Origin of the sequence: Blautia sp. DFI.3.45 (assembly GCF_020593505.1) — a bacterium.
Lineage (GTDB): Bacteria > Bacillota > Clostridia > Lachnospirales > Lachnospiraceae > Blautia_A > Blautia_A wexlerae.
Genome location: NZ_JAJDMI010000024.1, coordinates 1 through 57,592, shown reverse-complemented (window position 1 = coordinate 57,592; position 57,592 = coordinate 1). Strand labels below are relative to the sequence as shown.

The following is a 57,592-nucleotide window of genomic DNA, read 5'->3' as shown; positions in this document are numbered from 1 at the left end:
CTGCTGAAAAGTAGTCGGATATTTTTCTGGTAATACCTGAAAATTAAGCGCTTACACCACAGGCAGCTTTACAGTGCCATGAGCGTATTCGGAAATGTGGGATTTATGGGTATTCCCATAGTAACCAGTATTTATCCGGAAAACGGTATGCTCTACATCTGTGTATTTACCATTATTGATCAGCTCATGCTGTGGACAGCAGGTGTACGCCTTACTTCAGGTACAGACAGTCAAAAAAACCGTTTTGATTTCCGGAAGCTGATCAATCCTGTTACTGTTTCCATCTTTCTTGCTGTGATCTGTGTGCTGACAGGAATCCGGCTTCCTGAAGTTCTGAACAATTCCCTTCAGAAAATCGGCCAGACCGCCACACCTCTCGCACTGATCTATCTTGGCGGTGTTTTCGCCTGTATCGATGTACTGAAAAATATCCGGAGACTGGATTATTATGGAATTGTCATCCTAAAAATGCTTTTGTTTCCGCTTTTCTTCTATGTATTACTTGGATATCTTCCGGTTTCTTCAGAAATCCGCACTACCATGGCTCTGACTTCTGCAATGCCAGTTATGTCCTCTGTGGTAATGATGGCAAATGCCTACGGATCAGATGGCGATTATGCAATGGGTGGAATTCTTGTTACAACTATCTGTTCTGTTTTTACACTTCCATTTATTTACTGGATTTTTCATTTTATCGGATGATTTAAATATAATACTTTTTTATAAATATTTATAAATTTCATTTATAAAAAAGTGTGGTATACCAACTCTACGACAGCGCTTTCCGCATTCTGGATATCCGCAACAATCTTCTGGAGAATTTCACCGGTTCCAGAAAGCAGATCATTGATCTGGCAGCCTCCACCATTCCTTCTTCTTATCTCCTTCCTGAACTTCTCGCAGGTTTTGGCAGAATGTATCCTGATGTATATTTCCATTCCTGGCAGACAGACAGTTCCGGCGCTATTAACCGTGTACTGGATGGGACCGTAGACCTGGCTTTGACAGGACAGAATACAGGAGACGACAGCTGTGTATTTATTCCCTTCTGTCAGGATAATATGGTGATTGCTACCCCTGTGAATGATCATTATTTAAACTTAAAACAAAAAGAACAACCTGTTGTTTTTCAGGACTTTATCAAGGATCCTGTTATCATCAGGGAAAAAGGCTCCGGAACCAAAAAGGAAATGGATATTTTTCTGGAAAATGCCGGTATTGAACCTTCCAGTCTGAATGTAGTAGCCCGCATGAATGACCTGGAATCAATCAAAAAATCTATTGTAAACGGGCTTGGATTTTCCATTCTTTCTGCCAGATCTGTCGTTGACCTGCAAAAAACAAAGCAGATTCTTCTGTTTCCATTAGAAGAATCTGCTCACAAACGCAGTTTTTATATTGTTTACAGTAAAAACAGAATTCTGAAATCCCATGTACGCCAGTTCATTCACTATGTAAAAGAATACTATCAGACAGTCTGATTAATATTCTGATATTTTTTTGGCATCCAATTTCCCTTCCATGCATAGATAAGCATGAGTACCATTCCTACAGCCCATGAAACAGGATACAGTACATATATAATATCAATGCTGGTGAAATGTGGAACCACAAACTGAATCCACAGAATACGGAACAGGCATAATGCAAGCAGCATCACTACCATGGGAGGTACCGTCTTTCCTGTTCCGCGAATGGTTCCTGCCAGGGAATGCATAATTCCCAGAAGGAAATAGAACGGGCAGAAATATTTCATTGCCTGTGCCCCATAATAGATTACTTCTTTATCACTGCTGAAAATCCCTATGATCGGTCTGGAAAAGGTCAGCAGGAGAATTCCTGTCACGATCGTATAAAGCACGCTCATTCCAAGAGTTACTCTCAATCCTTTCCTGATTCTGTCTGTTTTTCCCGCACCATAGTTCTGACCGGTAAAAGTCGTTGCTGCCATACTAAAACTCATTACCGGCAGAATGTTAAACCCATCTACTTTCAGGTATGCACCAAAACCCGCCATTGCACTGGCTCCGAATCCATTGACACCAGATTGTACCAGTACATTTGAAAAGGAGATTACCGTGTTTTGAATTGCAGTCGGCAGACCTACCTGGATAATCCGTCCTGCCATTGTTCTATCAATGGAAAGTTTCTTCGGATTTATGCGGTAAATATCCGGAACTCTCATCAAAAACCATAATGCAAAAATGCAGGAAAGTACCTGGCTGATATCTGTTGCAATTGCAGCACCCTCGACTCCCATGTGCATTCCGCCGATAAGCCATAAATCCAGAAAAATATTGGAAAACGAAGCTACTGCCAGATACATCAGCGAACGTCTGGAGTTACCTACTGCATTCAGGATCCCCGCTGCCATATTATAGATGACATTAAAAACCAGTCCATAAGAATAAATTCTCAAATACAGAACTGACTGATTCATTACTTCTTCCGGAGTTCTCATCCACCTGAGAATTGCAGGTGAAAATACAATTCCAGCGATAGTAAGAACAATTCCCAGAATAAGCGCAAGCATCAAGGCTGTATGTGCAGAACGCTGAACGCCATTCTCATCTCCTGCTCCATAAAACTGGGATACAATAACTCCCGCACCTGCAGATGCCCCCATACTGAATGCAATCAGCAGACAAATCAGCGACGTACTGGAACCAACTGCAGCCAGTGCATTGCTGCCCACAAAATTTCCTACAATAATTGAGTCCACTGTATTGTACATCTGTTGGAGCAGATTTCCCAGTATCAATGGAATAGAAAACAGAAGGATCTGTCTCCAGATGGTCCCTTCTGTCATGGTACTGATCGATTTTAACTTCACACTCTTACTCTTTTCATATGCTGCCACTCTCATTCCCCCATTCATATATTATTGCTGTTCACAACGCGTCCGGCAGCACCCTTCGGCATTCCTATTATAAAATATTTTATATAAAAATCAAGCCGCCACTATTTATAGCATTGCATTTCCTGTCAGTTTACTGTACAATACTTTTATATTGTAAAGTACGAAACAGGAGGTAATTTATTATGGCTTTTGATATCACACCTTATGTAGATATGTCCCCAAAGAAAGTTCGTGAACTGATCCGCAAGGGAGTTATTGATTTCCCCACTGCAGGAATGTGCCGTGGCTATGCGCAGGCAAATCTGGTAATTCTGCCACCGGAATATGCTGCAGATTTTGAAGAATTTGCACACAAGAATCCATTTCCGTGTCCAATTCTCGAGATTATCAAAGGAACTCCTGAAACTCATGACATGGGTGAGGGCGGAAATATCTGCACGGATATCCCGAAATACCGGATTTATGAAAACGGTGTATTTACAAAAGAAATTACTGACGCTTCCGAGTATTGGAAAGAGGGATATGTTGGATTTCTTATCGGCTGTTCTTTCTCATTTGAAGAAGCACTGATTAGAGAAGGGATTGAAATCCGTCATATCGCCCAGGGACGAAATGTACCGATGTTCAAAACTAACATTCAGACAGTTCCTGTTGGTCCATTTTCCGGTCCTATGGTCTGCTCCATGCGCCCGATGACACCGGAAAACGCAAAAAAAGCTTATGACATTACTTTCAAAATGCCGAATGTTCATGGTGCCCCTGTACATATGGGAGATCCGAAAGAGGTCGGTATTGATGACGTTATGAAACCTGATTACGGTGAAGCAGTGGATATTTACGAAGGGGAAATTCCTGTGTTCTGGCCATGCGGCGTAACTCCGCAGGCAGCAATTGAGAATGCCAAACCGCCAATCGTTATCACTCATGCTCCCGGACATATGTTCATTACAGATATTCCGAATGCAGAGTTAAACGACTATCTGGAAGCAAAAAAGAAATAATCAGAAAGCAGCAGAAACCATGGAATTTACATTTCCCAACTATTATAAAGAATTTTCTTGCATTGCCGGGTCCTGTCCGGATACCTGCTGTGCAGGATGGCAGATTGTTATTGACAATAAAACCCTGAAGAAATATCAGCATTTCAAAGGTCCTTTTCACAATCGACTGCACAACGATATCGACTGGAAGGAACATATCTTCCGCCAGTACAACCGACGGTGTGCATTTCTGAACGAAGAAAATCTGTGTGATATTTACACAGAAGCAGGTCCGAAAATGCTTTGCGACACCTGCAGAAATTATCCACGACACATTGAAGAATTTGAGGGTCTGCGTGAAATTTCTTTGTCCCTTTCCTGCCCAGAAGCAGCAAGAATTCTGCTGTCTCAGAAAGAAAAAGTTCATTTTGTTACCATCGAAAAGGAAGCCGCTGAAGAAACCTATGATGATTTTGATTACTTTTTATTTACTGCACTGATGGATACCAGAGATCTTCTGATAAAAATCATCCAGAACAGAAATGTCCCCATACGGAAACGCCTGTGGAAAGTACTTGCCATCACACATGATTTTCAGCTGTGTTTAAATAAAAACGAACTTTTTAAATGGGAAGAGATTCGGAAACGTCATGAAGATTCCGGATTCGGAAAAACATTTTGTGATAAAGTTCATTCCAGAATGAATACTTCTGACACATCAAAGGATCTATTTAAAAAAATGTGGAAAACTATTGTTCCGGAAATGGAAGTTCTTCGTCCCGGATGGAAAGAATTTCTGAAGGAACGTCTTGATTCCTTATATATTTCTTCAGGAGAAAACGATTATATATATCAGAAAAGCGAATTTGATTTCTACTGTCCGGACTGGCAGATTCAGGAAGAACAGCTTCTGGTTTACTGGATTTATACTTATTTCTGTGGTGCAGTCTATGACGATGAAATCTTTACCAAGGTTAAAATGGCTGTCGTCTGTACTTTGTTTATCCATGAGCTTGATGTCGGAACATATCTGAAAAACGAACATCATTTTAACCTGAATGATCAGATTCAGATCTGTTATCAGTTCTCCAGAGAGCTTGAGCATTCGGATCTTAATCTGGATAAATTTCAAGAACTGATGTCTGAAAATAATATTTTCTCCTTTGAAAATCTGTTAAAGATATGCTGAATGACAAAAAACTTGCTGCTCATTTCTTATTCTTTTTACAATTGCATTATTTGATATAAAAAACTTGTATTCTTTCGGATTTGGTAATCATCGCCTTCTATAAATTGCATTCACCCCAAATTGCGTATATTCTCCTGCTCGATATCCCCATCTGCATATACCCAGTTCCAGTCCATGTTCTGACTGTCCAATGACCGGTGCGACATCGGTCGGACGGATATCTCCTTGTGTCAGCCGGATCCTCCCATCTATGTTCTGTACCACTCTGGAAATCTCCTCCATCATATTGGGATCTATATAATATCTGCTGCACATATTCTCTCCTATTTTAGAATCTTTCTTATCTGCGTATCCGCGGCTTCTGGATAAAGCTGCTTCATATGATCAACAATTTTTCCCCAGGATGTCCGCGGATCTTCCTTATAACAGGAAGTAACATGGTCATATCCATAAATGTGTTCCGGAGAAGAATACACAGCCACATCCCAGCCGTACTCCACGCCTTTTTGATTGATCCTTTTCCGAAAGTCGCAGTTACACAGATATGTCTGCATCATAAGGCTGGTAATGGCTCCGTCAAATCCCTTTTCGCCATCTTTTCCAAATCCAGCCAATTTTTTCAATTCGTAGGAGTAGATTTCTGCATCATTTTCCATAAAATGATCCATAATATTCTTATGTTTGATCGGTGCTTTTTCATCCTCAAACAGAGCATCAAAATCATAGCCGTCCCTGCGGTAGTTGGCAAATACCGGCAGCCATTTTTTGGAAATAAACCCGGCTTTTTTGGCAAAGAATTTTCCGTAAAGAACATCATGTCTTTTGGCAATGGCAATCCTCCATCTCCACGGATCCCTCACCGGATCATCAGACCACCAATATTCTGCCACTGTCCGTTCCTCCAGAGAAAACCCCGGAATTTCGTTCTTAAAAAGAGGAAGAAAACCAACCCGGTTGATATATTCGACTGCTTCATCCACATCGTGGATGCATTTCGGATCATCCCATGTTACTCCATGAATGATCCATTCCCCTGCTTCGTTTCCCATGACTTTCTCCTTTCTGTATTTTGCTGTTTTAAGTATACCACATATTGACAAGGCAAGACAAAGATATATATTTTTATCGAAAAAATTGATGACATTTTTGTTACTGTTCATACACAATGTCATTAACTTAAGCAATTTGCCAATACTGCATTGATGAAAATATCAGCAGAAGGATTTAATTATGATAAAAAAGGGAATATTGAGGGATTAAGATGCAATGTCTTGCTGAAATTCGGGTATAACAAAAAGACAAAATCAATATTTAATATTGAAATTTGTCTAAAGATGAAATATAGTAATATACCACCTTCTGCAATAACTGGTTTATCCACCATTTTTGTGTTAATATAAAAGTAATAAAATACATTTAAGGACAAGAAGGGTGTAAATATTATGGATATTTCAGATTTTGTTAAGAAAGCAAAAGAATATAATGTTCTTGGAATCAAAATTTCAAAAGATAATGAACTTGCAGCAGAGTGGTACAGCGAACCGGAATGCAGAAGGAATATTTATTCTGCAACAAAGAGCTTCACATCCTGTGCAGTTGGCTTTGCTGTTCAGGAAGGGCTGATCGATCTTAATGAAAAACTAACAGAAGCATTTTCAGGTGACTTGCCGGAGTGTATAGATGAGAACCTGAAAGAAGCAACTGTTCGTGATCTTCTTACCATGTGCCTTGGACAGGAGAAGGGCAATCTGATGGGAGAACAACGACCTTTATATGAAGAAGATAACTGGGTAAAAATGTCTCTGGCTATTCCCTTTAAGTATAAGCCGGGTACACATTTTGTGTATAATAACGTTGGCCCCTATCTGGCAGGCATTCTTGTACAAAGACGCTCCGGCTGCGATCTGGTTTCTTACCTTACACCCAGACTTTTTTCCAAACTTGGAATAAAACGTCCTACATGGGAGACTGATCCACTTGGAAACAGTTTTGGAGCCGGCGGATTATTTCTGACCCTTTCTGAACTTCACAAATTTGGACTGTTTTATCTTAACAAAGGCAAGTGGAATGGAAAACAGATACTGTCTGAGAAATGGATAGAAGAAAGTACAAAGGCAGCTGATGTTGGATACTATGGTTATCTTTTCTGGCGTGGTGAATATAATTCTTTCCGGGCAGATGGAAAATACTCCCAGATTTCTATGATCCTTCCGAAAAAAAACGCAGTCGTTTCGTTTGTTTCAGAATGCCGCAGGGGAGACGAACTTCTGAAGACAGTTTATGAGCTTGTCTGCGCAAAATTATAATATCTTTTCTCCGCGGAAAAACAATCTTCTCTTTCTATAATGCTGAGTTAGTGGATATGGGAGTTTCCGCGGAGAGAATCCAATTTCCTGTTTTAAGGCAATCGCCGATTATTTGAGAAAATAATACTACAATCAGAACCCGATTCTGATTTGGCTGCTACCCTGCTTATGGTTTCCACGCAGCAGAAAAGCGACGGGTTTCCCCGCCGCAATATCTCTTATACTTGATCAACCACCATTGGTTCTGTCTCTCTGTAGAACCGCCGCTGCTCTACCCTGAAAAGCTGCTCCAGTCGTGCCGGGCTGTCTAGTCGCCCTTCGTACTCCTCTTTATTCTCCGCATGTATAATAAACGGAGCAATATCTGCCTGCAGGCATTGCACAAATGCAATGATGCGGGCTACCTTTGCGTCACCGCCGATTTTAATCTGTTCTATATGGAACGCTGCGATGTCTCTAAGCGTTTTGGGTTGTTCCTCTACATCGCCCGGTATGTTCTGCCCCATTCCAAGCCGCCTCTGTATCTCCTGTATATCTCCGCCAGACAGACTATGTATACACTCTGTAATCGCATACTGCAGTGCCACAAAGTGCCTGTCTGTATTTATGATATCCTCAGCGCGAAACATCATCTCGCCTTCGTTTGCACATATAAGCCCGCTCTCAAACATACTGATTATGTTACGTTTTGACAGCTCGCCGCCGTCTAACCTGCCCTCATTATAAGCAAATTCGCACTGTACATACTCGTAAACACCGCCACCCCGGCCGCATCTGCTCGTAACGCAAGAGCCTTCAAATAAGAGCTGCCGCTTCAATTTTCTCATATATTCATTCACGCTTTACACCTCCCTCTAGTAGATATGGGGATTACTCCCCATACCCCTACACAAAACCGTACGTGCGCTATTAACGCATACGGCTTTTCACTTCATATTTCATACTCTATATGTAAAACAAACTTACCTTAATATTCGGCTCAGTCAATGAAAATGTTTGAAGCAATCCATCAAAGAAAGTGTCTATTGTGTAGCTTCTCTTTTGGCTTCTCCGATTCAAACATTTATACAATAACCATTTTGTCTGTACTTAGAAATTCTTCACGTCCCTTGTATTGTCGGTTACTCCATAATACTGGTAATGTCCCCGCAGTTTCGCATTTACTATTTTAAATATCATTTCCAATGGCATTGTTCTATCCCTGTGTGCCTTTATCCATTCTTTCATCGCTTTGATTTTACTTCGGAATCTCTTTCTGCTGGTCTTTACCCTGCAACGGAAAAATTCTTTCTTTCCGTCCATTCCGCAATAAAATGTGAAACCAAGAAAGTTAAAATGGACCTCTTGTCAAGGACATTTTTATTCATTTGTTTTAGGGAATACTTGTTCGTTCTCCTTATAACTTATAATCCCATTTAACGGATACATTCCGGTAGTAATATACGTATAATTAATACTCATCTGGCGATAATTTAGCTAATTGCCATTGATATCGTTCAGTATTATAATAATTCAGCCAGTCGCCTAATATTGCTTTAACCTCTCCAACCTTCGTACACCCGCTAACATCGATTTCATCTTTCATATAACCCAAAAAGCTTTCCTGTGGAGCATTGCCCAAATGGAATGTAAAAATAAATTATAAAACCCATATATTATTCTTCTTCTCCTTTTTTGACAATTTCCATCACCATCATTGCAACTAAGATTTCTTTTTCCAATATATTTTATATTTTCCATCTTTTATTATTAACCGGATATTTTGTGAATTAATCTTTTTTACTTTTATCGATTTCTGTTCAACTGCATTGTCTTCGTACTTTATTATTCTATATTTTATATAATTATTTTTAATGCTAAATTTTCCAGCGCCACCATTTCCTGCGCCTACCCCATAACTGAATTCACCATTTCGTTTAAACTCCATTATACTTCCATATTGAGAAAAGGCAGACCCGTATATCCATCTCATGCTTGTCTTATTTATCTTCATCGTCATATCAGTATCTATTTCCCAATATCCTTCTAACTGTTTTATAGTAGCGATTTTAACATTTACTGTGCATTTCTTTACTTCATTTCGACATTTAACAGTAATAACTGCATTTCCAGCTTTTTTCGCCTTTAATTTTCCAGTTGTTGAAACAGTTACTATATCCGTGTTATTTGATTTCCATATAATCTTACTTCCTGAAGCTTTTACGGTTGCTTTTAATTGATATAAACTTCCCACAGCCATTTCAATATTACTTCTATTGATCTTCAAACCAGATAAAGATTTTGCGCTGACTGTGTCTGCTCCTAAGAAAAAAAACAATGACATAACTAATATAGTTATCCATATCTTAACTTTGCCTTTCAATCTTGTTTCCTCCCATTTTTGTGTTACCATACACGTTTAAATTCAATTTGTTTTGCTATACTTAATCCATATTTATCAATAGCTTTCTGATAAATACTTTCTGAAACTTTTTTATTATTTACTTTATAAAGATATTGAGGTGGATAGCCTTTTTTCATATTCTGCCGATATGTTTGCTGTAAAATTTTCAACTTTCCTTTTACAACCGAAAGATATATCTGAGATGAAAAATCACTTCCACTATTTGCCAAAATTAATGTCTTTTTATTAATTAATTGACGCCCACGAGCCCCCGCTCCCTCAAAGCAAATTAAAGGTAGTACTTTTCCATTATAATAGGTCAATAGTAAAACCCTATTGTCCCATAAGACACTACGATCTGTCGCAAGCAATAATTCTTTTACGCCATCATTATTTAAGTCAATTAACTTATAATATGTAAAATCACTACGCTTTACTTTCTTTTTATCCATTTTAGTTCCTTGATAACCATCATAGTATTTGACATAATACGTTCCGGATTTTGAATTAAGTACCTTTTTATACCAGTCTTTTTGTGGATCACATACCTTTACAGCTAAATTCACATAATACGTCTTTTTATTCTGTACAACCTTAGCTGTAATCGTTGCGGTCCCACTTTTAACGCCTTTTATAACACCTTTTGAATTCACATAAGCTACTTTATTGTTTGAAGAACTATAAACAACTTTTGCCCCTGAAAGAACATTATCAATTACAAACTGTTTTGTTTTCCCTTTATCAACAGTAATACTATTTCGTCTGGCTGTCGGAATTATTTCTTCATCAGCTATTTTATATTTTGCAAAATAAATATCTGCATATTTCAATTGATTATTTATAAGAGACTGCCTGTACTTGTTTTGCCTTTTACATATATTAATTAATTCCGTAGCAGTAGATACATTTTCTTTATGATAAATCCAATTAATTATATCTGAAGCGGCCCCACCATTAAGATAATTATTAAGCCATGTTGTTGCATAATTATTAGCATACATTTGAAATCTAATATATGCATTAAAACAATATGTAAATTTTTTTCCGTTTTCTGAATTTGGATCACGTCTAAAACTGTCCGCAGCCGCAAACATTCCCTGCTGCATATAACAGTCCGTAGTGTACAACAATGCCAGCTTCAAATTGTTAGATGCACGGTCTTGAGAATTAAAACAAACATCTAACCCATTCATTCCCCAATTAAGAGCACCTAAAACCGGATTACTGTCTTCCAAAGCAGACCATCCCGCATCAAGGATTTTATTCCAAAGATATTCTCCGTATTTTTTTGATTCATAATCAATGGGAGTACCATCTATTGTATTAAGAACCTCTGAGATTGCTTTCTTAAAATCCCCATCTACCGAAACCTGTTCCTGCATAACTTTTAATAACGAAACACAATCATCTTTCACTTTCAAAACAGCAAGATACTCCGACATGCAGTCAATCAGTTCCTTTGTTGTTTTTATTCCTTCATTAACACCTTTTAATACTTCTCCCAGACCATAAATCGTTTCAATCCGCCTACATATTTCCTTACTTTCTTTTACCGGAAGATTGTTAATATAACTTTCTTTCTTATCATTAAGTTCCTCCCCAATTGCATCATAAATTTTTAATGCGAAATCTGTTTTACTATTAGTCAGTTCCTTGTTTTTGTCTTCTCCAAAGGCATCATACTTTAGATAATCCATAAGTAACATTTCATATACATATTTCTGCATATTTGTAAGCTGATTTCTGTATTCACTGTTAAAATATATACTCCATGCTGTTGATATACTTACTAAAGGTTTATCATCCAGTAAATATTCCCCTAATTGTCGATATACCGGTTCTGAAAAACTTCGAAATGTTGAGTACAAGGAATTTCCATTATTATCTATACCATTCATGATGGTTTGTGCCATCCAATAATCATAATCTGGAATTTCTGTATTTTGAGTAACACCAGAATATATCTGTGCTATATCATTTGCCAATACGCTGCTACACTGTTGCGAACCAATCAAAGTAATCGCCAATACCATCGCATATACCTTCTTCAACATTTGTTTTTTCACAAAACATCCCCCCCTTTTTAATAGCCTGGCATTATTTTTTCTTTCAATTTTCTTTCAATTTTTTTCACTGTTTTTACTTCTTTTCACATAATAATCATAACATTTCCACCTCGCTACAATGGGCACTTCCTGTGGACAGTATTATTACACATTTTTGTCTGCACTTTTTTCCATAATCCTGCTGGAAATCCTCATATGTTTTCCATGAGTCTTAATACAATGGCACTTGCTGTTGCTTCATCAGCTGTATCATGAAAAAGACTGCTTTTACTCTTTTTTCGGCAGAAAGCAGAGAACTGTCATAATCAGTTCTTTCCGGAGACTCTGCAGATTCCTGTTCCGAATTAATTTCTCTGAAAGGGAAACCTCCAGCTACGCTGTTCCATCGATCAGCATGCCAGCTGTATTATACATCTATGTTCATCCTCTGGAATTAACTGTATCAATTTTCTTTCCTTCAACAATAACTCCTGCAGGTATTTATTCTCCCCATCTGTTTTATCAGCCTTGTTTTCCAGCAGCTCTATTTCCTGTTCGTATTCATCCAGTAGCTTTTCATCAGGGATCATATCTGATATGTCAAAATCCCAGGTTCTACACTTTTTCAATAGTCCTACCAGTGCAGAAGCAGCAAAAGAACACATTAATTCAAATGTCCCATAGTCAGTATTTTTTTAAATTCTCCACAGTTAAGTATGATCTTCCATGCATCTTTTACCTGTTTCTTATCCAATCCGGCAAAGATATCCAGAAAATTATTGCCTTGATCCAGTTTTACCGCTTCAATTGCAAGATTGGCTGTATCAGTATTAACTTTCACCTCATCGAGCAGCATTGTGTAATCATCAAGAAACGCCCGGTACTTTGTATCATTCTCTGATTCTTTGAGTACTGCTGCCAGCTTTTCTCTTATTTTTTTAACATCCATTATTTCGCCTCTTTTCTGCCGCCTGCCTTTTATCAATTGGTAATACCAACAACCTCTGATGCATTGCTTTTCACCGTAAATTCTTTAGCAGACGACACGTTTTAGTCTAAATCCATTATACATTCTCTAACATTGGACTTCAAGTTTTTCATCCCACCTTAATGTGCAACTTTACAATACAAGTTACTGTTCAGGGATTAGCTGGACTTGAGAAAACCGATGTGTAGACTGATAACTTGATGAGCTTGAATCCCGCATTGGCCCATAAAGCAAAAGAATTCCGCCTTAAGTTCTACGAAACAGCTACTAAGTTGGAAGAAGAACAGTGAAAGAACCTGAAACTTCATGCACAGATCAAACGTGATTATGAAAATTCATCTAGTCCTTTTTCAAAAGCATCCGACAGAAAAAGATTGCAAACAGCAGGGAAAAACAGGATGGAAACCCGGTGGACGGCCAAGACATAAAGGGCATGGCCGAAAAAAGCAGGATCCAGGCATTTTGGTTAATGCATGAGCATGCTTGTTTTGATGCGACTGGAAGAACCAGCAAATATATTTGACAGAGTGTCCAGAATATTTGGATAAGAAAACCGATGGCATTGACTATTATTAGTCTACACCATCGGTTTTCTCATGTCCAGCTAACCTCTGAGCAGTGACTTTTAGAAAGATTTGTACATCTTATATAATGACAATATATTGACATTATACGAATATTTGAGTATACTATCTTTGAATGGAGGTGTTCTGTATGGCAACAACTAACTTAAATATTCGTATAGACAAGGCAATCAAAGATCAAGCGGAGGAAATCTTCAATGAGCTTGGTCTTAATATGACAACTGCTGTAAATATGTTCCTGAGAACCGCTATCCGTGAGCGTGGTATTCCTTTTGAATTAAAACTGGAAGTGCCAAATGATACTACAGCCGCTGCCATTGAGGAAGGCAGAAAAATGATGAATGATCCTTCTGCTCCACGCTATTCCAGTATGGATGCGCTTAAGGCAGCTCTCGATATATGAAATACGATATTCAGTTTACCAATCAATTTAAAAAGGATTTAAAGCTTGCCAAAAAGCAAAACAAAAATCTTGATAAGCTGTTTGAGGTAATCGATATTCTGGCGAATGGCGGTACGCTGGAAGCAAAATACAGAGACCACGATCTTACAGGTAACTATAAAGGCACGCGTGAGTGTCATATTGAACCAGACTGGTTACTCATTTATGAGATTCAAAACAATGTTTTAATACTCATGCTTTATAGACTTGGTACGCACTCAGAACTATTCAAAAAATAGGTTTTGAAAACAGAATAGCAATTCAGAAAGCATCTATCAGAAATGATAAGTGCTTTTCTTATGCCCAAATTCAGGAAAAGAGGAGCTTATGGCAGGAAGTAGAATCAAGGGGATCAAGGTCGAAATTGGTGGCAATACCACAAACCAATTCCCTCAGCCGATTTGCCAGAAACACGCTGGACTGCCTGAAATACATCCGCCAGCTAAAGGATAAGAATATACCGGCCTTCTTCGAAAAGGAAGCGAAAATCATTAAACAAGGAGACTCATACCAAAGGTATGAATCTCCTTGTTTAACACAGATATTCATTCCGGCAATAAATACGTATCAATCCTCCGGGTATATCTATATTTTATTTTTGATTAATCTCTGCGAATCCAGCAGCATCAATTTTTAATTCTATTTTTTCGCCTTTTTTAAGTTCTTTCCATTGAGAAAAATCCATTTCATATCTTCCTGTTTCGGTCTTGCCCTTCTTTTTCTCATATGTAGCGGTCACAAAATAATGCTCTTCTTCTGCTCCTGTTCTCTGTCCGTCTTTAAGTTTCGGTTCCGGCCAGGAAGGGTTCTGATCATTGCCGGAACTTTTTGCAGTATCGACAACCGTCCATTTGTCTATTTCATAGTAATATTTTGTAGCATACACAGGCTCCTTCCGGTAGACTGGTTTTTCTACATCTTCGGTGTAGGTTTCCTCAGTATATACCGGAACGCTTTCCGTTTGCTCCTCAAAATAGCCATTTCCAAGATCAACATAAGAACTCTTCTCTTCGTAGTGGTCTATGACACTGCGTGTTTTGGTTTCTGTAACTGTCTCGTAATGGTCGAGAACGTCTTTGTAGGATTGAATTTCACTTTTTGTATATTGCAGCCTCGCATCATCGGGCAGCGACCAGTCACTTTCATTGTGAGTTACAACCTCTTCAATGTCAATGGTTCTTTCCCAATCCAAGTCATCAATCGTTACGTTTTTGATCTTCGGTGCCAGGCATGACATCATGCCAAAAATAATTGCTGCGAAGATTCCCAGAATGAGCAGCACCCGCCTCAGCAGTGGCTTTTTCTTTGGTGTATTTTGGGGGATATTTTTCTGGCAGGATTCTTTTTTCTCTTCTTTCTTTCGTTTCTTTTCCTCTTCCTGCTGCCTCATCTCGAAGTAGTTTCTCTCCGAATCTTCTTTTGTGGCACCACAGTTTTTGCAGACATTCAGATCGTCGCTGTTAAGACTGCCACAAAAGCTGCACTGCCAGTCCGGATTACGGCTGATCTTTTCTGCTTCCTCCTCAGAAACATATTTAATTTCATCCGGCATATAGAATTTTGTATTTTCGTCCTGCGGATGCCCACAATCGGGACAGGTTTTTTGACCGGCTCTAATCCTTTTATTCCCACAAAACGGGCAATCCCAGAGACCTTCGATTATCTTTCCCATACAGACTCTCCTCTTCCTTCCCTCAATAACAATTTCAACAAGTATTTAGATTTCTCTTCAATTTTATAATTTTCTGCAGTTTTTTTATTTGCTCATTTATAGATTACTGTTTATTTTTCATCTCTGCTACTCTGTCCAGAATCTGTTTCTTTAATTCTTCTACATTATCGGTCCGATATTTTAATCCTGCTGCGGAGATATGTCCTCCACCGCCAAAAGGTTTCAACAGTTCATTAACATTGATCCATTTCCCGTCTGAACGGAAAGAACATCTCCACCCGTTTTCTTCTTCCTCATACATGGTAAAACCAAGTTCAATATCGTCGCAATCGCGCAGGATCGTGCTGATACAGTGGATGTCTTCGTATGTGATATCTTTTTCGACAATTTCCTTCTGTCCCATAATGACATAAGCAACCCGGCCATCCATCGCACGTACTGCCCCATGAAGAATATCGGCTCTTTTGTACAGAATGTCCAAGGTGTCACTGTGTAAGGTTTTCATAATCCTGCCATGGTCAACTCCCATAGACATCAGATCAGCTACAGCCCGAAAAATCCCCTGGTTTGCCCTTGCCAGTCCTCCGGTATCATGCAGGATGCCAAGGTAAATATAATCTGCGGCATTGGGATACGCTTCCTTTTGGGCTGCATTTAGAAGCAGTTCGGGAGAAAGCATATGGTATACATTTTCCGCACACGCCTCAGAAACCTTTGTCCAGTTCACATCTCCGTATCCTTCATTGGAAGCGTGATGATCAATAACAATGCTGGCAGCGGCATTTTGGTAATATTCCAATCCGATCATACGCTCCAGAGTTGCATTATCACAGACTATGGCACAATATTGTTTTCCGGATATGTCCGGCATCTCAAAAGGAACAAATGTCTTATCTTCCACGACCATCTTTTTCGGACCGCGCTCCAGCGTTTTTGCAAGGTATGGAAACACCCTGTATTGTGGATAATTGACATGGATATAGTGCGCAAGGCTCATCACCGATCCGGCAGCATCGCCATCCGGATTTAAGTGTCCCAGAATCACTACAGTGTCCAGATTGTGCGTCTGCATGGTTTCATCAAAAACAGTATCAAAATTAAACTCTGTCATTCCTACCTCCTTCGTATATCACTTCCCTGTTATATTTTAATTTTATCATCTAACAGATCAGATAACAAGTTGTGGGCACATACAAGCCAAAATTGTTACTGTTCACTCCGTTCTCAGTAACGTAGCCAAAATTCATTACAGATTGCATTATTTTGCGGAATTGCTACCGAATCAAAAAGAGACAAAAGAGACCACTTGTCTCTTTTCTGTCTCTTTTAAAAAAACTATAGCAATTTTATAAGATTTCTATAGTTTTTTCAGGGTTTCTGTACTATAATGAAATCCATAAAGAGATTGTCATATCAAAAATAGTAATATAATTTTCTGCTAGAAAATCAGATCATCTCCCATCAAACTGGAAATTCAGGGAAAGTTGTTCTGATATTATTATGAAAAAGATGATCGAAGCCCAGGAAAGACAGATGTCCAGTGGTTCCCAGGGCGGACAGTACTAATCAGATAAAAGCCTCTCAGTTGAGGAACTGAAAAAAACCGATGGTGATGACTGAAAACAGTCAAATCCATCGGTTTTTCTATAAAAGCGAATTAATAAAATCAGATCATCCCTATCAGATGTACGATCAGTGCAGCCACCCAGGCAATCACACACTGCCATACCACAACACCGACAGCCCATTTGCTGCCCATTTCACGTTTGATCGAAGCGATAGCCGCCACACATGGTGTATAGAGCAAACTGAATACCAGCAGGGATGCTGCTGCCAGCGGAGTCAGTACAGAGGCAATATTTCCACTGAAAAGTACTTCCAGAGTAGATACCACGCTCTCTTTTGCCATAAATCCGCTGATAAGAGCTGTACAGATTCTCCAGTCTCCCAGTCCGATTGGTTTAAATATAGGTGCCAGGACTCCCGCCACCATTGCCAGAATACTGTCTGCAGAATCTTTTACAAGATTTAAATGCAGATCAAAGCTCTGCAGGAACCAGATTATCATTGATGCAAGCAGGATAATAGAAAACGCTCTCTGCAGGAAATCTTTTGCTTTTTCCCACAAAAGCTGACCTACATTCCTTGCTCCCGGCAGCCGGTAATTGGGAAGTTCCATGACAAACGGTACGGGATCTCCCTTGAAAAGAGTTCTGTTATACAAAAATGCCGCCAGGATTCCCACCAAAATTCCAAGCAGGTAAAGACCTGCCATAATAAATCCGCCCTTCTTCGGGAAAAAAGCACTTACAAAGAAAGAATAAATCGGCAGCTTCGCAGTACAGCTCATAAATGGAGTCAGCAAAATCGTCATCTTTCTGTCACGCTCACTTGTAAGTGTACGTGTGGCCATAACAGCCGGAACCGTACATCCGAATCCAATCAGCATTGGTACAATGCTTCTTCCGGAAAGGCCGATCTTACGCAGAAGTTTGTCCATCACAAAAGCAACACGTGCAACGTATCCGCTGTCTTCCATAAGAGACAGAAAGAAAAACAGGGTTACGATAATCGGCAGAAAACTGAGTACACTTCCCACACCTGTAAAAATACCGTCAATGACCAGGCTATGCATGGCACTGTTTACATTTGCTGCTGTCAGTGCTGCTTCTACCAGCGCAGAAACCTTATCAATTCCAATCTCCAGAAGCCCCTGAAGCCACGCTCCGATCACATTAAAGGTAAGATAAAATACCAATACCATGATTCCGATGAAACAGGGAATCGCTGTATATTTTCCTGTAAGAATCTTATCAATTTTCTCACTTCGGATTCTTTCTTTGCTTTCTTTAGGCTTTACAACTGTCTGTTCACACAAACGCTCAATAAAGTCAAAACGCATATCTGCGATCGCAGCACTTCTGTCAACCTGACGCTCTGTTTCCATCTGCTGTACGATATGCTCCAGCATCTCCGTCTCATTTGTGTCCAACTTCAGCTTCTCAAGAATCAGCGGATCTCCCTCGATTGCCTTGGTTGCTGCAAAACGGGTAGGAATATCAGCCTGCGCCGCATGATCCTCAATCAGGTGCATGACCGCATGAATACAGCGGTGTACTGCACCGTCATGGTCACTCTTATCACAGAAATCCTGACGCAGCGGATGTTCCTGATATTTCGCTATATGTAACGCATGGTCAACCAGCTCATCAACCCCTTCATTCTTTGCTGCGGAAATAGGGATTACAGGTACTCCAAGCAGCGATTCCATCTTATTTACATCTATAGAACCCTGATTTCCCAGCACTTCATCCATCATGTTCATTGCAACTACCATAGGAATATCCATCTCCAGAAGCTGCATGGTCAGATACAGGTTTCTCTCAATATTGGTAGCATCCACAATGTTGATGATCGCACTTGGTTTCTCATCCAGGACAAAATTTCTGGAGACAATCTCCTCACTGCTGTAAGGGGACATGGAATAAATTCCCGGAAGGTCTGTGATTTCTGTATCCGGATGGCCTTTAATCGAACCGGTCTTACGATCCACCGTTACTCCTGGAAAGTTTCCCACATGTTGACTGGAACCTGTCAGTTGGTTAAACAGTGTAGTTTTTCCACAGTTCTGATTTCCCACCAATGCGTACGTCAGTGTAGTTCCCTCAGGCAGTGGATGTTCATCTTCTCTGGAATGATACTTTCCATCCTCTCCAAGTCCCGGATGTGCCAGGTCGCTTACAGCCTCTATTCCGGCGTGACTTCTGCTTCGCTTCGGGATCTGTTCGATTTCTATCTGCTCTGCTTCCGCAAGTCTTAATGTCAGTTCATATCCATGTACCTGTAATTCCATGGGATCTCCCATGGGTGCAAACTTCACGACTGTGACCTCAGCTCCCGGAATCATACCCATATCCAGGAAATGCTGACGCAAGGCACCTTTGCCGCCAACCGACGTGATCACAGCACTTTTTCCGATTTCCAAATCTTTTAATGTCATTTTCAGTCGCTCACCTTTTGTATTTGTATTTGGTTATCATCGTCGTTATTATAGCAATCCTCGTAAATAATGCATCTTAATCCAGCCCATCAGAGTGTGAAACCCTGCTGAACTGTCTTAAATGCATTATTTACGAGGATTGCTATAGCCGATTTTTCTCAATAACCTTATGCAGATAGCTTATACTAACTGATAATTTTTGTCAAGTAGCAGGTATGTCTCAATTTTTTTATAACCGAAAGCACAAAAAACTCAGATGAATTTATGTTATCATCTGAGTTTCTCAATGTCTTAACCTGACAGGTCATTAAACCTGTCTGTGATTACTTCATTACTTATTATTCTGATCATTCTCAAGTAACTGATTTATGTGATTGCCATAAGATTTGGAAATTGTTCTTATTTTTTATATGTCAGATCCACACAGAACCTGTAATATCACCGTTAATTACATAATATGCTTTGTTCTCTTCAGGTTTGATATAAATCTTAATATCTTTGAGATCTTTCTCCTTTTTACCCAGTTCGTCTGTCCAGATTCTTCTGACATTACTTAAAATATTTTTTGTATATACTTCTCTGCCCATGAACTGAATATATACTTCTGCTGTTGCTTCTTTCTTAGTGGTTCTTCTTGTTGTCTTCTTCTCGGCAGCTGTCTCTTCAGCCGGTTTCTCAGCTGTCTTAGCAGGAGCCTTCTTTGTAGTTCTTTTCGTTGTTTTTGTTGGTTTTGCAGCAGTCTTTGTTGTTTTAGCTGTCTCTTTTTTCTCGGCTTCTTTCTCTGTTTCTGCCGGTTTCTTTTCTACAGTGTCTGCTGCTTTAGCTGTTTCTTTCTTCTCGGTTTCTTTCTCTGCTTCTGCTGATTTCTTTTCTGCAGTCTTTCTTGTTCTTCTTGCTGCCGGTTTCTTTGCTGTTGTTTCTTTCTTTACAGTCTCTGTTTCAGCAGTTTCTTTCTTGTTTGCTTCTTTATTTACAGCTACTTCTTCAGCAGTTGTCTTTGCAGGAGCCTCTTTAACTTCGGTTGTCTTCGCAGTGGATGTGTTGAGATCTGCTGTAGTTGCTTTTGTTGCCATATGATTAGCCTCCTTACAAGGTATAAGTATTCGTAACTGCTCAGTTTTGTACAGTTACAGGTATTCTTATGTTACCGAAAATATGATAAACAGTAACATTCTTTTATGAAAATAGAATACTACGAATCTTCTGCTTTTGCAATGTTTTTCTGTTTTTATAATTTAGGCATCTTATGAACAGTATTATTTTTTACTCTGTATCCGTCATTTTCTATAGTCCAAGATTCTGCAGATCCTCCTTCATATATGCCGAAAGTCTCCTCTGAAGTTCCTCATTCTGCGGAAGGCTTAAATCCCCGTCAAGAGACAGAATCTCCGAAGCCGTTTCACTGGCAGCTTTCAGGATATCCGCATCCTGATAGATGTCCCCCAGTTTAAATTCCAGCAGACCACTCTGGCGGATTCCAAAAAGATCACCAGGACCGCGAAGCTTCAGATCCTCTCCTGCAATATAAAATCCATCGTTGGATTTATTCAGGATCTGCAGACGTTTAGAAATTTCCTTTGCACCATTTCCCTGCATAAAAATGCAATATGACTGATATTCCCCTCTACCGACACGCCCGCGAAGCTGATGAAGCTGTGCCAGCCCGAAACGCTCGGCATTCTCCACCATCATCACTGTAGCATTAGGCACATTCACTCCTACCTCAACTACAGTAGTAGATACCAGGATCTGAATTTCCCCTGTGGCAAAAGCCTCCATGATCACATTCTTCTCTTTCGCTTTCATCTTTCCATGAAGAGAAGCAATCTTTATATCTGGCGAAAAAACATTGCGAAGCTTCAGGGTATAATCCAGCACATTTTCCCCATCCATCCCTTCGCTCTCCTCCACCATTGGACAGATCACATAAACCTGCCGTCCCTGACGGATCTGCTTCTCCATAAAGGAATAAGCCTTCGGCCTGTAAGAAGTATCCACCACACAATTTTTAATGGGAAGTCTCTGCGCAGGAAGTTCATCAATTACTGAAATATCCAGATCCCCGTATATAATGATCGCCAGCGTCCTTGGAATCGGTGTAGCACTCATCACCAGCACATTAGGCGGGTTTCCCATAGTAGTCAGTGCTTCCCTCTGTTTCACACCAAAACGATGCTGCTCATCTGTAATAACCAGTCCAAGATTATTGTACTGCACTTTTTCCTGAATCAGTGCATGCGTTCCTATCACCAGATTAGCCTCTTTTGACGCGATCAGCGCATATTTTTTCCTTTTCTCCTTCGCAGTATCTGATCCTGTCAGCAAAACCGGATGCCCAAAATCAATATTCTGTTCCTGCAGCAGCTTCTCCATTGCCTGAAAATGCTGCCTTGCAAGAACCTCCGTAGGTGCCATAAGCACTGCCTGATATCCATTCTCCACAGTCATGATCATTGCGAGAAACGCAAGGATTGTCTTACCGCTTCCCACATCTCCCTGCACCAGTCTGGACATCAGGGCCTGGCCGCTTAAATCCCTCTCAATCTCATGCCACACATTCAACTGCGCCTTTGTCAGATCATAGGGCAGACTTTCAATAATCTGCTCTGTCGTCCACACCGGATGCATGGGAAACGCATTCGGTGCTTCCTCCGTCTTCTCCTTCAAAGACTGCACAGCAAGAACAAAAAGAAGAAACTCGTCAAACACCAACCTTCTCCTTGCAGCTAACAGCTCCTGCATATTTTTGGGAAAATGAATCGCAGGAATCGCAAAATTCCTGTCTGCCAGGTGGTACCTTTCCTTATACTCATCTGCCAGATACTCTGCCTGAAGCTTCTGCTCATCAAGCACCTGATGGATCAGCTTCACGATCGTCTTATTAGAAAGCCCCGCAGTCAGTCCATAAATCGGCTGAAGACTGTGCAGAATCTCCTCATAAGCCGCAGGAGTAAAAATCTCAGGATGCTCCATCTGCAACTTCCCCTGCTTCCTGACGACACGCCCCCGCAGAACAAACCTGCTGCCTTTCCTGACTGCAGAGCGCAGATACGGTGCATTAAACCACGTAACAGAAATTTTCCCCGTAAGATCTGCCACAGTGGTCGTGATCACCTGAAGATTCCGCACCTGATTCACATACACACCCGTTATAACCGCCACAGAAATCGCCACAACAGCTCCCTCTTCCAGAGACCGGATCTCAACAGGCTCCTCATACGCATCATAATTACGTGGATAATAACTCAGAAGAGATTCCATATCCGTAACTCCTATTTTCGCAAATAACTTTTCCGTTTTCTCCCCCACGCCCTTAAGGGTTCTCAAAGATATCGACATCTATCTCCTTTTCCTTTCTAAAAAATCCATCACAAATATAAATTTAACCAAATCAAGTATCCAGCTATCCGGCAGAGCAATTATTCGGTTATAATCAAGTAAAAACGGACTATGTCATCCGCCCAGCCAGCTGCCAGGCGGGAAAATTATTTGTTTTTGTGTGCATTTGCAGGGATCTTAGATATTCTTAGGTTCCGGAAAACTGCGTTATGAGCAGACAGTCTCACTGTCTGAGCGAAGTTTGCAACGGAGCGAGTTTGAGAGGGCTGCTCATGCCCTTAGCAGATTTCCGGAACCTTAGAATATCTTAGTTCCCGAAACCGCACACAAAAACAAATAATTTTCCTGCCGTCCCTTTTTAATACGAAAACGGATATACCCACCCTCAACAATGGCCTATACCCGTTTTCATCACATGAACTATTCGTTTATCTCTCTCAAAAACTCTATTATCCTACTCTACAGAAATAACATAATAATAAATCGGCTGTCCACCCGCATTCAGTTCCACATCACAATCCGGACAAGCCTCCTCCAGAGCCGTTGCCAACTCCTCAGCTTCAGCCTCCTCAGTATCAGCACCATAATAAATACTGATCACCTCAGACTCATCATCCACCATCTGGGCAACTGTCTCCTTGGCAACTTCCATGCGGTCCTTGCCAACAGCCAGGATTCCATGATCACCGATACCCATCATATCCCCCTCATGGATCTCCTTATCATCAATCCTTGTATCACGCACAGCATACGTGATCTGTCCGGTCTTCACATGTTCGATTGCCTGAAGCATAGCCTCAGTATTCTCCGCACTGTTCTTCTCGGGCACATAACTGATCATGGCAGTAATTCCCTGCGGAATGGTCTTAGTCGGCACAACCACGATCTCTTTATCCTCAGTAAGATCCCTTGCCTGGTTTGCAGCAAGAACAATATTCTTATTGTTCGGGAAAATATAAATAGTCTTTGCATTTACTTTTGCAATGGCATTGAGCATATCCTCTGTACTCGGGTTCATTGTCTGACCGCCCTCGATCAGGTAATCCACACCCAGTTCCTTAAAGATCTCTGTCATTCCCTTTCCCACAGATACGGAAATAAAGCCTACTTCCTTCGGCGGCTGTGCTGCTTCTTCTTTTTCTTCCTGTTCTGCCTGCTCTTTCGCCATTTTCTCGGCATCCTTTATAAGCTTCTCCTGATGCTCCTCACGCATATTGTCGATCTTCATACGTGAAAGTGCACCAAAGGTAAGGGCTTTCTCAATAGCCTGTCCAGGATGATTGGTATGAACATGAACTTTCACGATCTCGTCATCTGCAACAAGCACAATAGAATCACCAAGGGACATCAGGAATTTCTTAAATTCATGCTCTGTCTCCTCGGACATCGGCTGGTTCAGAAGAATAATAAACTCTGTACAATAACCAAATTTAATATCAGCCTCTGTCTGTGCATCGATCTTAGTCACAGCAGGACCTTTTGCCTTGTCAAACTGTGTATAATCAATCTCTTTGCCAAGGAAACCATCATATGCACCATGGTATACTTCCAGAAGTCCCTGTCCACCGGAATCCACTACTCCTGCTTCTTTCAGAACCGGCAGCATCTCCGGTGTCTTTGCCAGAGTTTCCTCCGCATGAGCGATCACGCTCTGGAAAAATGTATCCAGATCCTCTGCTGTCTCCGCAAGCTCTACAGCCTTGGCAGCAGCCTCTCTTGCAACAGTAAGGATTGTTCCTTCCTTCGGTTTCATGACTGCCTTATATGCAGTCTCCACACCTTTTTCCATGGCTGCCGCGATATCAATGGCATCCAGTTCCTTACTGTTCTTAACACTTCTGGTAAAACCACGCAGAAGCTGAGAAAGAATAACACCTGAGTTACCTCTTGCACCGCGCAGAGAACCGGAAGAAATCGCCTTGGCCAGTGACTCCATGTCAGGCTCTCCCAGAGAACCTACTTCTGCTGCTGCTGCCATGATCGTCATTGTCATATTGGTTCCTGTATCTCCATCCGGTACCGGAAATACGTTCAGTTCGTTGATCCATTCTTTTTTAGCTTCCAGATTCTTGGCTCCTGCAAGAAACATCCTGGAAAGTATTCTGGCATCTATGGTTTTGTTATTCACCACAAGTTCCTCCTCTATCCTAATCAATTGCGCGTACACCTTCTACATAAATATCGATCTTATCAATCTCCATTCCTGTAAAGGCCTCGACTTTATATTTGACATTGCTGACAAGGTTGTCTGCAATTGTACTTATATTCACGCCATATGCCACAATAACGTGGAAATTCAGGCGGATTTTATTGTCCTCTGTAATTCTGACGCTGATGCCATGTTTCAGGCTGTTCTTTCCAAGAAGCTTTACCAGTCCGTCCTTCATACTGACTGCAGCCATGCCTACGATACCAAAACATTCTACAGCAACGCTTCCTGCGTAGGTTGCGATTACATCTGTGTCAATTATGATCTGACCTAATCCGGAATCTATACGTCCATTCATATGGTTACCTCCAATGCTCATTATTGTATGTAAGTGTATTATAACCTCTTTTCACAGAAAAAGAAATATAATTTTTGAGTTTTTTCCTTTTTTTGCTTGCAAAAGCACAATTCATCTGTTACAATGTAATCTGTTGAACACAAGGTTACTGTTCAGACGCTATGCACACAGCACGACAGTAACAATAAAGCGTCAAGGAGGTGCTATCATGGCTAAATGTGCAATCTGTGAGAAAGCTGCTCATTTCGGAAATAATGTAAGTCATTCACATAGAAGATCCAATAAAATGTGGAAATCTAACGTAAAATCCGTTAAAATCAAGACTGCTGAGGGTGGAGCTAGAAAGACATATGTATGTACTTCTTGCTTAAGATCCGGTAAAGTAGAAAGAGCATAATAACACCATTACCCCTGTTGTAACAGGGGTATTTTTTTGCAAAAAAGACTGTCCCTCTGTTCAGATATTCTTTACCGAATATTCTGCCTGAGCTGACAGTCTTTTTTTATTTCATATGTCAAACGGGATATTCGCAATCTTCTGTAAAGTTAATGACAGAAAAGATGATATCCCAACAACAGGAAAACTCCGGCCGAAACCACCAGAACCACATTTTCTGCGATCAGCATCCCGATTATCATCCCAATCCCTATGAAAAACAGCATAAAGCCGAACAGCTTTTCCAATTCTTCTGCACCTTTTTCATCGGTTTGCTATAGTCTATGCAAAAATTATTTTTCTGATTCGCCGACAGATTCTTCGTCACCTTTTCCGGAGGTAAAACGGTCTACAAAATCCGGAACCATATCAAGGATCTTGGTGAGACCATCCTGATTTTTCACATTGACCAGCTTTGTTGTTCCATTCTGGATCACAAGCACTGCACAGGGAGTCATCTTTCCTGCCATTCCGCCGCCGCCGTTATCCTTCTTCTCTCCGGAAAAAGCACCGGCACCTACACCGAAAGATACATCCATCAGAGGAAGAATGATCGTATCGCCTACATGGATTGCCTCTCCTACCACTGTTTTCGCAGAAATAAAACTGTCCATTCCCTTGAATAATGAATTTACGGTTTCTTTAAAATTGTTTTCATTTGCCATGGTCATGCCCTCCTGGTTTTCCAACGTTTTATAACGTATTTTATATTTTTATTGAAATAAATACTCACTGCTGCCCGCACAGGAACAAATCCGTAGATCCTGCCTTTTGCCCTGATGTTTCCATACAGATAATTCTCACTGTCAAAACGGGGATTGATCTGTATACAGTTTTTGTGAAATGGAATTGTCATCCCAAGTACAGCAAGTGCCGCACCTGTCAGCGCCGGATCTTCAAAAGAAAAAGTAACCTGCCCTTCTATCCTTGTAGGAAAAATATGCTTAAGCAAAAATTTTCCATGTTTCCATACAAGCTTTCTGGCAGCTGTCACTCTGGGATGTTCTATAAACGCCTTCCACCAGGACACATTCTTCTTAATCTTCCCGAATGTCCTGCGGATATTTTGCAGTTTTGTACGAATCAACTGAAATATATTTCGGATCCGGTCATAGATCCTTTTTATAAAAAACTGCCTCTTCTTTAGACTATTCCGATCTGTATCATCTGCATTCAGTTCCTGCTGTCCGGATATCTGACTGTTTCTGATCCTCTCTGTATCAGCAGATGTATCTGAAGCTGAATTTCTGTCTGTTTTCAGATCCTCAGTCTCCATATTCTCTGATTTCGGGTGATCAACCACTGATTTTTTATGCTCTTCTTCCCTGTTTCCGTCTGTGCCGGATACAGATACCTTTTCTGCGCCGGATTTCTCCGGATTTTTCCCGGATTTCTTTGTTACAGCCCTCTTCTCCTGCCGTTTTTTCAACAACTTGTCTACGGGAATTCCAAACAGATGAAAGGATATCTCCATCTGCTGATCTTTCCATTCCGCTCTCAGCGAAATCCCATGAAACAGCCAGCTTACGATACCCTCTCCCTCTGTCTGTTTCCAGCCACCTTCTGCCTTGACAGCAGATGCCTTATATCTTACAGGACAGAACAGTACAAGAAGAACTGCCAGTAAAAGAAGGCCCAGCAGAATTCCCAGGATGATCAGTATAAATTTAAGGATCAGCCATAAAATATGTAACATATTCTCACCTGTTTTCTATATATTCAGCTGTTGCGAAGGTTCCCGTTTCCCTGTACATTTCATCGATCAGACTTCGCACCATCTCCAGGGCTTCCTCTTTGCCCTTCGCCATTCCTATGATCTTCGGACAGATTCCATAAAAGCTCTTCTGTATCAGCATTGCTGCAGGAATAATATCCATCAGATTCACAGGATTCTCTGACAGAGTAAGGAGATAAATGCCCAGAACCGGTTTTCCGCTGTTCAGTTTCTTTTTTATCTTCTCAGGATCCTTTACAGATTCCCCTGCAAGAAAATTCTCCTGCCATTTCAGCATCTTACACCCTCTCCCGTTTCTATAACACTTCAGTTACAGTATTTCCATTTTCTCCAAAATTTAAACCGGGCTGCGTTGCAAAAAAACACAGCCCTGTTCTCTCGTTAATAATACTTATGCTGTTTTCCCCAAAGTCCATTGCTTCTCATCTCCAGATATTCCTGATAAGCACGCTCTACGATCTGCTTCTCGTTTGAAAACCTCAGCAAATGATAGATCTCATGAAATTTATAATATCCGGAATCTACAAAAAACTCCTCTCTCTGGGGCTTACTATGATAATTATCCGCAGTCATAAGATACCAGTGTACCTCTTTGAAAACCACGTCCTCCGGAACGGTAAAGTTATATTGGCTCTTTCCGATGTATTTCACAATGGTCGCACGCACTCCAGCCTCTTCCATCACTTCCCGCAATGCTGTCTGTTCATGCGTTTCGCCTGGTTCCACTGTTCCTTTCGGCAATACCCAGCCCTCATAACGGTTCCTGTAAGATTTATACAAAGTAAGAATCTTACCCCGATGAATTACCACACCGCCACAGCTCGTTGCTTCTATCATAATGCAATCCCTCCTGTTTTGCGTGGTATTATAAACTGAGTATAGTATATCTCTTTTTTTCCAAACCCGCAAGCTATAAATATCATTTCATAACATATTACCGATTAATTAGTTACTGTTCACTCCGTTCACAGTAACGTAGCCAAAATTCATTCCAGATTGCCTGCAACATGGAATTTATTATTGCTTATCATAATAATACGCATCAAATATCTGCCCTGCGATGGGCACTGCTGCTTCACTTCCGGTACCGCCATTCTCAACAATGATCGCAACTACCAGATCCGGATCATCCACGTTGGAATAACCGATAAACCAGGAATGACTGGAACCATTCTCATCAAATTCCGCTGATCCAGTCTTGCCTGCCACTGTATATCCTCTTCCGTTCAGAGCCGATGCGGTTCCGTTTTCCACAACACCTTTCATAAGCTTTCCAAGGATATTCGCCTCATTTGTTGTCATCAGACGTTTATAGCTCTCCGGCTCTGTTGTCTTCACTGTCTCTCCATCTGAACTTACAACAGAATCAATGAGATAAGGCTTCATGAGCTCCCCGCCATTGGCGATCGCACTAGTAATCAGCGCCATATGCATAGGTGATACCAACGTATTACCCTGTCCGATGGCAGTCTGCATAACCTCTGCAACAGAAGATTTTCCATTTAATGTAAAAGTACTCTTTTTATAGGAAGAAAGCGGAAGACTCTTATTAAAAAGAAGATCCTCGGCTGTTTTTTTCAGAGAACTGCCTCCGAGCATGGTTCCGATCTCTGCAAATGCACTGTTACAGGAATTGGCAAAAGCACTGTAAAAATCTTCCTGTCCATGAACAGTTCCGCCATAGCACCTGATCGTGTGATCTTCTCTGGTAATACTTCCCTCACAGAGATAGGAAAATCCCTCCAGACTGCCCTTGGTTCTGAAATAGTCCAGGGCAGTTACCACCTTAAATGTAGATCCCGGAGGATAGGCTCCGTTTGTAGCTCTGTTCAACAGACTGCTGTCATTGGAATCATTTACCAGTGTGTCCCAGTTCTGGGAAATAGTATTCGGGTCAAAGTCCGGTCTGCTCATTTCCACCAGAATCTTACCTGTAGAGGGTTCTATGGCAACAACCGCCCCTCTCCTGTCACCAAGTGCATTATAGGCAGTTGACTGAAGATCTGCGTTTAACGTCGTGATCACAGAATCACCCGTATTTTTCTGATTCTTAAACTCATTTTTCATCTGGTTCAGGAAAAATTCATGAGAAGTCAGAAGCTGGAAGTTCGCCTCTGATTCCAGTCCGCTTTTTCCATTAGTGTCATATCCGACTACATGAGCGAACATATTTGCATAGGGATAAGTACGTTCCTCTGTTCCGTCTTCGTAAACATTGGTCTGGGCAAGCACCTGCCCATCTGCAGATATGATCTTACCTCTTACAACCCTGTCTGAAAAAGTATCCTGCCTTGTATTATAGGGACTATTGATAAAATCATCGCTCTTTGCATAATTAAAGTAGATCAGATATCCGATCATACTGACAAAGATCAGCACAAAAAAGCAGGATACCAGTGTATACTCTCTGTTACGGGGCCTTCTCTTTTCAGAAATCTCCCGGGCTTTGCGCTTCTGGCGCTTCTTCAACTCTCTGCGCCGTTCCTTTTCTTCGATATCTCTCAATTTCTTCGTCCTCATCTTCTCTCAAAATATACAATCCCTGAATAATCGCCAGCATCAGTACTGTACACGCGACAGAACTTCCTCCATAGCTGACCAGAGGAAGAGTTACACCTGTCATAGGGATAAATTTCGTTGCTCCGCCAATTGTCAGAAATACCTGAAATGCATATTCCGTACCAAGTCCAAGTGCGATCAGTTTGTAGAATGGTTTCTTAATCTTAAGCGCAATATTTACGATCATCAAAAAGAAACTCATACATACCAGGATCAGGCAGATTGCAAAAATCCCACCCAGTTCCTCACAGATTGCACTGAATATAAAGTCATTCTTGACAACAGGGATCTTCTCAGGCGAACCCTGACACAATCCCATTCCAAACCATCCGCCGGTTCCAATGGCAAACAGTGACTGGACGATCTGGTATCCTTCATTCTGATATACCGCCATGGGATCCTTCCAGGCTGTCACTCTCTGACGCACATGGCCAAACAGATGATATGCGACAACTGCCCCTGCAGATCCGCCTGCAAGACCAAGTGCCAGATATCCCACATTTCTGGATGCCACATAAATCATCACAAGATATGCCGCAAAGAAGATCACTGCACTTCCAAGGTCTCTGGAAAGTACAAGAATCCCCACATGCAGTCCCGCCACTACCGTAGCCTGGATCACTTTTGAAAAATCAGCACCTTTTCTCAGCAATGCCGCCATAAAGAACACAAATGTAATCTTTATCGCCTCTGAAGGCTGGATTCCCATCAGGGAAAGTTTTGCTCCATAGCTTGTCTTTGCAAGCACAAATACCGCCGCCAGCAAAACGATTCCGATTCCCGCATAAACCCATGTCAGGTCCTTGAGAAATTTCATCTTCCTGATCAGGACAGGTACAATCAATGCCACCACATTCACGCCTGCCACGATCACCAGCTGTCTGGTAGCTGTGGAAACATCCAGCCTGCACAGCATAATAAATCCTACGCTGAGAAGCATGCACATATTGTTGAGCAGTAAAATCGATGCTTTCTTATAAAAAATCCTGTACAAAATCTGGATTCCCGCAAAAAATGCCATCATTTCGATATAAAATAACACGACCTGAAACTTACCTGTCTTCAGGTAGATGACCAGAAACGCAGTGAAATCCATAAAAAAGATAAGCATCAGCTGCTGGCGCAGCGATTCGTTTCTCTCCTCCTCACTCTGCTGTTTCACCAGATAGAAACAGTGAAAGGCATAAATCACCATCAGGGTAAGGATCACATACTTGGATAATTCTACAATTACATTAATCATATGCCTTACTCGGCTCCTCTTTTAAAATGTCCCTTTGTATATTCCCGTTTCGGAGGATTCTTCCCATCACGATAAACAACTCTGAACTCTTCATATATCTTCACCGCATCCTGAGGCTTCTCAATGGTAAATGCAAGTCTCAGGGAAGAGACACCAAGTCTGTCTATTTGTGATTTCTCTTTCAACAGGCCGTAAGGGATACTGTTGTAAATGATATTATAGCAGGGTATACAGAAATCTGTATTCTCAGTTTTCCATGGGTTACATATACATTTCGCCGTAAATTCTTTATTGTAACGGTCTTTTAAAGTTACCCCTTCTTCCTTATGATTACATCCGTAAAGATTTTTATGCACACACTGGGCCGATATCATAAGAGGCAGATATCCGTAGATCAGCATCTCGCTGTCCCGGTTATCTCTGTGGCGGATTTCCCCTTCGTTCAGCTCAAGCGGTACCGTATTTCTGAGGACTTTCTGATCTTTCCAGAAATCAGCAGCTTCATCATTCCATGTATACATACCGTGATCCAGAACACATTTCTCAGCCAGACCTGCCTTTCGCAGAACTGCAAAAGTCTCCAGATTTCTTACCAGAAATCCTGTCATTCCTCTGTCCATCCACTCTCTGATCCTGGTGAGAAGCTCCCGGGGCATCTCACCTCTCATAATATGCGGAAGAGACAGATACATCTCCATTCCTCTGCTTACACAGTCATCCAGGCAGACCTCCATGGCATCAGCGTTCAGATACATTCCATGTATCCCCTCTCTTTTATATAACGCCAGTGCAGTGGATTTTTCTTCACAGGAAATATAAATCGGAAGATTTTTCTGCTTTGGCGAATCTGCTTTTCTTCCGGCATCCTCTGATAAGCGTTTCTTCCCATTATTTTCTTCTCTCTTATATGGTTTGAGCAATTCATTTTCCAGAGATTCCAGTGCCTCTCTTCTCGCCTCATTCAGCATTTTCATCGGGATAAAAATATTCTCATCCATCTGGATTTCCAGATTTTCCCACTCATATTCTGTATTTCCAAGCTTCTCCATCTGTGAACGGATGCGCTCCTCTGTCAGCGGCTGGTTCTGCGCATACTGTACCTCACCCACAGACGCAGATCCATGGATTCCCCTGCATGACACATCCAGTATAGCAGGACTTCCCGGAAAAAGAATGAATGTTCCCTGAATTTTTTCTTTCTTTTTTCTTAATACAGGACTGACATCTCCTGTTTTCTTCTCATTGCTGAATGCCATCATGGACGGACCATTCTGCATCTGATAATAACCGGTACAGGAACCTCCCCTGTTAAACAGATCCAGCAGATATCTCTTATCCTCCTCTGCTACCCTGTAATTCTCAGCTCCCTTCTCAAAAAGAAGATCCAGGTACTTCCGATATACAGAAGTTACCCCTGCTGTATATCCCGGCTGCTTCATCCTGCCCTCTATCTTAAGAGAAGTAACACCAGCCTCCAGAATCTGCGGAAGAATCTCTATCGTAGAAATATCTTTCAGACTCAGAGGACATAGTTCTTGCGCTTTCCTTTTCTCTGACCGTCTGCCATTTTCCCCGCAACAAAGCGCTGTCTGGTAAGGCAGACGGCAAGGCTGTGCACACCTTCCTCTGTTACCGCTTCTTCCACCCAGGATACTGCTCATCAGGCACTGTCCCGAATAACTGTAACATAAAGCTCCATGGATAAAAGATTCAATCTCGATAGGACTTGTCTCATGCATCCTCCGGATTTCCTCAAGGGAAAGTTCTCTGGCAGTTACCACTCTGGAAGCACCCTGTTCTTCCAGAAACTTCATCCCCTCCGGACCTGTCACAGTCATCTGCGTGCTGGCATGAAGATGCATACCCGGAAACATCTCCCTGATCATCTTAAACACACCCATATCCTGAACGATCACCGCATCCAGACCTTCCTTATAATATGGAAGCAGATAATCATACAACTGTTCAGACAGTTCCCTGTTCTTCAACAGCGTATTCACTGTCAGATAAAGTTTCCTGCCATGGATATGAGCAGTATCAATGGCACGCAAAAGCTCTTCCTCTCCGAAATTCTTCGCATAGGCCCGCGCGCCAAAGGCTGCTCCCCCTACATAAACCGCATCTGCACCTGCACCGATCGCTGCCTCAAATCCCTCATAGGAACCGGCAGGTGCCAGAAGTTCAATCTCTTCTCTTCTCAATTCTATACCTCACGTTTTCTATAACAGTCATCTTAAATGCATTATTTATGAGCATTGCTATAATATTCAAATCGAATACATATGAAACAAATCATAAAGGGGAAATCACCGAAGTAATCCCCCCTCTGTTATTTCAGCAGCTCATCAATCTGCTTTTCCAGTTCCTTATTCTTTCCCTCCAGAAGGCTCTTCTGTTCCAGGGCTTCCTGTTCATGCTTCTGCGCTTCCTCAATCTGCATACGAAGCGAGATCAGCTCATGCTTCAGATCATACATCTCCTGATCCTTCTGCTGTAAATCCTGTTCAAAAACCTCCGCCTGTTTCTTTGCCTTAAAATAGTCATCTGTAATATTCAGGCTGATAAGTGTATGCTTGGTCTCCATGGGCTGTCTGCTGTAACCCGGCATAGCACTTAACTCATCCATCTTTTTATTTATATAGGATGCTACTTTCTGAAAATATTCTTCCGATTCATAGCCTCCCAGCGTAATAATCTTACCACCTATGATTACCTTTGCTGTATTTTTGACCGCCATCCGTACGAGCCTCCTGTATCTTCCTTCAATCTGCCCGGAACCCCGGACATTTACTTCATTATACTCGAAAGCAGTCGAAATGTATAGGAATTTTTAAAAAACTTTTACTTTTTTATATTTTTACGCCCTTAACTTCAGTTTTTCTCCGGCATCTGATAGCCCAGATGCTCATACGCAAGCGCCGATGCCATACGTCCTCTCGGCGTACGGTTCAGGAATCCATTCTGCAGCAGATAAGGCTCATACACATCCTCCAGCGTACCGGAATCCTCCCCTATCGCCGCAGCCAGAGTCTCCAGTCCCACAGGACCACCCTGAAAATTCACGATCATAGTCTGAAGAATCCTTCTGTCAATCTTATCCAGACCATACTGATCCACTTCCAGAAGATTCAGCGCAAAACACGCCACATCATAAGTAATCCGTCCATCATACTTCACCTGCGCAAAATCACGAACCCTCTTCAGCAGACGGTTGGCAAGCCTCGGAGTTCCCCTGGATCTCTTGGCAATCTCAGCCGCACCCTTCTCATCAATCTCCACTCCAAGAACCTGAGCAGAACGGATGATGATCGTCTTAAGCTCCTCATGAGTATAAAACTCCAGATGATGCATCACACCAAAACGGTCACGAAGAGGTGCAGACAAAAGTCCTGCCCTGGTAGTCGCCCCCACCAGTGTAAACTTCGGCAGATCCAGACGTATAGACCTGGCAGAAGCTCCCTTCCCGATCATAATATCAATAGCATAATCCTCCATAGCAGGATAAAGGACCTCCTCCACCTGCCTGTTCAGGCGGTGGATCTCATCCACAAACAGAATATCTCCCTCCTGCAGATTATTAAGGATCGCAGCCATCTCCCCCGGCTTCTCAATAGCCGGCCCGGAAGTCACCTTCATATGAACCCCCATCTCATTGGCAATAATCCCCGAAAGAGTAGTCTTACCAAGCCCCGGAGGACCATAAAACAAAACATGATCCAATGCATCATGCCTCTGCTTCGCAGCCTCTATATAAACCTTCAAAGTACTCTTGGTCTTCTCCTGACCAATATAATCATCCAACGTCTGCGGCCGGAGATTCCCCTCCAGAGAAAAATCCTCCTCCGTCACATCCGTAGTTATAATACGTTTCTCCATCTGTTACCCATCCTAACCTATAACAATTCTATAACAATACAGGCAATCCAATCTACCAGAGCGTAAAGTCCTGCTTCAGTTAAAAATTCTTCAGTGCAGCCTTCAAAAGACCTTCCACATCATCCGGCGGCACATCCGTAACCTTACGCACCGCACGAAGCGCATCCGCACTGCTGTATCCCAGCGCAACCAGAGCCTCAACAGCTTCCTGCCTGCCATCCGAAACCCCACCGGCTCCCACTGCTGCCCTCTCCTGCTCATGAGCCAGCTTAAATTCAAACGCATCCTCCAGCTTCATCTTATCCTTCAGCTCAAGAATCAGCTTCTGAGCCGTCTTCTTCCCGATACCCGGAGCCTTCGACAACGTCTTCACATCATCCGAAAGAATTGCAAACCTCAATTCATCCGCCGTAATCCCCGCCAGAACCCCCAGCGCAGCCTTCGGCCCCACACCATTCACGCCAAGAAGCAGCTTAAACATCTGCAGATCATCCTTAGCCCTAAACCCATACAGCTTCATGGCATCCTCTCTCACACTAAAATAAGTATGGACCTTCACATCCTCCCCCATACGAATCTCAGACAAATCTGCCCCCGTCATATATATCTCATAACCAATCCCCCCGGCCTCAACAACCACCGAGCTCTCAGTCATATCCACAGCCATTCCATGAACAAACGCAATCATGATACATCCTCCGTCCCAAATTCATCACTTCCGATTCATCATACCACATCCCACCCCATAACGCAAACATATATTCGCGTCCCTTAATCGAAAAAAAAGAACCGCCATGCCTTCACACAGCAGTTCTTCCTCCCATTACTGAATAATATGTCTCGGACAAACCTCTTTACAAGCCCCACAATTCGTACACTTACTATAATCAATATGCGCACAGAAATTATCAACCGTAATCGCCCCATTCGGGCAAGTCTTCTCACACTTCTTACATCCGATACAGCCAACCTCACACGCAGAAGTAACAGCCTTACCTTTCGCATGAGAACTACACTGCACAAACGTAGTCTGCTCATAGGGCACAAGCTCGATCAGATGCTTCGGACACTTGGCAACACACTTACCGCAGGCCTTACAAGCCTCCTTATCAACAACCGCCACACCGTTCACAACATCAATCGCCCCAAACGGACAGGCCTTCACGCAGCTTCCAAAACCAAGGCATCCATAAGTACAGGACTTCGCACCACCACCGGGAATGAAAGCCATCATCTCACAGTCTTCCACACCTGTATACTCATAATTATCCTTCGTCTTCTCACAGGTACCCGCACACTTCACATACGCCACCTGACGGGTAGTCTCCACAACTTCCTGTCCCATGATCGCTGCGATTACTTTTCCGACAGGCTCACCGCCTACCGGACATCCATTTACAGGTGCCTCACCTTTGGCGATCGCTGCTGCCAGACCATCACAGCCGGGATAACCACAGCCACCGCAGTTATTACCGGGAAGCGCCTCACGAACAGCAACTTCCTTCTCATCCACTTCCACAGCAAACTTCTTACCGGCAACGCCAAGGAAAACACCGATAAAAAGGCCTACTGCCGCAACCAGTACAGTTGCCGCGATAATTGCTCCTATATTCATACCAGTCCCCTCCTTAAATCAGTCCTGAAAATCCGAAGAAGGCAATTGCCATCAGTCCGGCTGTCAGCAGAACTGTAGGGAATCCCTGGAAGGATTTTGGAATGTCATTGTATGCGATTTTCTCACGGATACCAGCCATCAGCACGATGGAAATAGTAAAGCCCACTGCTGTTGCAAATCCGTTCACTGTTCCCTGAAGAACATTATACTCTTTCTGCACGTTTGTAAGGGCAACGCCAAGAACCGCACAGTTTGTTGTGATCAGTGGAAGATACACACCAAGTGCCTGATACAGGGAAGGCATTGTCTTCTTAAGAAACATCTCTACAAACTGTACCAGCGCCGCGATCAGCAGGATGAATACGATAGTCTGCAGATAAGTCAGGTTCGTAGGAACCAGGATAGCATTGTAAATAATACCTGTCACAAAAGATGACAGTGTAATAACGAAGATGATCGCACCGCCCATGCCGGCTGCTGTCTCAACACTCTTGGAAACACCAAGGAAAGGACAGAGGCCAAGGAACTGGCTGAGGACTACGTTATTTACAATCGCTGAGCTTACAAGTATGATCAAAAGTTCTTTCATAATCCATTACCCCCTTTTTCCCTTACACATGGTATTGCCACAGGCTGCACAGCTTCCGCCGCAATCAGGATTACTTGGATCAATGCCACGTTTGGCTGCACCGATTTTGAATTTGTTCTGTAATGCAGAAAGCGCTGCCAGAACAAAGAATGCTCCGGGTGCCAGGATAAAGATTGTGATCGGTTCATAACCAGCCTTACCTGCTGCAGCATCTGCCAGAGGAAGGATCTGATGTCCGAACAGAGAACCTGCGCCGATCAGCTCACGTACTGCACCGATACAGGTGATACTTAAGGTAAATCCAAGACCCATACCAATACCATCAAACAGAGAGGCAATCTGTTTATTCTTGGATGCATATGCTTCTGCACGTCCAAGGATGATACAGTTAACCACGATCAGAGGAATATAGATTCCAAGGGAGTCATACAGACTTGGGATAAATCCCTGTAAAAGAAGCTGTACAACTGTTACAAAGGAAGCAACAACTACGATAAATGCAGGCATACGCACTCTGTCCGGAATAAAGTTTCTCAGAAGAGAGATCATTAAGTTGGATGCTGCAAGGATCACTGTTGTAGTAAGTCCCATTCCGATACCATTGGTTGCAGATGTGGTGATAGCCAGTGTAGGACACATACCAAGCATCAGTACAAAGGTAGGATTTTCTTTGATGATTCCGTTATATAAACGTTCAGCAGGTGTGTTTGGTTTCATCACTGATTTCCCCCTTTCTCATACTGGAATGCACATAATCCGGCATTAACACCGTTTGTCATGGCATTCGTTGTAATAGTGGCACCACTTAACGCATCGATCTGATCATCCGCTGTGGCACCGGTCTTTGTATATTCAAATTTGTCTACGTTCTTATCTTTGAACTGATCCTTAAATGCATCTGTGTTTGCTCTCATACCAAGACCTGCGGTCTCACCGATAGAAAGAATGGAAATTCCATTTAAGGTACCGTCATCCTGGATACCCATTGCAAACTGGATATCTCCGCCGTAACCCTCGGAAGTGGTTACTGTAAATGCATATCCCAGTTCATTGCCTGAAGCATCCTTGGCAAGCATAGTCTCATCTATGGACTGTGCTGCATATCCGTTCTCATCCAGATAAGACTGCATGGCATCCGCATCCACATCCACTGTCTCAAAGCTGTCCGCATCTGCAAATACTGCCTTATACGCATCCTGTTTCGCCTGTGCTTCCTGCTTTGCAATAGGATCTGCCGTAATATCCTGGACTACACCAAGGGCAAGTCCTGCCACCAGTGTGATCACTGTAATGGCTATGGTATCTTTGATAATTCTGTTACTCATGCCTTTTTGCCCCCTTTCCCAAATGCCGGGTGACGAGTCACACGTTCGATCATCGGAACTAACAGGTTGCAGAAAATGATCGCATAGGATACGCCCTCTGCGGAACCGCCGAAGAGACGGAAGACCGCAGTCAGTACACCAAGACAGACACCGTATACATACTGTCCTCTTGGTGTGATCGGTGTTGTGACATAGTCTGTAGCCATAAACCATGCACCAAGCATAAGACCACCGCCGAAGATGTGGCTGAACAGATAGTTCACGTCAAATCCCTTGCCTGTTCCAAGCATGTAAAGGATTACAAATACTGCGAAACTTCCAATATAGGTAAGCGGAATCTTCAGATCGATCACCTTGAAAACCAGAAGGATTGCTGCTCCGATCAGGATCGCAAGGGCAGAAGTCTCACCGATAGTTCCCTGGATATCACCGATAAACATATGTAATACAGATACAGAACTGTCTGTAAATCCATTCTGTTTCAGAGCTGCCAGAGGAGTTGCACCGGATACAGTATCTACCACACCTCTGAAGCTGTCGCTTACTGCGAAATCTGTCATCTTTCCTGCGAAAGAGATCATCAGGAAACATCTTCCTGCAAGTGCCGGGTTCATGAAGTTCTGTCCCAGACCACCGAAGAGCTGTTTTACAACGATGATCGCAAATGCACTGCCAAGTACAGGCATCCAGAGCGGAATTGATGCAGGCATATTTAATGCAAGTAATAAACCTGTAACAACTGCACTGAAGTCTGTAATTGTGTTCTTCTTATGCATCAGCTTGTCATAAATCCACTCAAAGAATACACTGGAAGCGACGGTGATCACTACTACCAGTAAGGCACGAAGGCCAAAATTATAAATTCCAAACAGTGTGGTCGGCAGAAGCGCCAGTACCACAAGCTGCATGATTTTGCTTGTTGTCATCTTATCCCGGACATGGGGATTGGATGATACATGTAACATCTGATCCATTACGATGTCCCCCTTTTACTTTTTCTTACGGCTTGCCAGAACCATCTTACGCATAGATTTGATCATCTGGGTCAGCGGACGCTTGGCAGGGCAGATATAACTGCAGCAGCCACATTCGCAGCACTCCATACCATCAAATTTCTGGAAGCTCTCCATGTCACCATGCTCTGCAAAGGTTGCAAGTCTTGCAGGAATGACATGGCCGGGACAGACTCCTACACATCTGCCGCAGTTAATGCATGCAGTCTGTTCGGCATCTGCCACATCATCCTTCTCCAGACAGAGACATGCGGAACTTGTCTTAATACATGGTACATGAGTGTCATACATGGCAAATCCCATCATAGGACCACCTGAAATTACTTTGGATACATTGTCTGTCAGTCCGCCGGCAGCTTCAATCAGCTCTGCCATATCTGTTCCGGAAAGGACATCAAAGTTCTGCGGATTCTTAATCCCCTGTCCTGTTACTGTCACGATACGGTCCATAACAGGTTTTCCAAGGATAACGGCTTCATAAACAGCAATTACGGTATCTACGTTATCAACTACGCATCCTGCATCTGCCGGAAGCATGGCAGAGTTGATCTCTCTGTCTGTGACAGCCTTGATCAGGAAACGCTCACCACCCTGTGGGTACTTGGTCATCAGCTCTGCTACTTCAATACGTGGAATATCTTTTACCATTTCTTTCAGTTTCGCAATACAGTCAGGCTTGTTATCCTCAATACAGATGTATCCCTTCGCATTGTCAAAGAGCTTCAGCATAACTCTTAAGCCCTCGATCAGCTTCTCAGAGTCATCCAGCATTCTTCTGTAGTCACTGGTAAGATAGGGTTCACACTCGGCACCGTTTACAAGGATATGATCGATCTTGTCCGGTTCCTTTGGCGCAAGCTTTACCTGTGTGGGGAATCCGGCGCCGCCCATTCCCACAACTCCGCCTTCTTTAATTCTCGCCAGAATTTCCTCTTTCGAAAGATCTTCCAGACGTGCAGGAGTAAATTCCACACTTTCATACTGCTGGTCATTCTCAATGATAATGGAATTGACCATAGAACCTGTTGCTGTCAGGCGCGGTTCGATTCCTTTTACCGTACCGGAAACAGACGAATGGATCGGTGATGAGACAAACCCCGCAGCATCTGCGATCTTCTGTCCTGCGAGCACATGGTCTCCCTTCTGAACTATCGCTGCAGCCGGAGCACCGATATGCTGGGAAAGAGGATATACCATATCTCCCTTTGGCAGATATTTCACTACCGGACTGTTCTTGGATAATTCTTTTCCGTCATAAGGATGAACACCACCCTTAAAGGTTAAAATTCCCATTTCGTTCCCTCCTTTTATATTAAGCACCACCAAAGTGCTCTATTTTTGATAAAATCCATATACTTTTTTGTACATTTTTATCAACCTGTTTATAATATAAACCATTTTTTCAAAAAAAGCACTACCCAAATTTCATTTTCTTGTGTATAATTGAATACAATTTCAGAAAGGAAAAATTATTAACATGATTGTTAAAAAAATGCCCATTTTACAAGGGTTTCCAGACTTTGAGACTGTTAAATTTTTCACCGGAAAATTCTTCCAAAAATACAATTTTACACCTGTTTTTTACGACATTGAAACCACCGGATTATCAAGAAATTCCACGTATTTATACCTGATCGGAGCTGTTGGAATTGAAGATGAAACTTGGAATTTTTATCAATGGATGGCGGAAAATGCAAGTGAAGAAGAGACAATTCTGAGAATTTTTTCACAATTTCTTCAGCAATGTAATTTGCTGATTTCCTACAACGGAGACCGCTTCGACCAGCCATATCTGGAAGCACGATATGAAAAATATGGAATTCCCTCTCCGTTTACGGGAAAACAGTCGCTGGATCTCTACCTGACATTAAAACCGTTAAAGTCACTTTTAAAACTGTCTGCCATGAAGCAGCCCTGCATGGAAGAATTTCTGGGGATCAAAGACAGGATTTATGATAATGGTAAGGAATGCATTAAACTTTACAAAGATTTTCTGAAAAAAAGAGATGCCTTTACAGCTGATGAAATCCTTGGACATAACCTGGAGGATGTGCTGGGACTTGGAAGAATTTTTGATATGCTGGGATATCTTTGCATCTATGATGGAGATTATGAAGTTACATACAGCGAATTTGACGGAGACAACCTGATCCTGAAGCTGAAGCTCCCCTGCACACTGCCACAGGAATTTTCCAATGGAAACACCGACTTCTATCTGACAGGAAAAGACGAAGAAATCAATTTAATTATCAAAACAACTGACGGGAAACTGAAACAATACTATGCAGATTATAAGGATTACTATTATCTCCCGGAGGAGGATACGGTTATCCCGAAATCTCTCGGATCCGGAATTGACAGAAAGCACCGGAAAGCAGCAACCAGAAATACCTGTTACACCTGGTTTACCTGCTCCGATGCCTTCCTCAGTTCTCCCGTACAGCAGAAGCAATATCTGACATATACGCTTTCCTGTCTGATTGGAACTCTAGAATGCGTCTGAAAAATCCTCTGTGATCATACATAAATATCGTCGAAAACAATTTCCAATGGATTGTGAAGAGAAAAAGCCCTCTCACTGCTGACCGAGAAAATATAACCGTCAAATTCCATTGTCTCAAAAAAGCATGGCCTTTCTGAGGATTTTCCGAGGACAAACCCCTCTTCTGTGGGAACCACTTCAAAAGAATCCAAAGGGAGGCTCATTCCTCTGCCTGTCATTTTCATATAACTTTCTTTTAATGTCCAGAGCGTAAAAAACGCCTTATCTTTATCCTCCGCAGCCTTGATGTAAGCAAGCTCTGAATGGTAGAAATAATGTTCTGCCACCTCAAGAGGCGCATTGGCATTTTTCTCAATATCGCACCCGACTTCGCAGTCTGACAGCACACCCACAACATAGTCCCCCGCATGAGATACATTAAAAAAAAGGCCATCCACAACCGGCTTTTCATTGTCAGAATATCTCAGGCAGCTTTCCGTAAGCCCGTTTTCATCGAGGATTTTTCTGATGATGATCCCTGCACCCAGACTTCTTTTGCGGTCATCAGGCATACGATACCTGATGACCTTTTCTCTTCTTCTGATCCCAACCAGATCCAGAAGCCTTTCATTCTTAAGCGGATCCTCAAAATGATTAATATTGATCCTGTATAATTTCTGCATCTGATCAACAGTTACTTCTTCTGAATATCGATCTTGCTGTCAAACCCTGTAAGGCTGAATACATCGTAAACCTCATCAGAAACATTGATGATCTTAAATCCATCCTTTTGAGCCATTTTTTTGTAGGCTACGATCACCTGACGTAAGCCTGCAGATGAAATATACTCCAGATTTGTAAAATCAAATACCAGACTTGTGATGCTGTCTTCAAGTCCGGACAGAGCCTCCCCTAACTGGGGAGCTGTCTGTGTATCAAGCCATCCGCTGATTTCCATAGTTGCTTTGTTACCTTCTGTTTTTGTGATAATTTCCATTGTAATTTTCCCTCCTGAATCAATCAAAAAATGTAAGTCTGTCAAGTGCTGCAATTGCATTTTCCAGATATCTGTCATCTGTAACCGGCCATTTATAATCCAGCCTGTACAGAACCTGTGCTGTAAAACGATTGCTGTAATCAATGGTATAGATTTCATTTTCATTATGTGAGGTATAGGCGATCAGTCCGGAAACCGCATCAGAATCCTGACCGGTCTTTGCAAATTCCTTCACTGCTGTCTCAAACTCCTCATCTCTTACAATATCAATCCTGAATCCATAACTGCGCATTGCGTAGATCAGGTCTGCCATATAAATATGATGGCTGTTGCATGCATGGAATACAGTAAATCTCCGGTCGGTCTGAGCCAGTCTCAGAACTGCCAGCGCAGTAGAATCAATCGGTGAGAATTCTGCCACCTCATGCATACCGCCCATAGGGAATTTACCTACAGCCGCATAACCTCTCAGGCTGCGAAGGAATCCATTGGTAATGAAATTAATCTGGAACTCGCCGTCAGAGTTTCGGCTCATCAGATTACCTACCCGGATCACCTTGCCGTCCAGTCCCTCGGAAACTGCTTCCAGAACCGCCCTCTCTGCCAGGAATTTGGTGCGGATATATTCGTTGGTAATATTCTGTCCGATGTACAGATCATTCTCACAGAAAACTCTGGACATTGGCGGAACACCGTCAGAACCTTCTCCCGCAACAGAAACCGTAGAAATCTGGATCAGTCTGCGGCCGTTATTCTTACAGAAATCGATCAGATTTTCCACACCCTGCACATTAATTCTTTCCAGTACATCATCAGCCGCAAAATGCTTTACGCAGGCAGCGCAGTTAATGATGGTGCTGAATTTGTATTCTGAAAATCCTGTTACCTGTTCCTTTGAGGTAATATCCCCATCCACACAGATAATACGGCTTTCAAACAGCTCTTTGTATGGATCATCAAAATAGTACATCAGCATGTTCATCATTCGCTTTTCAGGCGATTCATATTTGCCCTTACGTACAAGACAGTAAACCTTACCGTCATAATTGTCAAGGAATGCTTTAAGGACATGGATCCCCAGGAAACCTGTGGCACCTGTGACCATAATATCTCCCAGCTTTTCCTTTGTGATCCGGTCTGCATTTTCTTCTGTATTTGCGCTGATCACATTCTGGATCCTATTATAGTTATAATCCGAAAATTCATTCTTGCTCTGTGCAGCCTCTGTAACTCCGTCATCATCAACCAGAGCTGCAAGTTCCCGTACAGTAGGATATTTGAAAATATCCGCATATACCAGTGAAATATTCTTTGACAGACACATAACAGCAACCTTGGATGCAGTAAGGGAAGATCCGCCCAGCTCAAAGAAGTTGTCCTCAATCCCTACTCTTTCAATTCCCAGTGCTTTCTCAAAAATCTCACAGAGTGCTCTCTGAGCTGCTGTAACCGGCTCTACATAGCTGGCAGTGTTCGTGGTTACCTCCGGCATTGGCAGTGCTTTTTTATCAATCTTACCGCCCGGTGTCACAGGCATTTCCTCAATGCTGACAAAGAAAGACGGCATCATATAATCCGGGATCAGCGGCTCCAGGAAGGTCTTCAGTTCATCCTCCGGGATGGCTTCTCCTGTATAATAAGCTGTGATATATTTATTTCCACCCTTTTCAATTACTGTAACGGCTGCATTTTTCACCAGCTCATGTTTCAGAAGGGCACCTTCGATCTCACCAAGCTCCACACGATATCCTCTGATCTTCACCTGTGAATCGATCCGGCCTATGTACTCAATATTTCCGTCACCTTTCATGCGGACCATATCACCGGTCCTGTAAAGACGGCTTTCCTGCTCACATACAGCAAATGGATTTTCTACAAACACAGATGCTGTTTTTTCCGGAAGATTATGATATCCTCTGGCAATCTGCCTTCCTGCGTGACAAAGTTCGCCGGACGCACCCACCGGAAGCCGGTTCAGATTCTCATCCACAATGTAGCTGCGCACATTCCGCTGTGATTTTCCGATCGGGATGTTGTCATACTGTCTGTCTACCAAAAACTCTGTGGAAGAAACCGTATTCTCTGTAGGACCGTAGCCATTGATCATCTGATAGGTACGGTTACGGTAATGCTTGAATTTCTCGCCGCCAAGTGTAACAAATTTAAGAGCAGGTGCATCCTCCAGAAGTTCTGTAACCAGTTCTCCCATCTGGGTAGGGAAGGTTGCGGTGGTGATCTCTTTTTCCTTTATATATCTGCTTATGGCAATGGCGTCCTTACGGATACTCTCCGGTAAAATATACAGGACTGCTCCTGCGGTAAGAGGTGCAAACAGATCGATCACTGACGCATCGAAACAGAAGCTCGCAAACTCTGCCACAATGTCATCCGGTGAAGTATTTCTGCTCAGTGTGATATATTCGATCAGGTTCAACAGATTTCTGTGCTCGATCATAACACCCTTTGGCTTTCCTGTGGAGCCTGAGGTATAGATCATGTAGGCAAGGTTCTCCGGTTTCGGAGAAATAAGCTCTGCAGAAAGTTCAAAATCCTCAGCCTCATCTGACACACTGTCCAGACTGATCACATTTCCGTCATAAAATTCCACAAGATTCTGATACTGATCGATCACAAGGAGATTTCTTGCTCCTGAATCCTTCAGCATATATTCAATTCTGCTCTGTGGATACTCCGGATCCAGAGGAACATAGGCTCCGCCGGCCTTCATAACACCCACATAGGCTACTGTATATTCCTTTGTCCTGCCGCACAGGATACCTGCTGCCTGTTCCGGGCCAAATCCGTTTTCCGTAAGCTTCTGAGCAATATAATCAGACATTCTGTCCAACTCTCTGTAAGTAAAATCTCCGGAGTCATCCCGCACTGCCGGTCTGTCCGGATATCTGGCAGCCATCTCCTTAAACAGATCTATGAAGGTCTTTCCTGCATGTTCCGGAATATCCTCCATCTGAGTTTCTTCCTCAAACATCAGCCGGATATCAGCCGGATCGCATTCCCTTAAGATTCCCTCTGCAGTGGTTTCCAGATTGTCAGCCAGATACCGAATAGTTTCCTCATGGTACATATCCCCTCTGTACTCAATCTCAAAGACAAATCTGTTCTTTTCAATGGAAATGCTGACAGAAACCGGTGCCTTTGCCATGTTCAGGCTGACAGGCTCCTCCTGTGCATATTCCCCGCCAATGGTGTCAAAAGCAAAATTGTCGCCCTGGTAAATAACCATGGCATCTGCCTTAATATCAAACTCATGGCTGATCTGTGAGAAAGGATAAATATCGTTGTTCATGGAATCGATCAGCTGTTTCTGTACACCGCTTAAGCAATCTTTAGCTGTTCCTGAGAAATCGCAGAAAACAGGGAGTGTTTTTACCAGCATACCCACTGTTTCCGAAAGTCTGGAATCGTTTCTTCCATGGTAAATAGTGGTAAATACAGCATCCTTTTTGAAATTATATTTTCCAAGTGTGATACCAAAAGCGGAAATGAAAAATACATTCTCCGTAATTCCATGCTTTTTACAGAATTCCTTCACATTCTGCACGGAAATGGATCTGGTCTCTCTGTGGTAAAGTTCTGCTGTTGGAGCCGCACCGTTTTTGTCCGGATAGAAGCTGATGCTTCCACCTGCATGTTCAAATACTGACTTATAATAATTCTTTGCATTTTTATAGATATCACCTGCCAGGGCATCTCTGTTATCCAGTGCCAGATCATAGGAAGTATAACCTTCCGGTTCCAGCTTCTCACCGCTGTAAGCTCTGTTAATATCATTAATTATAATAGCCAGAGATGTACCATCGGCAACAATGTGGTGAAGGTCCAGGAACAGATAATTGCCATCACAGGTTCTGTAGATTTCAAACCGGAAAAGCTGTTCATTAAACAACATATATGGACGTACCAGAGTGTCTCTGTTCATTCCGTTTAAAATCGGTGTTTTATAACTGAGCCCATCGTTTCGTTTCTGAAGTACATTTCCGTTGTCATCCATAAACAGACGGGTTTTCAGATAAGGATGCGCCTCAACAGTACTGTCAATGGCTTCTGCCAGTCTGTCCAGATCCACCTTGTTATCAAGCTTTAACAGATACGGGATATTGTAAATGGTAGAACCCATATTTGCAGTACACTCAATGAAAATCCCCTCCTGAGTGTTGGTAAGAGGATAACTTTCCTGTACTTCTCTTTTGCTTTCTTTTCCCGCAGTTTTTACAAATTCCTCCATCATTCGGATAGTGGGATGATTCTTAATATCTGAAGTTTTGATCACAATGTCAAAGGCTTTGGAGATCAGGATATTCAGCTTAATGGCAGTGATGGATGTCAGACCTGCCTCATAAATATCTGTGGTAATCCCAAAATCCGTATACCCCAGAACCTCTGCGATACAGTCAAATAATATCTGCTGAACCTCATTCTCAGGCTTAATGATCTCCGCTGCTTTTTTCTCAGGCAGAGGAAGAGCCTTTTTATTTACCTTCTGGTTCTGGTTCAGAGGAATTTTGTCAATCTGCATGGTAACTGCAGGTACCATATAGGCAGGCTTTGTCTCTTTAATAAAATCATTCAGGGCATTGATATCAACAGTGCTGTCCGATACCACATAGGCAGCAATATATTTTCCACCATTTGGATCATCAAAGGCAACTACAGTGGCATCCCTGATGCCCTCATATCTGCGGATCACTTCCTCAACCTCAGAAAGCTCAATCCTGAAACCTCTGATCTTAACCTGGGAATCCTTTCTGCCAATGATCTGGATATTTCCATCCGGAAGAAATCTTGCCACATCACCTGAATGATACATCACTTCGTATCCCGGTGTATCATCATAAAGATTCTTTGTATAGACCTCGGCAGTTTTTTCCGGCTTGTTAAGATATCCTCTGGAAACCTGCCAGCCGGTGATCATCAGCTCTCCGCATGCACCGGGAGGAAGCATATGCCCCAGCTTGTCTGTAATATAAAGCTTCACATTGTCAAGTGCTTTTCCGATCGGGACATTTGGATAATATTTGTCCACTTCAAATACAGTCGTAAAAATAGTCGCCTCTGTAGGTCCATAAGCATTAATAAACTTATAATCTTTTGGCGGCTCACATGGAACCAGCTTCTCTCCTCCTACAGAAAGATATCTCAGGCTCTTACAATCCATCTCCAACGCAAACTGCCTTCCCACCTGAGTAGTCATAAAGGAATGCGTGATGCCATTTTCCTCAAAATAGCGCTGCAGTCCAATGAAATCCAGACGGATCTCCTCCGGAATAATGTGAAGCTGTGCACCGTTTGTGATGGCACCGTAAATATCCATCATGCAGGCATCAAAACCAAAGGAAGCATATGCAGCTATCCTAGACTCCGAATCTATGCCATAATATCTCTTGAACCAGTGACAGAAAGCAGTAATATTTCCATATTCCAGCATACAGCCCTTTGGCACACCTGTGGAACCGGAAGTATACAAAAGGATAAACAGATCATGCAGCTGCGGCTTCTTAAGCACAACATCCCTATCCTCCAGCTGCCAGATCTGATCTGTAAACAGCACCGGTCCTTTATATCCGTCTACCAGAGGAAGAAGCTCTCTGTCAGCAATGAGAAGCTTTGCAGAGGAATCCTCCATCATGTACATCAGGCGGTCCCTGGGATAGGTTGGATCCAGAGGCTGGTAAGCTGCACCTGCCTTTATCACGCCCATCGGCGCGATCGCCATATATTCACAGCGGGGGATCAGAATGGAAACAACATCCTCACTGCCAATTCCCTGGGATGCGATATATTTTCCAAGTCTGTCGCTGATCTCATCCAGTTCTCTGTAAGTATATTTTTTATTGATTTGATAGACGCAAAACCTTTTATAAGTCCTCACAAATGTTTATAAACCAATGTGAAAATGGCTTAAAATCAAGGTTTTCCGCATATCTTCATTTTTCTTGTCATATCTCCGCATAAGGTGTTTTTGTAAGACCGGGCACCATTTTAGCACCACAGAATATAAGGAGGACGACATGAAAAACGAACTTTTGACTAAGGGTATTATACTTCCGTCCGGCGAAATCGGCAAGGATAAGATAAACCTTGTCGCCGGGGCAATCACGCAGCCGTTCGCGGAAATGGTATGGGTAACGACAGGCGGCGACATGGAAACAATCAACCGCCTTACCAACGTACTTGTAACCATGAACAACCCCACCGACCGGGGCAAGCTGTTCAAAATCATCAAACTGCTTTATGGGCTAATGGGCTTGCCTTTTTCAGAGGAAGCCGAGCCTATGGACGCAGACCCCGACGTTTTGGAATACTTCATCTTTTCTTTCATGGCAGACTTTGGAGAAGTCATGCAAGAACTGATAGCAGAAGAAATGAAATAGCGACCCGCACAGCGGCGTTTCTCACTCTCTCACTGGGAGAACAGGAACGCCGCTATTTTTATGCCCTCATGTTACGCAGTAGGGGCAAAAAAAGCCTTGATTTATCGGGCTTACAGAACGCAAAACAGAGGAAGCAAGGAAAAGATACCTTACCCCTCAAAATCCGCGTTCTACTGCGCAACAAATCTAAAGCAAAGGAGTGATGAAGCTATGGCAGTTTTCCGTGTGGAACGCAACACAGGCTACACCGTAATGAGCAACCACCACTTACGCAACAAGGAGCTTTCCTTAAAGGCAAAGGGGCTGTTATCTCAAATGCTGTCCCTGCCGGAGGATTGGGACTATACCCTTGCAGGGCTGTCCTACATCAACCGGGAAAGTATCGACGCTATCCGTACCGCCGTTTGGGAGCTTGAAAAAGCCGGATATATCACAAGGCGGCAGGGACGCGACGAGAAAGGCAAAATGACCGCAATCGAGTACACCATTTACGAACAGCCGCAGCCGCCGGAATTGGATTGCCCGGTATTGGAAAATCCAACAGCGGATAACCCGACAACGGAAAATCCGACGTCGGAAAATCCAATGCAATTAAATAAAGATATATCAAGAACTAACTTACAAAAAAAAGAAAAATCAAATACGGATTTATCAAGTACCCATTCCATTCCTATCCATTCCCTAAATCCCTTGCCTTATGGCGAGGACGAAGCGGCACAGCCGCCGGAACGGAAAGGAACGGAAAGGAACGACGCTTACAGAGTGTATGAGGAAATCATCAAGGACAATATCGAGTATAACATTCTCTTGCAGGATATGAAGTTTGACCATGACCGTCTGAATGAGATTGTTGACATTATCCTTGAAACGGTCTGTACGTCAAGAAAGAAAATCCGTATTGCAGGGGACGATTACCCCGCCGAGCTTGTGAAGTCAAAGTTTATGAAGCTGGACAGCGAACATATCCGCTTTGTGCTTGACTGTATGCAGGAGAACACCACGAAAATCCGCAATATCAAGCAGTACCTAAAGGCGGTTCTTTTCAATGCCCCGTCTACCATTGACAGCTATTATACTTCCCTTGTCGCTCACGACATGGCAAGCGGCGCATTATCCGGCAAGCCTAAATACGGCGACCCGGACTACTACACCTACAACGAGGGCGAAAGCCTGTAAACGAAAAAAGGAGGATTTACCACATGGCACAGAAAACAGGAGCTTTAATTTTTGACGAAACCGCTGACCGCTACGATATTCGCTTTGATATTGCCGACTATTACGGCGGCTTGCATTGCGGCGAGTGCATGGACGTATTCACAGGCGGCAAATGGAAGCCGACCCGGATTGAGTACGGGGACAACTGGTATCTTGTAGGTATCCGCGCCGAGGACTTGAACGGGCTGCGGGTGCGGATTTAACGGGGCGGCGTGAAGAACGGACGCCCTTTTTTCACGCCCAAAAGCGGCGTACCACCTTAACACTATCACTACTACCGGGAAAGGAGGACGGTAAACATTGCAAGATGAAATCAACGAAAAAGTGGTTGCGCTCTCTGTCAAGGGAGCGAAGCTGACCGCTGAAACGCTGCAAAAGGCAATCAAAGCCATGCTTGCACAGGCAAAAAAGCAGCAGGAAAAACAGCCCCACGGGAAGCAGACCCTAAAGCAGCTTGCGAAGCAGAACGCGGGGCTATCCAACATTGAGATAACCGAGGGCAATATCAAAGCCTTTGAGCAGACGGCAAAAAAATACGGTATCGACTTTGCCCTAAAGAAAGACAGCACCGAAACGCCGCCCCGTTATCTCGTCTTTTTCAAGGGGCGGGACGCGGACGCTCTGACCGCAGCCTTTAAGGAGTTTTCCGCAAAGAAGCTGACACAGGAGCAAAAGCCCTCTATCCGAAAGGCACTTGCCACATTCCGGGAAGCAGCAAAGCAGCTTAACGCGAACCGTCAAAAGACAAAATACAAGGACAGGGAGGTATCGCTATGAAGCCGAATATCAAGAAGCTGCTTATCCTAAACGCCCCCTATCTGCTCTTTGTGTATCTCTTTGATAAAGTCGGACAGGCGGTGCGGCTCTCGCCGGGGGCTGACCTCTCCGGCAAGCTGGTTTCCATTGGCAGCGGCTTTTCCGCTGCCTTTTCAAATGCCCTGCCGAGTTTTAACCCTATGGATTTGCTTATCGGCATTGTCGGGGCTGTCGTTATCCGGCTTGCGGTCTATGTGAAAGGCAAGAACGCAAAGAAATACCGTAAGGGCATGGAGTACGGCTCTGCACGTTGGGGCAATGCCGAGGATATAAAGCCATATATCGACCCCATGTTTGAAAATAACGTGCTGCTGACGCAGACCGAAAGGCTGATGATGAGCAGCCGCCCGAAGCACCCGAAGTATGCAAGAAACAAAAACGTGCTTGTCATCGGCGGCTCCGGCAGCGGCAAAACAAGGTTTTTTGTAAAGCCCAACTTAATGCAAATGCACAGCAGCTATGTTGTCACAGACCCGAAAGGAACGGTTTTAATCGAGTGTGGAAAGCTCTTGCAGCGGGGCGGGTACAAAATCAAGGTGCTAAACACCATCAATTTCAAGAAATCCATGCGGTACAATCCCTTCGCCTATCTGCGCAGCGAAAAGGATATTTTGAAACTGGTAAATACCATTATCGCCAACACCAAAGGCGACGGGGAAAAATCCGGCGAGGATTTTTGGGTGAAATCGGAACGGCTTTTTTACTGCGCCCTTATCGGCTACATCTGGTACGAAGCCCCGGAGAATGAGAAAAACTTTACGACGCTGCTTGAAATGATAAATGCGTCGGAAGCCCGCGAGGACGACCCGGAATTTCAATCCCCCGTTGACCTCATGTTTGAACGCTTGGAGGAAAAAGACCCGGAACATTTTGCGGTGCGCCAGTACAAGAAGTTTTTGCTGTCTGCCGGAAAAACAAGAAGCTCTATCCTCATTTCCTGCGGTGCGCGTCTTGCCCCCTTTGACATTCGGGAACTGCGCGAGCTGATGGAAACCGACGAAATGGAGCTTGACACCTTAGGCGACCGAAAGACCGCGCTTTTTGTTATTATCTCCGACACCGACGACACCTTTAACTTTGTTGTATCAATCCTTTACACACAGCTTTTCAATCTGCTTTGTGACAAGGCAGATGATGTGTACGGCGGGCGGCTACCTGTTCATGTGCGCTGTCTGCTTGACGAGTTTGCAAATATCGGGCAGATACCGAAGTTTGAAAAACTCATTGCCACGATAAGGAGCCGCGAAATCTCCGCGTCCATCATCTTGCAGAGCCAGTCGCAGCTAAAGGCTATCTACAAGGACAACGCCGATACCATTGTCGGCAACTGCGATACGACCCTGTTCTTGGGCGGCAAGGAGAAAACGACCCTTAAAGAAATGTCGGAAATCTTGGGGAAAGAAACCATTGACAGCTTCAACACTTCCGAAACAAGAGGACGGGAGCTTTCCCACGGGCTGAACTATCAGAAGTTAGGCAAGCAGCTTATGAGCGAAGATGAAATTGCGGTCATGGACGGCGGGAAATGTATCTTGCAACTACGCGGGGTGCGTCCGTTCTTCTCCGAAAAATACGATATTACCAAACACCCGAAGTACAAGTACCTTTCCGACTTTGACAAGAAAAATGCCTTTGACATGGAAAAGCACTTGCGCCGCCGTCCTGCAATCGTAAAGCCGGACGAGGTATTTGACTATTACGAAGTTGACGAAGCAGATTTGCAGGAGGACACAGAAAATGAATAAGCGTATCAGAAAGAAAAAGGCAAAACAGCAGCTAATCCGGGCTATCAGCGGGCTTGTGGAAGCTGCCGAGGAAATGCAGCGGGAACAGGAACGCAGGACAAGACAGGCAGGTATTTCCTATATCAAGTATATCGAAGCTGTCCGGGAACGGCAGTACGGCATTATGCCTGTCTACACACCACTTTTTGAAAAGGAGGGAGCTTAAAGTAAAAATAATAAACACGGGCTACATGGTACGCGCCCCTACTCCTTGCGCGTATCGCGGCAGGAAGCCGCACCCTTACAACTGAATACCGCCGCGCCGCAGCAACAAACGCAGCGCGGGGACTTATGACCGCGGCAGTTATCGAAAACTGACCGCCGTTTTTTATGCCCTTTTTCGGGCAGCCGCACAGCGGCAGAAAGGAGTTTTATATGGCATTTTTCAACAGCGCAGTAGGCGTTTTACAGACACTCGTTATCGCTCTCGGAGCAGGTCTTGGCATTTGGGGCGTTATCAACCTCTTGGAGGGCTACGGAAATGACAACCCAGGTGCAAAAAGCCAGGGCATGAAGCAGTTTATGGCTAATTAAAGGGAACAAAAAGAAAGGAAAAGCACAATCCAGACGGTATCAGCGGCAGGCTACAAGAATAAATTGTGATTTCACAAGATTGGTGCTATAATAAGAGAAAAGTTCCTGCCGGGGCAGCCGCCCCGGTGGTATGGATAGAAAGGCAGGAAAGCAATATGCACATCAGCTATAAACCACTCTGGCATACACTGTTAGAGCGTGATATGAGAAAAGAAGATTTAAGGCTTGCCGCCGGTATGACAACGAATATGATTGCCAACATGAGCAAAGAGGGAAAGCACATCAGCATGGACACATTAGCCCGTATCTGCGAAACGCTGAATTGTGAGATTACCGATGTGATTGAGTTAGTATCAGACGAGCCTGCTTCCACAGGAGGTAAGGAGCATGAGCGAATTGAAACCAAGAATAACGGAAAACGGAATTGATTATATCCTTGTCGGAGATTACTATATCCCAGATTTGAAGCTGCCGGAGGAACATCGCCCTATCGGAAAGTACGGACGGATGCACCGGGAGTATTTAAGAGAAGTCCACCCAGCCAAATTGAACACCTTGACCTTGACAGGGGAGTTATGGACATACCTTGCAGACCTGAACGAACAGGCACAGGAACGGTTAGACACCATCATGGAGCAGATGAAAGATGCCGAGGGCGTGACCGAGGAATTGAAACGAACCCAACAAATGGAATGGGTGCGGCGTTGCAATAACATTCACAACCGGGCAGAAGAAATTATTTTGCAAGAGATGATTTATTCATAACGGTATGGTAGAATGATTATGACAAATAAGAATTTTTTGCTCCATACGCCCTTGACAATAGTCCTTACAATATACTATAATAGTATTTGTAAATACTATTTGTAAGAGGAGGACTTATGGAAAACAATCATTTTAACGTTGCGTGGGAGAAAAGCACTGCGCTATATACAAAAGCAGCTTCAGTACTTGGCATCGGATACCCGGAAATGATGGTGCTGTATGCGCTGGAATCCATGGGAGAACTGACGCAAAAGCAGATCGCAGAGAATTTCGGTATGCAAAAACAGACGGTTCATACGGTCGTGAGCGCACTTCAAAAGAAGGGCTATTTACTGTTGGAGGCCAGCGAGGGCGATAAACGTGAGAAGCGGATCGTCTTGACTGAAAGCGGACAGGTATACGCCCACAGAATGATTGCGCCTTTACGAAAAGCCGAGGAGAAGGTTTATAGAACAATCGGGAACGAACGGCTCCAAGCCATGTGTGAAATTCTTGACCTTTTCAATCTTCTCTTTGAAAGAGAGCTGAGAGGAGGGCTGGGCAGTGAATAACAAGCGGACTTTCTTTCAGTATGTGATTCCGTCCGTGTTATCCTTTGCGCTTTCCGGGGTGTATGCCATCGTTGACGGTTTCTTTGTAGGCAACTCAATCGGGGATGCCGGACTTTCCGCAATCAACATTGCATATCCCATCACGGCGGTCCTGCAATCCGTAGGGACAGGAATCGGAATGGGCGGTTCAGTCAAATACTCCATTCTGAAAGCAGCAGGAAATGAGAAAAAAGCACGGGAGTTCGTTGCCGGTGCAACATGGCTGATGCTTCTTTTCAGCGCTGTCCTGACTGTCACCGTTTTCTTCACTTCAGAGAAAATCCTTTCTGCCCTTGGTGCATCGGGCGAGTTGCTTACTCTGGGAAATGAGTATATCAAGGTAATTGCCCTTGGAGCGATTTTACAGGTGTTCGGCACCGGACTGGTTCCGTTTATGCGTAATTACGGCGGTTCTTTGTGGGCAATGATCGCTATGATCTGCGGCTTTGCTACCAATGTTGCTCTTGACTATACTTTTGTGTGGGTTCTTGGACGGGGCATGTACGGTGCGGCATTGGCGACCATTATTGGGCAGGGAGTTACCATGGCGGTTGCACTCGTGTATTGCGCCATCAAAAAGAACCTCACTCTGAAAATCGCACCTGTTGATACCCCGAAAACGGCATTTCAGATATTAAAAATCGGACTTGCTCCATTTGGCTTGACCCTTGCCCCAAATATCTCTCTTGTGATCATCAACCGATTTTCGGTTTATTATGGCGGACAGGAGGCTATCGCCACCTATGCCTGTATCTCCTATATCATCTGCATTGTTTATCTTCTTTTGCAGGGTGTCGGTGATGGTAGCCAGCCGCTCATGAGTCAGTTCTACGGAGCAGGCGAAGAAAAATCGCTCAAACAAACCAAAACGCTGGCGTATGAATTTTCCATGGTTTTGGCGGTAATCAGTGCGATTCTGATTTACCTGCTCCGTGGAAAGATTGGACTACTGTTCGGTTCATCTGCCGAGGTAAACGCAGGGGTCATAAAGGTCATGCCGATCTTCCTTGTGTCGGTTCCGTTTGACGCCATCACACGAGTTTCCGCGGCGGCTTTCTACGCAACCGAAAAAAGTGTGCTGTCCTATGTTCTGACCTTTATCGAACCCATCATCATGCTGGTGTTGATGCTGATGCTGCCGCCGGTGTTTGGCGGTCAAATCACGATTTGGTGGAGCGCCGTATTTGCAAAGGTCATTACCGCATCAGTAAGCATTGTGCTGTCCGTTAGATACAGCGCACAAAGAAATCGATAACTTCCAGTTTATCGTTCTGATTTTCAACTGAATAACCACAGTAAAAACCGCTGCTACATGGAAGCTAACAAACCATGCAACAGCGGTTTTTCTTTACCGTTTTTTCCTTTGGCTGATAGGCGTTCCCATTTTCTTTGATTTTTTGAGAATCCGAATGAGCCAGCGGAATTCTTCTTCCGACAGATTTTTATAGTTGATACCGAGTTGCTTGCAATAAAGGATGACCAGCTTTTCATCCCGACTGCCCTTGAAATTTTCGACCGCTTCCAGATTTTCTTTCAGTTCATCGGCAACGGTGGTCTGGGGCGCACTCTCACTGTCCTTTTTGTGAGTTTCCCGAATATCCCGGATAATGAGATTGAGGTCATCCAGAACCATGTGGCTGAAATATTCATCATCGCTGATATGGGCGGCTTGCAGCACTTTCAAATGCGGGTCATCTTCGCCGGGGCGATACCGTTCAATGATTTCATGCCGGACGGTATCGACAAGTGCATTGAGATTTTGAATCTGCATGGTGGCAATCCCGTCCACATAAATCTCAATGTCTGCAAGAAACTTGATAAAATCTTTATGTGTGGCAAGCTCACAGAGCAGACGGTTGTTAATCCGACCGCTTTTCAGGAGAGCAACCATCTCATCATTCAAATGCAGCTCCGTCAATGACGTGTTGATCTGCTCCCTGTTCTCTGTCCGGCACAGTAGATAATCAACGGAAACCCCATAGAAGTCTGCCAGCGTGATAAGGTTGCCATGATTGATTTCCTTAAAATCCTCTTTTTCATAACTTCCGAGAGCAGATTTGGAAATACCCGTCAGCTTTGATAGTTCTTCCAGATTTAAGCCTTTGTCCTTGCGGAGTTCCCAAAGGCGTTCCTGTATGCTTGTTGCTCCTTTCATGGGCGCACACTCCTTTCCGGCGGTTTCATTGCTGCCGCTTAACTGGATTATATCACACTTTCCGCAATCGTGGAAATTTCTGATTTTTACTCCTAATTCCTACTTTGTGGACATACGGCACAGGGCACAAAAATGTTCTATGATACAGGTAGTTCATCGATGGATTATTCCAATCG

The 57,592-nt window shown here is 43.2% G+C and carries 56 protein-coding genes; 20 read left to right on the top strand and 36 right to left on the bottom strand.

What is annotated here, in order from left to right; genetic code table 11:
- The first annotated feature begins 36 nt into the window (after positions 1–36).
- Complete coding sequence (locus tag LJE09_RS10150; protein ID WP_255601798.1) at positions 37–702, top strand: AEC family transporter; 666 nt, start codon at positions 37–39, stop codon at positions 700–702.
- A 53-nt stretch (positions 703–755) separates the two neighbouring features.
- Entirely contained in the window at positions 756–1,481 is a 726-nt protein-coding gene (locus tag LJE09_RS10145) for a LysR substrate-binding domain-containing protein (RefSeq protein ID WP_008704295.1), read from the top strand.
- On the opposite strand, the gene LJE09_RS10140 is transcribed toward LJE09_RS10145, so the two are convergent.
- Entirely contained in the window at positions 1,469–2,860 is a 1,392-nt protein-coding gene (locus tag LJE09_RS10140) for an MATE family efflux transporter (protein WP_330380932.1), read from the bottom strand. The genes LJE09_RS10145 and LJE09_RS10140 overlap by 13 nt on opposite strands.
- Before the next feature lie 182 nt (positions 2,861–3,042).
- Between LJE09_RS10140 and LJE09_RS10135 the strand changes: the two genes are divergently transcribed.
- Complete coding sequence (locus LJE09_RS10135; RefSeq protein ID WP_055052835.1) at positions 3,043–3,861, top strand: putative hydro-lyase; 819 nt, start codon at positions 3,043–3,045, stop codon at positions 3,859–3,861.
- A 19-nt stretch (positions 3,862–3,880) separates the two neighbouring features.
- Positions 3,881–5,029, top strand: coding sequence for a flagellin lysine-N-methylase (fliB, locus tag LJE09_RS10130; RefSeq protein WP_173681012.1), 1,149 nt, complete (start codon positions 3,881–3,883; stop codon positions 5,027–5,029).
- Positions 5,030–5,116: 87 nt separating this feature from the next.
- Here the strand turns inward: fliB and LJE09_RS10125 are convergent, their stop codons facing one another.
- Both LJE09_RS10125 and LJE09_RS10120 read right to left on the bottom strand, forming a co-directional pair.
- On the bottom strand, positions 5,117–5,344 hold the full coding sequence (locus LJE09_RS10125) for a hypothetical protein (protein ID WP_227311281.1): 228 nt from the start codon (positions 5,342–5,344) through the stop codon (positions 5,117–5,119).
- Positions 5,345–5,352: 8 nt separating this feature from the next.
- The gene (locus LJE09_RS10120) at positions 5,353–6,078 is read right to left on the bottom strand and encodes an AlkZ-related protein (RefSeq protein WP_062807665.1); all 726 of its coding nucleotides are present in this window, start codon (positions 6,076–6,078) and stop codon (positions 5,353–5,355) included.
- A 393-nt stretch (positions 6,079–6,471) separates the two neighbouring features.
- On the opposite strand from LJE09_RS10120, the gene LJE09_RS10115 reads away from it, so the two are divergent.
- Complete coding sequence (locus tag LJE09_RS10115; RefSeq protein ID WP_118575976.1) at positions 6,472–7,335, top strand: serine hydrolase domain-containing protein; 864 nt, start codon at positions 6,472–6,474, stop codon at positions 7,333–7,335.
- A 218-nt stretch (positions 7,336–7,553) separates the two neighbouring features.
- Here LJE09_RS10115 and LJE09_RS10110 read toward each other — a convergent pair whose 3' ends face one another.
- From LJE09_RS10110 to LJE09_RS10085, 6 genes are all read right to left on the bottom strand, one after another.
- Complete coding sequence (locus LJE09_RS10110) at positions 7,554–8,174, bottom strand: hypothetical protein (RefSeq protein ID WP_118331695.1); 621 nt, start codon at positions 8,172–8,174, stop codon at positions 7,554–7,556.
- A gap of 611 nt (positions 8,175–8,785) precedes the next feature.
- Positions 8,786–8,929, bottom strand: coding sequence for an IS3 family transposase (locus LJE09_RS19170; protein WP_227311279.1), 144 nt, complete (start codon positions 8,927–8,929; stop codon positions 8,786–8,788).
- Positions 8,930–9,037: 108 nt separating this feature from the next.
- Entirely contained in the window at positions 9,038–9,697 is a 660-nt protein-coding gene (locus LJE09_RS10100; RefSeq protein ID WP_173681014.1) for an Ig-like domain-containing protein, read from the bottom strand.
- A gap of 23 nt (positions 9,698–9,720) precedes the next feature.
- On the bottom strand, positions 9,721–11,784 hold the full coding sequence (locus LJE09_RS18420) for an Ig-like domain-containing protein (protein WP_227311278.1): 2,064 nt from the start codon (positions 11,782–11,784) through the stop codon (positions 9,721–9,723).
- Positions 11,785–12,173: 389 nt separating this feature from the next.
- Positions 12,174–12,392: a hypothetical protein gene (locus LJE09_RS10090; RefSeq protein ID WP_147421772.1), complete on the bottom strand. Its 219-nt coding sequence runs from the start codon at positions 12,390–12,392 to the stop codon at positions 12,174–12,176.
- A gap of 35 nt (positions 12,393–12,427) precedes the next feature.
- Positions 12,428–12,712 carry a hypothetical protein gene (locus LJE09_RS10085; RefSeq protein WP_118331269.1) on the bottom strand — a complete coding sequence of 95 codons (285 nt, stop codon included), beginning with the start codon at positions 12,710–12,712 and terminating at the stop codon, positions 12,428–12,430.
- 753 nt (positions 12,713–13,465) lie between these two features.
- On the opposite strand from LJE09_RS10085, the gene LJE09_RS10080 reads away from it, so the two are divergent.
- The gene (locus tag LJE09_RS10080; protein ID WP_118331268.1) at positions 13,466–13,738 is read left to right on the top strand and encodes a type II toxin-antitoxin system RelB/DinJ family antitoxin; all 273 of its coding nucleotides are present in this window, start codon (positions 13,466–13,468) and stop codon (positions 13,736–13,738) included.
- Positions 13,735–14,016, top strand: a complete 282-nt coding sequence (locus LJE09_RS10075; protein WP_118331267.1) for a type II toxin-antitoxin system YafQ family toxin — start codon at positions 13,735–13,737, stop codon at positions 14,014–14,016. Before LJE09_RS10080 ends, LJE09_RS10075 begins: the two co-directional genes overlap by 4 nt.
- A gap of 353 nt (positions 14,017–14,369) precedes the next feature.
- Here LJE09_RS10075 and LJE09_RS10065 read toward each other — a convergent pair whose 3' ends face one another.
- The 7 genes from LJE09_RS10065 to LJE09_RS10035 form a co-directional block, all read right to left on the bottom strand.
- A complete protein-coding gene (locus tag LJE09_RS10065; RefSeq protein WP_118331266.1) occupies positions 14,370–15,449 on the bottom strand; it encodes a zinc ribbon domain-containing protein in 1,080 nt (359 codons plus the stop codon).
- Between the two features lie 103 nt (positions 15,450–15,552).
- Positions 15,553–16,560, bottom strand: coding sequence for a DHH family phosphoesterase (locus tag LJE09_RS10060; protein ID WP_118331265.1), 1,008 nt, complete (start codon positions 16,558–16,560; stop codon positions 15,553–15,555).
- A gap of 555 nt (positions 16,561–17,115) precedes the next feature.
- Positions 17,116–19,449, bottom strand: coding sequence for a ferrous iron transport protein B (gene feoB, locus LJE09_RS10055; protein ID WP_020993852.1), 2,334 nt, complete (start codon positions 19,447–19,449; stop codon positions 17,116–17,118).
- Positions 19,450–19,862: 413 nt separating this feature from the next.
- Entirely contained in the window at positions 19,863–20,522 is a 660-nt protein-coding gene (locus tag LJE09_RS10050) for a DUF6465 family protein (RefSeq protein WP_008704312.1), read from the bottom strand.
- Between the two features lie 211 nt (positions 20,523–20,733).
- Positions 20,734–22,788: an ATP-dependent DNA helicase RecG gene (recG, locus tag LJE09_RS10045; RefSeq protein ID WP_227311276.1), complete on the bottom strand. Its 2,055-nt coding sequence runs from the start codon at positions 22,786–22,788 to the stop codon at positions 20,734–20,736.
- Between the two features lie 454 nt (positions 22,789–23,242).
- Positions 23,243–24,877 carry a DAK2 domain-containing protein gene (locus LJE09_RS10040; RefSeq protein WP_055058656.1) on the bottom strand — a complete coding sequence of 545 codons (1,635 nt, stop codon included), beginning with the start codon at positions 24,875–24,877 and terminating at the stop codon, positions 23,243–23,245.
- 58 nt (positions 24,878–24,935) lie between these two features.
- Positions 24,936–25,295: an Asp23/Gls24 family envelope stress response protein gene (locus LJE09_RS10035; protein ID WP_020993850.1), complete on the bottom strand. Its 360-nt coding sequence runs from the start codon at positions 25,293–25,295 to the stop codon at positions 24,936–24,938.
- A gap of 208 nt (positions 25,296–25,503) precedes the next feature.
- On the opposite strand from LJE09_RS10035, the gene rpmB reads away from it, so the two are divergent.
- Positions 25,504–25,692 carry a 50S ribosomal protein L28 gene (gene rpmB / locus LJE09_RS10030; protein WP_019161496.1) on the top strand — a complete coding sequence of 63 codons (189 nt, stop codon included), beginning with the start codon at positions 25,504–25,506 and terminating at the stop codon, positions 25,690–25,692.
- Between the two features lie 332 nt (positions 25,693–26,024).
- Here rpmB and LJE09_RS10025 read toward each other — a convergent pair whose 3' ends face one another.
- The 16 genes from LJE09_RS10025 to rsxC all read right to left on the bottom strand — a co-directional run bounded on the left by LJE09_RS10025 (position 26,025) and on the right by rsxC (position 40,979).
- Positions 26,025–26,396: a GerW family sporulation protein gene (locus LJE09_RS10025; RefSeq protein WP_020993849.1), complete on the bottom strand. Its 372-nt coding sequence runs from the start codon at positions 26,394–26,396 to the stop codon at positions 26,025–26,027.
- Between the two features lie 2 nt (positions 26,397–26,398).
- The gene (locus LJE09_RS10020; protein WP_055058649.1) at positions 26,399–27,427 is read right to left on the bottom strand and encodes a DUF2953 domain-containing protein; all 1,029 of its coding nucleotides are present in this window, start codon (positions 27,425–27,427) and stop codon (positions 26,399–26,401) included.
- Between the two features lie 4 nt (positions 27,428–27,431).
- Positions 27,432–27,743, bottom strand: coding sequence for a hypothetical protein (locus LJE09_RS10015; protein ID WP_055052846.1), 312 nt, complete (start codon positions 27,741–27,743; stop codon positions 27,432–27,434).
- A gap of 104 nt (positions 27,744–27,847) precedes the next feature.
- Positions 27,848–28,303 carry an NUDIX hydrolase gene (locus tag LJE09_RS10010; RefSeq protein ID WP_008704324.1) on the bottom strand — a complete coding sequence of 152 codons (456 nt, stop codon included), beginning with the start codon at positions 28,301–28,303 and terminating at the stop codon, positions 27,848–27,850.
- 180 nt (positions 28,304–28,483) lie between these two features.
- Positions 28,484–29,986, bottom strand: a complete 1,503-nt coding sequence (locus LJE09_RS10005) for a peptidoglycan D,D-transpeptidase FtsI family protein (RefSeq protein ID WP_215679841.1) — start codon at positions 29,984–29,986, stop codon at positions 28,484–28,486.
- Entirely contained in the window at positions 29,895–31,268 is a 1,374-nt protein-coding gene (locus LJE09_RS10000) for an FtsW/RodA/SpoVE family cell cycle protein (protein WP_118614695.1), read from the bottom strand. Before LJE09_RS10000 ends, LJE09_RS10005 begins: the two co-directional genes overlap by 92 nt.
- A 5-nt stretch (positions 31,269–31,273) precedes the next feature.
- Positions 31,274–33,469: a U32 family peptidase gene (locus tag LJE09_RS09995; RefSeq protein ID WP_118614693.1), complete on the bottom strand. Its 2,196-nt coding sequence runs from the start codon at positions 33,467–33,469 to the stop codon at positions 31,274–31,276.
- Between the two features lie 128 nt (positions 33,470–33,597).
- Positions 33,598–34,005: a cell division protein ZapA gene (gene zapA / locus LJE09_RS09990; RefSeq protein WP_008704329.1), complete on the bottom strand. Its 408-nt coding sequence runs from the start codon at positions 34,003–34,005 to the stop codon at positions 33,598–33,600.
- A 134-nt stretch (positions 34,006–34,139) separates the two neighbouring features.
- Positions 34,140–35,144 (bottom strand): Holliday junction branch migration DNA helicase RuvB, encoded by a 1,005-nt coding sequence (ruvB, locus tag LJE09_RS09985; protein ID WP_008704331.1) that lies wholly within the window; start codon positions 35,142–35,144, stop codon positions 34,140–34,142.
- 79 nt (positions 35,145–35,223) lie between these two features.
- Positions 35,224–35,832, bottom strand: coding sequence for a Holliday junction branch migration protein RuvA (ruvA, locus tag LJE09_RS09980; protein WP_118614691.1), 609 nt, complete (start codon positions 35,830–35,832; stop codon positions 35,224–35,226).
- Between the two features lie 135 nt (positions 35,833–35,967).
- Complete coding sequence (locus LJE09_RS09975) at positions 35,968–36,759, bottom strand: RnfABCDGE type electron transport complex subunit B (RefSeq protein ID WP_008704333.1); 792 nt, start codon at positions 36,757–36,759, stop codon at positions 35,968–35,970.
- A gap of 13 nt (positions 36,760–36,772) precedes the next feature.
- Positions 36,773–37,348 (bottom strand): electron transport complex subunit RsxA, encoded by a 576-nt coding sequence (gene rsxA, locus LJE09_RS09970; protein WP_008704334.1) that lies wholly within the window; start codon positions 37,346–37,348, stop codon positions 36,773–36,775.
- Positions 37,349–37,354: 6 nt separating this feature from the next.
- Positions 37,355–38,065: an electron transport complex subunit RsxE gene (rsxE, locus tag LJE09_RS09965; protein ID WP_227311282.1), complete on the bottom strand. Its 711-nt coding sequence runs from the start codon at positions 38,063–38,065 to the stop codon at positions 37,355–37,357.
- Positions 38,065–38,673, bottom strand: a complete 609-nt coding sequence (locus LJE09_RS09960; RefSeq protein WP_008704336.1) for an RnfABCDGE type electron transport complex subunit G — start codon at positions 38,671–38,673, stop codon at positions 38,065–38,067. The genes rsxE and LJE09_RS09960 overlap by 1 nt, the downstream gene beginning before the upstream one ends.
- Positions 38,670–39,647 (bottom strand): RnfABCDGE type electron transport complex subunit D, encoded by a 978-nt coding sequence (locus LJE09_RS09955; RefSeq protein ID WP_008704337.1) that lies wholly within the window; start codon positions 39,645–39,647, stop codon positions 38,670–38,672. The genes LJE09_RS09960 and LJE09_RS09955 overlap by 4 nt, the downstream gene beginning before the upstream one ends.
- A gap of 15 nt (positions 39,648–39,662) precedes the next feature.
- Entirely contained in the window at positions 39,663–40,979 is a 1,317-nt protein-coding gene (gene rsxC / locus LJE09_RS09950; protein WP_008704338.1) for an electron transport complex subunit RsxC, read from the bottom strand.
- Positions 40,980–41,163: 184 nt separating this feature from the next.
- On the opposite strand from rsxC, the gene LJE09_RS09945 reads away from it, so the two are divergent.
- On the top strand, positions 41,164–42,189 hold the full coding sequence (locus LJE09_RS09945) for a ribonuclease H-like domain-containing protein (protein ID WP_062807658.1): 1,026 nt from the start codon (positions 41,164–41,166) through the stop codon (positions 42,187–42,189).
- Positions 42,190–42,203: 14 nt separating this feature from the next.
- On the opposite strand, the gene LJE09_RS09940 is transcribed toward LJE09_RS09945, so the two are convergent.
- The 3 genes from LJE09_RS09940 to LJE09_RS09930 are packed head-to-tail and all read right to left on the bottom strand — an operon-like array spanning position 42,204 to position 49,055.
- Positions 42,204–42,851: a 4'-phosphopantetheinyl transferase family protein gene (locus LJE09_RS09940; RefSeq protein WP_055052851.1), complete on the bottom strand. Its 648-nt coding sequence runs from the start codon at positions 42,849–42,851 to the stop codon at positions 42,204–42,206.
- 11 nt (positions 42,852–42,862) lie between these two features.
- The gene (locus tag LJE09_RS09935) at positions 42,863–43,165 is read right to left on the bottom strand and encodes an STAS domain-containing protein (protein ID WP_008704342.1); all 303 of its coding nucleotides are present in this window, start codon (positions 43,163–43,165) and stop codon (positions 42,863–42,865) included.
- Positions 43,166–43,184: 19 nt separating this feature from the next.
- Entirely contained in the window at positions 43,185–49,055 is a 5,871-nt protein-coding gene (locus tag LJE09_RS09930) for a non-ribosomal peptide synthetase (RefSeq protein ID WP_227311274.1), read from the bottom strand.
- 139 nt (positions 49,056–49,194) lie between these two features.
- On the opposite strand from LJE09_RS09930, the gene LJE09_RS09925 reads away from it, so the two are divergent.
- The 11 genes from LJE09_RS09925 (at position 49,195) to LJE09_RS18415 (ending at position 56,516) form a co-directional block, all read left to right on the top strand.
- Entirely contained in the window at positions 49,195–49,557 is a 363-nt protein-coding gene (locus LJE09_RS09925; RefSeq protein WP_005422970.1) for a hypothetical protein, read from the top strand.
- Between the two features lie 210 nt (positions 49,558–49,767).
- Positions 49,768–50,733 (top strand): DUF6017 domain-containing protein, encoded by a 966-nt coding sequence (locus tag LJE09_RS09920; RefSeq protein WP_005928536.1) that lies wholly within the window; start codon positions 49,768–49,770, stop codon positions 50,731–50,733.
- Positions 50,734–50,756: 23 nt separating this feature from the next.
- Positions 50,757–50,975, top strand: a complete 219-nt coding sequence (locus LJE09_RS09915) for a DUF5348 domain-containing protein (RefSeq protein ID WP_005422968.1) — start codon at positions 50,757–50,759, stop codon at positions 50,973–50,975.
- 97 nt (positions 50,976–51,072) lie between these two features.
- Positions 51,073–51,549: a PcfB family protein gene (locus LJE09_RS09910; RefSeq protein ID WP_005928540.1), complete on the top strand. Its 477-nt coding sequence runs from the start codon at positions 51,073–51,075 to the stop codon at positions 51,547–51,549.
- Positions 51,546–53,333 carry a VirD4-like conjugal transfer protein, CD1115 family gene (locus LJE09_RS09905; protein WP_005928544.1) on the top strand — a complete coding sequence of 596 codons (1,788 nt, stop codon included), beginning with the start codon at positions 51,546–51,548 and terminating at the stop codon, positions 53,331–53,333. The genes LJE09_RS09910 and LJE09_RS09905 overlap by 4 nt, the downstream gene beginning before the upstream one ends.
- Complete coding sequence (locus tag LJE09_RS09900) at positions 53,326–53,538, top strand: hypothetical protein (RefSeq protein WP_005928546.1); 213 nt, start codon at positions 53,326–53,328, stop codon at positions 53,536–53,538. Before LJE09_RS09905 ends, LJE09_RS09900 begins: the two co-directional genes overlap by 8 nt.
- 209 nt (positions 53,539–53,747) lie before the next feature.
- Positions 53,748–53,906: a Maff2 family mobile element protein gene (locus LJE09_RS09895; RefSeq protein WP_116705496.1), complete on the top strand. Its 159-nt coding sequence runs from the start codon at positions 53,748–53,750 to the stop codon at positions 53,904–53,906.
- 155 nt (positions 53,907–54,061) lie between these two features.
- Positions 54,062–54,334: a helix-turn-helix domain-containing protein gene (locus tag LJE09_RS09890; protein WP_009274451.1), complete on the top strand. Its 273-nt coding sequence runs from the start codon at positions 54,062–54,064 to the stop codon at positions 54,332–54,334.
- The gene (locus tag LJE09_RS09885; protein ID WP_009274452.1) at positions 54,294–54,671 is read left to right on the top strand and encodes a TnpV protein; all 378 of its coding nucleotides are present in this window, start codon (positions 54,294–54,296) and stop codon (positions 54,669–54,671) included. The genes LJE09_RS09890 and LJE09_RS09885 overlap by 41 nt, the downstream gene beginning before the upstream one ends.
- Before the next feature lie 116 nt (positions 54,672–54,787).
- Positions 54,788–55,222 carry a MarR family winged helix-turn-helix transcriptional regulator gene (locus LJE09_RS09880; protein ID WP_227083177.1) on the top strand — a complete coding sequence of 145 codons (435 nt, stop codon included), beginning with the start codon at positions 54,788–54,790 and terminating at the stop codon, positions 55,220–55,222.
- Positions 55,215–56,516, top strand: a complete 1,302-nt coding sequence (locus LJE09_RS18415) for an MATE family efflux transporter (RefSeq protein WP_003020289.1) — start codon at positions 55,215–55,217, stop codon at positions 56,514–56,516. The genes LJE09_RS09880 and LJE09_RS18415 overlap by 8 nt, the downstream gene beginning before the upstream one ends.
- A gap of 93 nt (positions 56,517–56,609) precedes the next feature.
- Here LJE09_RS18415 and LJE09_RS09870 read toward each other — a convergent pair whose 3' ends face one another.
- On the bottom strand, positions 56,610–57,416 hold the full coding sequence (locus LJE09_RS09870; protein WP_012816207.1) for a helix-turn-helix domain-containing protein: 807 nt from the start codon (positions 57,414–57,416) through the stop codon (positions 56,610–56,612).
- Positions 57,417–57,592: the final 176 nt, after the last annotated feature.

Bases quoted from the DNA above. Each gene is read 5' to 3' on its own strand.
- LJE09_RS09960 (WP_008704336.1), bottom strand. From the start codon at position 38,673: ATGAGTAACAGAATTATCAAAGATACCATAGCCATTACAGTGATCACA.
- LJE09_RS09905 (WP_005928544.1), top strand. From the start codon at position 51,546: ATGAAGCCGAATATCAAGAAGCTGCTTATCCTAAACGCCCCCTATCTG.
- ruvB (WP_008704331.1), bottom strand. From the start codon at position 35,144: ATGGAGAAACGTATTATAACTACGGATGTGACGGAGGAGGATTTTTCT.
- LJE09_RS10010 (WP_008704324.1), bottom strand. From the start codon at position 28,303: ATGATAGAAGCAACGAGCTGTGGCGGTGTGGTAATTCATCGGGGTAAG.
- LJE09_RS10080 (WP_118331268.1), top strand. From the start codon at position 13,466: ATGGCAACAACTAACTTAAATATTCGTATAGACAAGGCAATCAAAGAT.
- LJE09_RS09945 (WP_062807658.1), top strand. From the start codon at position 41,164: ATGATTGTTAAAAAAATGCCCATTTTACAAGGGTTTCCAGACTTTGAG.
- LJE09_RS10120 (WP_062807665.1), bottom strand. From the start codon at position 6,078: ATGGGAAACGAAGCAGGGGAATGGATCATTCATGGAGTAACATGGGAT.
- LJE09_RS09940 (WP_055052851.1), bottom strand. From the start codon at position 42,851: ATGCAGAAATTATACAGGATCAATATTAATCATTTTGAGGATCCGCTT.
- LJE09_RS10015 (WP_055052846.1), bottom strand. From the start codon at position 27,743: ATGCTGAAATGGCAGGAGAATTTTCTTGCAGGGGAATCTGTAAAGGAT.
- LJE09_RS09975 (WP_008704333.1), bottom strand. From the start codon at position 36,759: ATGAATATAGGAGCAATTATCGCGGCAACTGTACTGGTTGCGGCAGTA.
- LJE09_RS09900 (WP_005928546.1), top strand. From the start codon at position 53,326: ATGAATAAGCGTATCAGAAAGAAAAAGGCAAAACAGCAGCTAATCCGG.
- LJE09_RS10075 (WP_118331267.1), top strand. From the start codon at position 13,735: ATGAAATACGATATTCAGTTTACCAATCAATTTAAAAAGGATTTAAAG.
- LJE09_RS10050 (WP_008704312.1), bottom strand. From the start codon at position 20,522: ATGGCAACAAAAGCAACTACAGCAGATCTCAACACATCCACTGCGAAG.
- LJE09_RS10035 (WP_020993850.1), bottom strand. From the start codon at position 25,295: ATGAATGGACGTATAGATTCCGGATTAGGTCAGATCATAATTGACACA.
- recG (WP_227311276.1), bottom strand. From the start codon at position 22,788: ATGTCGATATCTTTGAGAACCCTTAAGGGCGTGGGGGAGAAAACGGAA.
- LJE09_RS09880 (WP_227083177.1), top strand. From the start codon at position 54,788: ATGGAAAACAATCATTTTAACGTTGCGTGGGAGAAAAGCACTGCGCTA.
- LJE09_RS10085 (WP_118331269.1), bottom strand. From the start codon at position 12,712: ATGGATGTTAAAAAAATAAGAGAAAAGCTGGCAGCAGTACTCAAAGAA.
- LJE09_RS09925 (WP_005422970.1), top strand. From the start codon at position 49,195: ATGAAAAACGAACTTTTGACTAAGGGTATTATACTTCCGTCCGGCGAA.
- LJE09_RS09895 (WP_116705496.1), top strand. From the start codon at position 53,748: ATGGCATTTTTCAACAGCGCAGTAGGCGTTTTACAGACACTCGTTATC.
- rpmB (WP_019161496.1), top strand. From the start codon at position 25,504: ATGGCTAAATGTGCAATCTGTGAGAAAGCTGCTCATTTCGGAAATAAT.
- LJE09_RS10040 (WP_055058656.1), bottom strand. From the start codon at position 24,877: ATGTTTCTTGCAGGAGCCAAGAATCTGGAAGCTAAAAAAGAATGGATC.
- LJE09_RS09915 (WP_005422968.1), top strand. From the start codon at position 50,757: ATGGCACAGAAAACAGGAGCTTTAATTTTTGACGAAACCGCTGACCGC.
- LJE09_RS10025 (WP_020993849.1), bottom strand. From the start codon at position 26,396: ATGGCAAATGAAAACAATTTTAAAGAAACCGTAAATTCATTATTCAAG.
- LJE09_RS09885 (WP_009274452.1), top strand. From the start codon at position 54,294: ATGAGCGAATTGAAACCAAGAATAACGGAAAACGGAATTGATTATATC.
- rsxE (WP_227311282.1), bottom strand. From the start codon at position 38,065: ATGAAACCAAACACACCTGCTGAACGTTTATATAACGGAATCATCAAA.
- fliB (WP_173681012.1), top strand. From the start codon at position 3,881: ATGGAATTTACATTTCCCAACTATTATAAAGAATTTTCTTGCATTGCC.
- rsxA (WP_008704334.1), bottom strand. From the start codon at position 37,348: ATGAAAGAACTTTTGATCATACTTGTAAGCTCAGCGATTGTAAATAAC.
- LJE09_RS10065 (WP_118331266.1), bottom strand. From the start codon at position 15,449: ATGGGAAAGATAATCGAAGGTCTCTGGGATTGCCCGTTTTGTGGGAAT.
- ruvA (WP_118614691.1), bottom strand. From the start codon at position 35,832: ATGATTGCGTTTGTTCATGGAATGGCTGTGGATATGACTGAGAGCTCG.
- LJE09_RS10125 (WP_227311281.1), bottom strand. From the start codon at position 5,344: ATGTGCAGCAGATATTATATAGATCCCAATATGATGGAGGAGATTTCC.
- LJE09_RS10060 (WP_118331265.1), bottom strand. From the start codon at position 16,560: ATGACAGAGTTTAATTTTGATACTGTTTTTGATGAAACCATGCAGACG.
- LJE09_RS09870 (WP_012816207.1), bottom strand. From the start codon at position 57,416: ATGAAAGGAGCAACAAGCATACAGGAACGCCTTTGGGAACTCCGCAAG.
- LJE09_RS10115 (WP_118575976.1), top strand. From the start codon at position 6,472: ATGGATATTTCAGATTTTGTTAAGAAAGCAAAAGAATATAATGTTCTT.
- LJE09_RS09935 (WP_008704342.1), bottom strand. From the start codon at position 43,165: ATGGAAATTATCACAAAAACAGAAGGTAACAAAGCAACTATGGAAATC.
- LJE09_RS09920 (WP_005928536.1), top strand. From the start codon at position 49,768: ATGGCAGTTTTCCGTGTGGAACGCAACACAGGCTACACCGTAATGAGC.
- LJE09_RS10000 (WP_118614695.1), bottom strand. From the start codon at position 31,268: ATGATTAATGTAATTGTAGAATTATCCAAGTATGTGATCCTTACCCTG.
- LJE09_RS10135 (WP_055052835.1), top strand. From the start codon at position 3,043: ATGGCTTTTGATATCACACCTTATGTAGATATGTCCCCAAAGAAAGTT.
- rsxC (WP_008704338.1), bottom strand. From the start codon at position 40,979: ATGGGAATTTTAACCTTTAAGGGTGGTGTTCATCCTTATGACGGAAAA.
- zapA (WP_008704329.1), bottom strand. From the start codon at position 34,005: ATGGCGGTCAAAAATACAGCAAAGGTAATCATAGGTGGTAAGATTATT.
- LJE09_RS09890 (WP_009274451.1), top strand. From the start codon at position 54,062: ATGCACATCAGCTATAAACCACTCTGGCATACACTGTTAGAGCGTGAT.
- LJE09_RS10005 (WP_215679841.1), bottom strand. From the start codon at position 29,986: ATGAGGACGAAGAAATTGAGAGATATCGAAGAAAAGGAACGGCGCAGA.
- feoB (WP_020993852.1), bottom strand. From the start codon at position 19,449: ATGACATTAAAAGATTTGGAAATCGGAAAAAGTGCTGTGATCACGTCG.
- LJE09_RS10020 (WP_055058649.1), bottom strand. From the start codon at position 27,427: ATGTTACATATTTTATGGCTGATCCTTAAATTTATACTGATCATCCTG.
- LJE09_RS09955 (WP_008704337.1), bottom strand. From the start codon at position 39,647: ATGGATCAGATGTTACATGTATCATCCAATCCCCATGTCCGGGATAAG.